The sequence below is a fragment of the Streptomyces sp. NBC_00554 genome (genome assembly GCF_041431135.1).
Lineage (GTDB): Bacteria > Actinomycetota > Actinomycetes > Streptomycetales > Streptomycetaceae > Streptomyces.
In genome coordinates this window covers 3,675,731-3,732,277 of sequence record NZ_CP107799.1, presented here as the reverse complement: position 1 = coordinate 3,732,277, position 56,547 = coordinate 3,675,731, and the positions used below count along the sequence as shown (strand labels likewise).

The window sequence follows — 56,547 nt, the reverse complement described above, 5'->3', positions numbered from 1 at the left end:
GTGCTGCGCGGACGCGCCCGCCTCGAGGGCATGCAGGCCCTGGACGGCTCCCGCAAGGTGATCGTGCGGTCCGCCGACGGCACCGAGGAGACACTGACGGCCGACGCCGTGCTGATCGCGACCGGCGGGCACCCGCGCGAGCTGCCCGACGCGCAGCCCGACGGCGAGCGGATCCTGAACTGGACCCAGGTGTACGACCTCGACGAACTCCCGGACGAGCTCATCGTGGTCGGTTCCGGTGTCACCGGCGCCGAGTTCGCCGGCGCCTACCAGGCACTCGGCTCGCGCGTCACGCTCGTATCCAGCCGCGACCGGGTGCTGCCCGGCGAGGACCCGGACGCCGCAGGCGTCCTGGAGGACGTCTTCCGCCGCCGCGGCATGAACGTCATGGCCCGCTCCCGCGCCGAGTCCGCCAAGCGGGTCGGCGACCGGGTCGAGGTCACCCTCTCCGACGGCCGGGTCATCAGCGGCTCGCACTGCCTGATGGCCGTCGGCGCCATCCCGAACAGCAGCGGGATGGGCCTGGAGGAGGCCGGCGTCAAGGTCAGGGAGTCCGGGCACATCTGGACCGACAAGGTCTCGCGGACCACGGCTCCCGGTGTGTACGCCGCAGGTGACGTGACCGGCGTCTTCGCCCTCGCGTCGGTCGCCGCCATGCAGGGCCGCATCGCCATGTACCACTTCCTGGGCGATGCGGTGGCCCCGCTGAACCTGAAGACCGTCTCCTCGAACGTCTTCACCGACCCGGAGATCGCCACCGTCGGGTACACCCAGGCCGACGTGGACGCGGGCAAGATCGACGCCCGGATGGTCAAGTTGCCGCTCCTGCGCAACCCGCGCGCCAAGATGCAGGGCATCAGGGACGGCTTCGTGAAGCTCTTCTGCCGCCCGGGTACCGGGATCGTGGTGGGCGGTGTGGTCGTGTCACCGCGCGCCTCGGAACTGATCCACCCCATCTCGATCGCGGTCGACAACAATCTGACGGTCGAACAGATCGCGAACGCGTTCACCGTGTATCCGTCCCTGTCGGGCTCGATCGCAGAGGTGGCACGGCAGTTGCACACGAGGAAGACCGAGAGCGGCAACTGAGCCCCACGGGCGACTCTCCGCTGGTCACGGGGAGTTGTCGCCCATTCGTACGGCATAGGCGGCATGAGTAGGCGCGTATACCACTTCATGCGCTGCCATGCGAACAACTTCTGTTATTCGGCGCAAACTGCTGAAAGCAGACGGTCGTTGGGGTTACTGTCAGTTTCGTGTTCGCTGCAGAACGTCGCCAATTGATCCTCGAAATGGTGCGAGCGAATGGGGCCGTGTCGCTCCGTGAGCTCGCCCGCGTCGTCCAGACCTCCGAAGTGACCGTACGGCGGGACGTGCGCGCACTGGAGGCAGAAGGACTCCTCGACCGCCGGCATGGCGGTGCGGTATTGCCGGGCGGGTTCACGCGAGAATCCGGCTTTCCGCAGAAATCGCATCTCGCGACCGCCGAGAAGACGGCCATCGCCGATCTCGCCGCGGGTCTCGTCGAAGAGGGCGAGGCCATCGTGGTGGGCGCGGGGACCACCACGCAGGAGCTGGCCCGTCGGCTCGCGCGGGTACCCGGGCTGACCGTCGTCACCAACTCCCTCCTGGTGGCCCAGGCGTTGGCCCATGCCAACCGGGTGGAAGTCGTGATGACCGGCGGCACCCTGCGCGGTTCCAACTACGCCCTGGTCGGTTCAGGGGCCGAGCAGTCCCTCCAGGGGCTGCGGGTCTCCCGGGCCTTCATCTCCGGAAGCGGGCTGACCGCCGAGCGCGGCTTGTCCACGTCCAACATGCTGTCGGCCTCGGTCGACCGCGCGCTCGTCCAGGCCGCCGCGGAGGTCGTCGTCCTCGCCGACCACACCAAGCTCGGTACGGACACGATGTTTCAGACGGTCCCGACCGACCTGATCACCCGCCTGGTCACCGACGAGCCCCCCGCCCACGACGACCGTGCCCTCACCGAACTGCAGGCCCTGGCCGACCAGGGCGTACAGATCACGGTGGCCGGGTCATCCGCGGGCGGCGGCGCTGGAGGCGATCCCGTCCCGGCGGGGCGTCCGCCACGCCGGGACATGCCGCTCCCGGGCCCGCGCCGCGGCCAAGTCCCCGGCTCGGCACCCCAGTTGCGCTCGGCCACGGTTCTGGGCGAGCAGTCCCCCGGGGAGCGCGCGAGGGTGGCGGACCTGCGCCGCCGCTGACCGACTCCGGCGGGGCGCGACTGAAAAGCTGAGCTCCGGCGGACGGGGAAAGCCGAAGCGCCCGGCGGACTGACTGCTCCAGTCCGACAGGCGCTTCGGGATGTCGTACGACCGTCTCCTACGGGTGGGCCGTGCGGGCCGTCAGTCCTTGATCTCGCAGATCGCGGCGCCGGAGGTCAGCGAGGCGCCGACCTCGGCGCTGAGGCCCTTGATGGTGCCGGAGCGGTGGGCGTTGAGAGGCTGTTCCATCTTCATGGCCTCCAGGACGACGACCAGGTCGCCTTCCTTGACCTCCTGGCCCTCCTCGACGGCGACCTTGACGATGGTGCCCTGCATCGGGGAGGCGAGGGTGTCGCCCGAGGCCACAGGCCCGGACTTCTTCGCCGCCCGCCGCTTGGGCTTGGCACCTGCCGCCAGACCCGTGCGGGCCAGCGACATGCCCAGCGAGTAGGGCAGCGAGACCTCGAGCCGCTTGCCGCCGACCTCGACGACGATCGTCTCGCGGTCCGCCTCGTCCTCGGCCTCGGTGTCCGCCGGAGCAGCGAAGGCCGGGATCTCGTTGACGAACTCGGTCTCGATCCACCGGGTGTGCACCGTGAACGGGTCGGCGGAACCGGTGAGTTCGGGAGCGAAGGCGGGGTCGACGACGACCGCGCGGTGGAAGGGGATGGCGGTGGCCATGCCCTCCACGTTGAACTCCGCCAGCGCGCGGGCGGCCCGCTGCAGGGCCTGCTCGCGGGTGGCGCCGGTGACGATCAGCTTGGCCAGGAGCGAGTCCCAGGCCGGGCCGATGACGCTGCCCGACTCGACGCCCGCGTCCAGCCGGACGCCCGGCCCCGACGGCGCGTCGAACACGGTCACGGTGCCGGGGGCGGGCAGGAAACCGCGCCCCGGGTCCTCGCCGTTGATGCGGAACTCGAAGGAGTGCCCACGCAGTTCGGGGTCGCCGTAGCCGAGTTCCTCGCCGTCGGCGATGCGGAACATCTCGCGCACCAGGTCGATGCCCGCGACCTCCTCGGTCACCGGGTGCTCCACCTGGAGGCGGGTGTTGACCTCCAGGAAGGAGATCGTGCCGTCGGTGCCGACCAGGAACTCCACCGTGCCCGCACCGACATAGCCGGCCTCGCGCAGGATCGCCTTGGAGGAGGAGTACAGCTCCTCGACCTGGGCGTCGGAGAGGAAGGGGGCCGGGGCCTCCTCGACCAGCTTCTGGTGCCGGCGCTGCAGCGAGCAGTCCCGGGTGGAGACCACGACCACGTTGCCGTGGGAGTCGGCCAGGCACTGCGTTTCCACGTGCCGGGGCTTGTCGAGATAGCGCTCCACGAAGCACTCACCGCGCCCGAAGGCGGCGACCGCCTCACGGACCGCGGAGTCGTACAGCTCGGGTACTTCTTCGAGCGTGCGGGCGACCTTCAGGCCGCGCCCGCCGCCGCCGAAGGCGGCCTTGATCGCGATCGGCAGCCCGTGCTCCTGCGCGAACGCGACGACCTCGTCGGCACCGGACACCGGGTCGGGTGTACCGGCCACCAGCGGGGCGCCGGCCCGCTGGGCGATGTGCCGGGCGGCGACCTTGTCACCCAGATCGCGGATGGCCTGCGGCGGCGGTCCGATCCACACCAGGCCCGCGTCCAGCACTGCTTGGGCGAAGTCCGCGTTCTCGGAAAGGAAGCCGTAACCGGGGTGGATGGCGTCCGCCCCCGAATCCTTGGCGGCCTGGAGCACCTTGGCGATGTCCAGGTAACTGGTGGCCGGGGTGTCACCGCCCAACGCGAACGCCTCGTCCGCCGCACGGACATGCAGAGCGTCCCGGTCCGGTTCCGCGTAGACGGCAACACTCGCGATACCGGCATCCCGGCACGCCCGGGCCACGCGGACAGCGATTTCGCCACGGTTGGCGATGAGCACCTTGCGCACGATGGCTCCCTCCTTGAAACAAGCCGAGTTTAGGGACTGCCGACACGAGCTTTCGACCCGTCCCCAATGGTGAGCTTGCCCACACGGAGTGTGATTCGAGGCGCGCTCGACCCGTGAAATCCCTTGTCGCGCCACGGCACACGGGATCCCTGCCCTGAACCCTAGCCCTCCTGTGTGGTCGAGGTCTCTGTGAGTCAGTGCTGCGTGCCACAGGGTTTCTTTGTCGAGTCCCTACGAATGGCCCAATGATTCTTTGCCCTCGGCAGAACCCTTGTCCCGAGGTTTACCCGTTAGTAGCGTTCAGGATGTACTCGAACGTACTTGTGGTAACAGCACACGGAAGCGGGTGGGGACCGGTGGTGCGCAGACCGGTTGCGTGGGTGGCGGCGATCGTGCTCTTCGTGGAGGCGATCGGCATCGCGCTGCTGAACTGGTTGCTCGGCACTGTCGTCGACAACCAGGACATGTCCCTGGCGGGGCTCGACCCGGACATGATGTCCATCTCCTCGAAGGTCGGGGGCCTGGTCTTCGGCGCCTACTTCGCGCTGTGCGGCCTCACCGCCCTGCTGGCCGCCGTGCGCGACCGGGCCCCGGGCCTCTTCGGCCGGATCCTCCTCATCAGCGCCGCGGTGGTGCACGGTCTGCTGGGCGCGCTCACGGTGGGCCTGGTCGGCTGGGGCGCGTTCGCCTTCCTGATGGTGGGGCTCGCGCTGATCGTGTTCACGCTTCTGGCGTTCGGCCGCCCGGCGGGCCCGGTCGACGCCGCGCCCGAGAAGGGCGGGAACGGAGACAACGGAGGCGCGCCGGTCGTGGCCCCTCCGGCCCCCTCGCCCTCCTGATCCCGCTCCCGGTCACTTCTCCCGCGGCGTCCACAACTCCGTGATGCCGACGCCCAGTTCGGCCAGCAGGCGGCGCACCAGTGGCAGCGAGATCCCGATCACGTTGCCGTGGTCGCCGTCGATGCCGTCGATGAACGGGGCCGAGCGGCCGTCGAGGGTGAACGCCCCGGCCACGTAGAGGGGTTCGCCCGAGGCGACGTACGCGGCGATCTCGGCGTCGCTCGGGTCGCCGAAGTGGACCACGGTGGACGCGGTCGCCGAGGCGTAGCGCTTGGCCGCCGTGTCGTAGACGCAGTGGCCCGTCTGGAGTGTCCCGGCGCGGCCGCGCATCGACTTCCAGCGGGCGGTGGCCTCCTCGGCGTCGGCGGGCTTGCCGTAGGCCTCGCCGTCCAGGTCGAGGACCGAGTCGCAGCCGACCACCAGGGCGCCCTGGACCTCGGGCTTCGCCGCCACCACGGAGGCCTTCGCCTCGGCCAGCGCCAGGGCGAGTTCGGCGGGGGTCGGTGCGCTGACGGCTTCCTCGTCGACCCCGCTCACGATCACCTCGGGGGCGAGTCCGGCCTGCCGCAGCAGGTTGAGCCGGGCAGGGGACTGCGAGGCGAGCACGAGACGGCGACGCGGCTGATCAGTCATGCGATCAGGGTATCGGCGCCGCCGCGATGATCGCCCTCCGTGTCATGTGGAGGGTGCTCACATCACGCCGAGGACGACCATCGCGAGCACCATGGCCAGCGCCACGAGAACACCAAGGCGCCGCAACATGTCCTGAGTGTCGCGGAGTTCCTTGGGGGGCTCGTTCTCGGGGTCGGACCACAGCATGTCTTCGATCGTGCGACGGCGAGGGGCCGGGCGCCTGAGTACGCGTACTCAACTTGCCCACCTCTCGCGTAAACGGGTCTGGGGTTTCTTTAGTGCGCCGCCTCCTGTTACCGTCGTGAGCGTTACTAAAGGAACTCTGGTCCCTTTAATGGAGGCAAGCTGCCGTGTTCACCACCGCCTGGACCGCATCGCCCCAGCTCCCCGCCGAGGGCTTCACCCCCAACTGGTCGCAGGAGGGCTTCTGGCGCCAGTCGCTGCGCCAGGTCGTACGCCTCACCGCGGGCGGCGGCCGGGTCCGTATCCGGCTGTCCAACGCGTACGGCACCTCGCCACTGCGGATCGCGGGCGCCACCGTGGCCCGTGCCGGCGAAGGAGCAGCGATCGAGCCCGGCTCGGTGCGGCGGCTCACCTTCGGCGGGGACGCCTCGGCCGAGATCCCCGCGCGCGGCCTCGCCGTCAGCGACCCGGCCGAACTCGCCCTGGAATCCCTGGAGTCGGTGACCGTCACCCTCCACCTCGACGCCGTCACCGGCCCCGCGACCTTCCACGCACAGGCCTTCGCGACCAGCCACCGGGCCCCGGGTGACCGCCTGGCGGACATCGGGGGCGAGGCCTTCGACGCGTCGTCCGAGTCCTGGTACTTCCTCTCGGCCGTCGAGGTCGACGCGGGCCGCAGGGACGCCGTCGCGCTCTTCGGGGACTCCATCACGGACGGCTTCGGCTCGACCCCCGGCGCGAACCACCGCTGGTCGGACCTGCTCGCCGAACGCACCGGACGACCCGTCCTCAACGCGGGCATCGGTGGGAACCTGCTGCTCAACGACTCGGCCTGGTACGGCGAGAAGGGCATCCACCGACTCGGCCGCGACGTCCTCGACCACCAGGGCGTGGGCACACTCGTCGTGCTCCAGGGGCTCAACGACATCGGCTTCAGCGAGACCGGTGAACAGCCCACCTACAAGCCTGCGCCGGTCGTGGAGGCCGGTGAACTCATCGACGGCTACCGTAAGTTGATACGGCAGGCGCGTGCCCGGGGTCTACGGGTGATCGGGTCCACCCTCCTCCCCTTCGGCGGCTCCGACCACTGGGGCGAGCACGCGGCGAAGGTGAGCCACGAGGTGAACGAGTGGATCCGCGGCGCCGGCGAATGGGACGCGGCGGTGGACCTGAACCGCGTACTGGCCGACCCGGCAGACCCGGACCGGCTGCACCCGGCGTACGACTTCGGCGACCACCTGCACCCCAACGACGCGGGGTACGCGGTGATGGCCGAAGCTCTCGCGAAACTGCTCTAGAGCCTGCCTAGCCGGGCCAGTACGTGCGGCCCCACGCCGTCGGGCCCGGCTGGGGCAGCCGGCGCGTGGCGATACGGGCCGGGTCGGCCCACGCGGCCCTGGCCCCGGGCGCGCCGGGCGGGGCCGAAGCCGCCGCCGCGGCGCGCGCCCGGACCACCGCCAGTGCGGCGGCCAGCTCCTCCGGGGTCGGATTGCCCCGTACGACCTTGATCGTCATTACCGCTCCCAAGCTTTTCAGGGTCTGGAGGGGTCTAGAGGGGGATGTTGCCGTGCTTCTTCGGAGGCAGCGACTCCCGCTTCGTACGCAGCGCACGCAGGCCGCGTACGACATGGGCGCGGGTGTCGGACGGCATGATCACGCCGTCGATGTAGCCGCGCTCGGCCGCCGTGTACGGGTTCAGGAGCGTGTCCTCGTACTCCTGGATCAGGCGGGCCCGGGTCGCCTCCTGCTCCTCCGCGGGAGCCGCGGCGATGGTGCGGCGGTGCAGGATGTTGACCGCGCCCTGCGCGCCCATCACCGCGATCTGGGCCGTGGGCCAGGCGAGGTTGAGGTCGGCGCCCAGGTGCTTGGACCCCATGACGTCGTACGCGCCGCCGAAGGCCTTGCGGGTGATGACCGTGATGAGCGGGACGGTCGCCTCGGCATAGGCGTAGATCAGCTTGGCGCCGCGGCGGATGATGCCGGTGTGTTCCTGGTCGACGCCGGGGAGGAAGCCAGGGACGTCCACGAACGTGATGACCGGGACGTTGAAGGCGTCGCACGTCCGGACGAAACGCGCGGCCTTCTCGCTCGCGTCGATGTCCAGACAGCCCGCGAACTGCATCGGCTGGTTGGCGACGATGCCCACCGGGTGGCCCTCGACCCGCCCGAACCCGGTGAGGATGTTCGGCGCGAACAGCGCCTGCGTCTCGAAGAACTCGGCGTCGTCCAGGACGTGTTCGATCACCGTGTGCATGTCGTACGGCTGGTTCGCGCTGTCCGGCACGATCACGTCCAGCTCGCGGTCCTCGTCGGTGACGGTGAGGTCCGCCTCCTCCGGGAAGACCGGGGCCTCGCTGAGGTTGTTGGACGGCAGGTACGACAGCAGCTGCTTGACGTACTCGATGGCGTCCTTCTCGTCGCCCGCCATGTGATGGGCCACGCCGGACACCGCGTTGTGGGTCCGGGCGCCGCCGAGCTCCTCGAAGCCGACGTCCTCGCCCGTCACCGTCTTGATGACATCGGGCCCCGTGATGAACATGTGCGAGGTCTGGTCGACCATGATCGTGAAGTCGGTGATCGCGGGGGAGTAGACCGCGCCGCCCGCGCACGGGCCGACGACAAGGGAGATCTGCGGGATCACCCCGGAAGCATGGGTGTTCCGGCGGAAGATCTCGCCGTACATGCCCAGCGCGCTGACACCCTCCTGGATGCGGGCGCCGCCCGAGTCGTTGATGCCGATGACCGGGCAGCCCGTCTTCAGCGCGAAGTCCATCGCCTTCATGATCTTCTGGCCGAAGACCTCGCCGAGGGCGCCGCCGAAGACGGTGAAGTCCTGTGAGAACACGGCGACGGGGCGGCCGTCGACCGTGCCGTACCCGGTGACCACACCGTCTCCGTACGGACGGTTCTTCTCCAGGCCGAAGTCGCTGGACCGGTGCTGCGCGAACTCGTCGAACTCGACGAACGACCCCTCGTCGAGGAGCAGCTCGATCCGCTCACGGGCCGTCAACTTGCCCTTGGCGTGCTGCTTTTCGACGGCGCGTGCCGAGCCGGCGTGCGTCGCCTCCTCGATACGGCGCTGCAGGTCCGCGATTTTGCCCGCGGTGGTGTGGATGTCGGGGTGTTGCAGCTCTTCCGGCTCGGACATCGGGATGCGGCTCCCTGCCTGCTCAATGGGGACGTGAGGGTGACGTACTCGAACGTGCTGCTGAGCGCTCCGTGGCGCGTTCTGCTCAAGGATGCTGCTCAGGAGTTTGCTACTGACTCGTAGGGTAGTGGCGGCGATACGGTTCGGCAGTGCGGCGTTTACCACACCTAGGGTGGGTTGCATGACGCCGCGAGATGCATCAGACGCCAACGACAACCCGTGGTCCGACCTGGACCGTCCGCCGCTCAACGCGGTCGCCCTGCGCAAGGCGCTGGTACGGGACGGGAGCCTCTGGTCGGGCATCGAGGTGGTCGCCCGCACCGGGTCGACCAACTCCGACCTCGTCGCCCGCGCCACCGCGGGAACGGCCGCCGAGGGCGCGGTACTCGTCGCCGAGGAGCAGAACGCCGGACGTGGACGCCTCGACCGGCAGTGGACGGCACCCGCCCGCTCCGGCCTCTTCTTCTCCGTCCTGCTGAAGCCGGCCCAGGTCCCCGTCGAGCGCTGGGGATGGCTGCCGCTGCTCACCGGGGTCGCGGTCGCGACCGCGCTGTCGCGGGCCGCCGGCGTCGATACGGCACTCAAGTGGCCCAATGACCTGCTGGTGACCGTGGACGGTGCGGAGCGCAAAGCCGGCGGCATTCTCGCCGAGCGGGCCGGGACCGACGCGGTCGTGGTGGGCATCGGCATCAACGTCTCGCTGCGCGAGGACGAACTCCCCGTCCCCGGGGCCGGGTCCCTCGCCCTCGCGGGCGCGGCGACCACGGACCGTGACACCGTGCTGCGGGCCGTCCTGCGGTCGCTGTCGCAGTGGTACGAGCGCTGGCGCGACGCGGGCGGGGACCCTGTCGCGTCCGGGCTCCAGGAGACGTACGCCGCCGGGTGCGCGACGCTCGGGCGCGTGGTGCGGGCCGAGCTGCCCGGGGGGCGGTCGATCAGTGGGGAGGCGGTGGCCGTGGACGGGGACGGGCGGTTGGTTCTGGCCACGGAGGAAGGGGTGCAGGAGCCGGTGGGGGCGGGGGACATTGTGCATCTGCGGGCGGTTGGGGGCTGAGGGTGGGTTTTTCGCCCCCTCCGCCCCTACCCGTCCCTTGCTTCCGGGCTACGCCCGGTTTCAGCCCGTCCGGCGTTTGAGGACGAGGCCGTTCAGGCCGATAGCGGGGGTCTGGGGGCGGCAGCCCCCAGAAACGGGACGGGAAGGGGCGGAGGGGGCGAAAAAACCCCAAGGCCGGCCCCGTGCACACACCCGCGTCAGGAGTGAGCCAGCCCACACCTGCCGTAGAGTTGAGCGCGGTCGATACCTGACCGTGGCAGATCGGAAGGGCAGCAGGCGTGACCGTCGACGACACCGGTTCCGGTACGGGTGCAGACCCCGCCCCCGACACCGAGCCGGGCCGTACCGCCGGGTCGGTCAACCACACCTCGTCCCCCCGGGTGGACGCACCCGAGGACCCCGACTCCGGCGAGGACCCACTCGCACTGCGCCTGGAGCAGCTGATCCTCGGCGCCGAGCGCCGCTACACCCCCTTCCAGGCGGCCCGCAGCGCGGGCGTCTCCATGGAACTGGCCTCCCGCTTCTGGCGGGCCATGGGCTTCGCCGACATCGGCCAGGCCAAGGCGCTCACCGAAGCCGACGTACTCGCCCTGCGCCGCCTCGCCGGCCTCGTCGAGGCGGGCCTGCTGAGCGAGGCGATGGCGGTCCAGGTGGCCCGTTCCACCGGCCAGACCACCGCCCGCCTGGCCGAATGGCAGATCGACTCCTTCCTGGCGGGCCTGACCGAGCCCCCGGAACCAGGGATGACGCGCACCGAGGTGACGTACCCCCTGATGGAACTGCTCCTGCCCGAGCTGGAGGAGTTCCTCGTCTACGTCTGGCGCCGCCAGCTCGCCGCCGCGACGGGCCGCGTCGTACAGGCCGGGGACGACGAGGAGATGGTCGACCGCCGGCTCGCCGTCGGCTTCGCGGACCTCGTCGGGTTCACACGCCTGACGCGCCGCATGGAGGAGGAGGAACTCGGCGAACTGGTCGAGGCCTTCGAGACCACGGCCGCCGACCTGGTGGCCGCGCACGGGGGCCGGCTCGTCAAGACGCTCGGCGACGAGGTCCTGTACGCCGCCGACGACGCCGGGGTCGCCGCCGAGATCGCCCTGCGCCTCATCGAGACGATGGCGAACGACGAGACCATGCCGGAACTGCGCGTCGGCATCGCCTTCGGCACGGTGACGACCCGGATGGGCGACGTGTTCGGTACGACGGTGAACCTCGCGAGCCGCCTCACCTCGATAGCGCCACGGGATGCCGTCCTGGTGGACGGCGCCTTCGCGGAGGAACTGGTCCGCACCGGCGACGCGCCCGCATCCGAGGCGGAGGCCGCCGAGGCAGCGGCCGCCGCGGAGAAGGAGGGCGAGGAACCGCCCTCCTACCGTTTCGCCCTCCAGCCGATGTGGCAGCGTCCGGTGCGCGGCCTGGGCGTGGTCGAACCGTGGCTGCTCGCCCGCCGCGGCGCCGAGTCGTAGGAACCGAGTCCTAGGGCCTGGCAAGGGATCCGAGAGGCTCGGTCAGACCGTTCACGCAGAGACCGACGACCGGTACGCACAGGCCCGGGGGTTCGGGCTTCGGGCCCGGAGCGGTCGTGCTCGGGGCGGGTGCGGCGGTGGTCGTCGCGGCCGGTGGCCGCGGTGCCGCGGGAGCGGGAGCCTGACCGGTGGGAACGCCGGTCGTGTCCGGCGTACCGCCCACCGGGACCCTGACAGGTGTAGACGGGGCTGTCACGAAGCGTGTCGGCGTCGGTGCCGGTGTCGGCGCGAGGCTCATGCCCGGGGTCGGCAGCGCGCTCTCCCCGCCCATCACGGCGGGCGTCGTGGCGGCCACCGGATGTGCCGAGGGCACGGCCTCGACGGTCACGGCGGCATTGCCCGCCGTGTCGGTGACGGTGCCCGTCGTCGGCTCGGCGTCCGGGGCCCCCATGCCCCCGATCACCGACTCCGGCGCCATCCGTACGAGGCTCAACGCCCCTGCCGCCAGCGCGAGTCCCCCCACGGCAAAGAACACTCGTCGCGGGCGGGGCCTGCGATGCCGCCCACGTGTCGTCTCCCGGTTCGTCATGGTCATACCTCCCCAAGGTGCCCGCGCTCCCCGATGCGCTGCGGCGGTGCGCAGGTTATTCGGCCGGTGAGGGCGGGGGCCGGGAGTTGGGGCGGGTGTCACCCGAACGGGGAGGTGGGGGTGCGGGGGCGGGTTCCGGTGGGCGCCTGCGGCTGCGATGATCGGGGGGTCGGCAGTTAACCCGCGTTAACCAGGAGGGTGTCATGGCGGAGCTGGAGCAAGGGGGCGAGCGGCGGTTCGGGGAGTTCGTCGCCGTACGGCGGCACGGGTACGTCGCGGAGCTCGCCCTCGACCGGCCGAAGGCCATGAACGCGGTGTCCACGGACATGGCCCGCGCCATCGCCGGTGCCTGCGAGACGCTCGCGGCCGACCCGGATGTACGCGTGGTCGTGCTGACCTCGACCCATGAGCGGGCCTTCTGCGTCGGCGCCGACCTCAAGGAACGGAATTCCCTCACCGACGCCGAGCTGGTGCGCCAGCGGCCCGTCGCGCGGGCCGCGTACACCGGGGTTCTGGAGCTGCCGATGCCGACGGTCGCCGCGGTGCACGGGTTCGCGCTGGGGGGCGGGTTCGAGCTGGCGCTGTCCTGCGACCTGATCGTGGCCGACCGTACGGCGGTCGTCGGGCTGCCCGAGGTGTCGGTCGGGGTGATTCCCGGCGGGGGCGGTACGCAGTTGCTGCCGCGCCGGGTCGGGTCCGCTCGGGCGGCCGAGCTGATCTTCTCTGCGCGGCGGCTGGAGGCGGTTGAGGCGCGGGAGTTGGGGCTTGTCGACGAGCTGGTCGAGGCGGGGCGGGATCGCGAGGAGGCGCTCGCGCTGGGGGCTCGTATCGCGGCGAATTCCCCGGTGGGGTTGCGGGCGGCGAAGCGTGCGCTTCGCCTCGGTCACGGTCTTGACCTCCGGGCCGGGCTCGAGGTCGAGGACGCCGCGTGGCGGTCCGTCGCCTTCTCGGGGGACCGGGCGGAGGGCGTGGCGGCGTTCAACGAGAAGCGCACGCCGGAGTGGCCGGGGGCGTAGGCGCTTTTCGCCCCCTCCGCCCCTACCCATTCCCGTCACTTGGGGGCTCCGCCCCCAAACCCCCGCTCCGCGGGGTTCAGCCCGTCCGGCGTTTGAGGACGAGCGCGTCAGCGCGATACGACGGGACGGGAAGGGGTGGAGGGGGCGAAAAACCCCAACAGGACCACCGCCTCGGACCCCTGTTCGCCATACCAATGTCCCGGAATGCCATGTTTTTACCTAGCCTGGAGTGATGGGTGAGGACAGACGGCTGAGGGCCGTGGTGGAGCTGGCGCAGGGGATGGCGGCGGCGCACACCCCGCGCGAGTCCTGGCGGGCCGCGGCGCTCGGCGCCTGCCATGCCCTCGACGGGAGCTTCGCCGCGCTCTCCGTGTGGGAGCGGGAGCTCGGCCGGCTGCGGGTTCTGGCGAACGTGGGGGAGCGGGCGGAGGGCGAGGAGGAGTTCCCGGAGGGGGAGGCCTATCCGGTGCACCAGTTCCCGGAGATCACCGAGTTCCTGCACGAGCGGTGGGCCGGAGGCGGCGAGCCCGACGCCTGGGTCGAGACCGCGGAGGGACCGGCCGGAGGCCCCGCCGGGTACTGCCACCAGCGCGTCGCCGCCCTGCGCAGGCGCGGCCGAGGCTGCTGCGTCGTCGCCCCGATCGTGCTGCACGGCCGCGCCTGGGGCGAGCTGTACGTGGCCCGCCGGGCGGGAGCCCCCGTCTTCGGCCGGGCCGACGCCGACTTCGCGACCGTACTGGCCTCGGTCGTCGCGGCCGGGATCGCGCAGACCGAGCGGCTGGAGGAGGCCAGGCGGCTGGCGTTCACGGACGCCCTCACCGGTCTCGCCAACCGCCGTGCCGTCGACGTACGGCTCGACGAGGCGATCGAACGCCACAAGGAGGACGAGAAGGTCGTGGTGAGTCTCGTCGTCTGCGACCTCAACGGGCTCAAGCGGGTCAACGACACCCGGGGGCACGCGGTCGGCGACCGGCTCCTGGAACGCTTCGGGTCCGTGCTGTCCCTGTGCGGCGCGATGCTCCCCGGCACCCTCACGGCCAGGCTCGGAGGCGACGAGTTCTGCCTCCTCGCGGTGGGCCCGGCCGCCGACGAGGTCGTCCGTGTCGCCGACGAACTCTGCCGTAGGGCGGCCGAGTTGGAGCTCGGGGAGGGCGTGGCCTGCGGGGTCGCCTCGACCGAGGATCCGATCGGGCCTGTGCGCTCGGCCCGGCGGTTGTTCCGGCTTGCCGACGCCGCCCAGTACCGCGCGAAGGCCGTACGGGCCGCGAAGCCCGTGGTCGCCGGGCGCGAGGGCCCCGACGACCCGGTCGTGCGTCTCGCCGACGCGCCGTCCAAGGAAGGGGCGGGGGAGCGGCGCCGCTTCCGGGGGCGCCCCGGACCGCGGAACACGGAGGAGAGGTAAGGGGCCAACCCGCCACCCACTAGTGACATCATCGAATTCACTGCGTACGCTCCTGAATATGGATATGCACACTGTGGTGGTGGGGACGTCCGGGGTGACCGCGTCCGACGTTCTCGCCGTGGCGCGCGCCGGCGCCCGGATCGAGCTCTCCGGCGAGGCGGTGGCGGCCCTCGCCGCGGCCCGCGAGATCGTGGACGCGCTGGCCGCGAAGCCGGAGCCCGTCTACGGCGTCTCCACCGGTTTCGGCGCCCTCGCGAGCCGGCACATCAGCCCGGAACTCCGCGCCCAGCTGCAGCGCAACATCGTCCGCTCGCACGCCGCCGGGATGGGCCCGCACGTCGAACGCGAGGTCGTCCGCGCGCTGATGTTCCTGCGGCTCAAGACCGTCTGCTCGGGACACACGGGCGTGCGGCCCGAGGTCGCGCAGACCATGGCCGACATCCTGAACGCCGGTATCACCCCGGTCGTCCACGAGTACGGCTCGCTCGGCTGCTCCGGCGACCTGGCCCCGCTGTCCCACTGCGCGTTGACCCTCATGGGCGAGGGTGACGCGGAGGGCCCGGACGGCGTCGTACGGCCCGCGGGCGAGCTGCTCGCCGAGGCCGGCATCACCCCCGTCGAGCTGCGCGAGAAGGAAGGCCTCGCCCTCCTCAACGGCACCGACGGCATGCTCGGCATGCTGGTCATGGCCCTCGCCGACCTGGAGACCCTCTACAAGTCGGCCGATGTGACGGCCGCCCTGTCCCTCGAGGCCCTCCTCGGCACCGACAAGGTCCTCGCTCCCGAGCTGCACGCCATCCGCCCGCACCCCGGGCAGAGCGCCGCGGCCGCCAACATGCTGGCCGTGCTGAAGGGTTCGGAACTCACCGGGCACCACCAGGACGGCGCCCCGCGCGTCCAGGACGCCTACTCCGTGCGCTGCGCCCCGCAGGTCGCCGGCGCCGGACGCGACACCCTCGCGCACGCCCGCACGGTCGCCGAGCGCGAGTTGGCCTCCGCCGTCGACAACCCCGTCGTACTCCCCGACGGCCGCGTGGAGTCGAACGGCAATTTCCACGGCGCCCCGGTCGCCTACGTCCTCGACTTCCTCGCCATCGCCGCCGCCGACCTCGGCTCCATCGCCGAGCGCCGCACCGACCGGCTGCTCGACAAGAACCGCTCGCACGGCCTGCCGCCGTTCCTCGCGGACGACGCCGGCGTCGACTCGGGCCTGATGATCGCCCAGTACACGCAGGCGGCACTGGTGAGCGAGATGAAGCGGCTCGCCGTACCGGCGTCCGCCGACTCCATCCCGTCCTCCGCGATGCAGGAGGACCACGTCTCGATGGGCTGGTCGGCCGCGCGCAAGCTGCGCACCGCCGTCGACAACCTCACCCGCATCGTCGCGATCGAGCTGTACGCCGCCACCCGCGCGATCGAGCTCCGCGAGGGCCTCACCCCGGCCCCGGCGTCGCAGGCGGTCATCGAGGCCGTCCGCGCGGCCGGCGTCCAGGGCCCCGGCCCCGACCGCTTCCTCGCCCCGGACCTGGCGGCGGCGGACGCGTTCGTGCGCGCCGGGCAGGTGGTCACGGCCGTGGAGCCGGTGACGGGTCCGCTGGCCTAGCTCTGCCGCCGGTCGTACGCGGATGTCGTACGTGGCGGGGGCCGCCGTCGGCTGTACGGTGGTCCTCGTCACGTCCGGGCCTCTCGGGGACCAGGCGTGGCCAGAGGTGTGCTACTGTCACATTGATACGTTTTTGGTACCCATTTACTTTGTGCGCCTGATCGGAATCTTCCGCAGGCGCGTTTTGTTTTACCGGCATCTCCGGCTTTTCCCGGTGCATCTCCGGATTGGGGCCCCTACCTATTCAGGAGAGAAACATGGCTACAGGCACCGTGAAGTGGTTCAACGCGGAAAAGGGCTTCGGCTTCATCGAGCAGGACGGCGGCGGCCCCGACGTCTTCGCTCACTACTCCAACATCGCCAGCTCCGGCTTCCGTGAGCTGCTGGAGGGCCAGAAGGTCTCGTTCGACGTCGCGCAGGGCCAGAAGGGCCTGCAGGCGGAGAACATCGTCCCCGCCTAAATCGGGGGAAGCGCTTTTCCAGAGCCGGGGCCCCGCACCTTCGGGTGCGGGCCCCGGCTCGCGCTGTGCGCGTGTGCTGTCCGTGTGGCCCAGGAAGGAAATCCAGATCCAGCATGACTCGATCCGAACGTCCCGTCCGTAAGAGGCCGGCGAACGCACGCGGTACCCAGACCGGCTCCTCCGCCTCCGCGCGGAACGCCGGCCGGGGCACCGGCAACAAGGGCGGGGCCCGCAAGGCCGCGCCGGCGCCGCAGGAGTTCTCGCTGCCCGAGAGCATCACGCCCGCGCTGCCCGCCGTCGAGTCCTTCGACGCGCTGGACATGCCGGCCGCGCTGACGAAGACCCTGACCGCCCAGGGTGTCACCGAGCCCTTCCCGATCCAGGGCGCCACCCTGCCCAACGCCCTTGCCGGGCGCGACGTTCTGGGCCGGGGCCGCACCGGCTCCGGCAAGACGCTCGCCTTCGGCCTCGCCCTGCTGGCCCGCACCGCGGGCCGCCGGGCCGAGAGCAAGGCGCCCCTCGCGCTCGTGCTCGTCCCCACGCGTGAGCTCGCGCAGCAGGTCAACGACGCGCTGACGCCGTACGCGACCGCTGTGAACCTGCGCATCGCGACGGCCGTCGGCGGTATGTCGATCGGCCGGCAGGCCGGGACGCTGCGCCGTGGTGCCGAGGTGCTCGTGGCCACCCCCGGGCGGCTCAAGGACCTCATCGAGCGCGGCGAGTGCACGCTCGGCCAGGTCGCCATCACCGTCCTCGACGAGGCCGACCAGATGGCCGACATGGGCTTCATGCCGCAGGTCACGGCGCTGCTCAAGCAGGTCGAGCCGGGCGGTCAGCGACTGCTCTTCTCGGCGACGCTCGACAAGAACATCGACCGGCTGGTCAAGATGTTCCTCACCGACCCCGTCGTCCACTCCGTGGACCCGTCGGCGGGCACGGTGACGACCATGGAGCACCACGTGCTGCATGTCGCCGACGAGACCGACAAGAAGGCCGTGGCGCTGCGGATCGCGGCGCGCGACGGCCGGGTGATCCTCTTCGTCGACACCAAGCGCGGTGCCGACCGGTTCACAAAGCGACTGCTCGCCAACGGTGTCCGGGCGTCCGCGCTGCACGGCGGGCGCAGCCAGCCGCAGCGCAACCGCACCCTCGACCAGTTCAAGACCGGTCAGGTCACCGTGCTGGTCGCCACCAACGTGGCCGCCCGCGGTATCCACATCGACGACCTCGACCTCGTGGTCAACGTCGACCCGCCGGCCGACCACAAGGACTACCTGCACCGCGGCGGCCGTACGGCCCGTGCCGGTGAGTCCGGCAGCGTCGTCACGCTGGTGCTTCCCGAGCAGAAGCGCGAGATGACCCGCCTGATGGCCGACGCCGGCATCAACCCGCGCATCGCCCGGGTCACGTCCAGCGACGAGGAGCTGGCCCGTATCACCGGCGCCCGCGAGCCCTCCGGGGTCCCCGTGGTCATCGAGGTGCCTCAGGTCGCCGAACAGCCCAAGCGGCCCAAGTCCCGTCCCCGGGTGGGCGGCGGAGCACGTCGTCCGCAGGGAACGGGTGCGGGTGGCCGCGCTCAGGGCACGGGTACGGGTGGCCGCGCCAAGAGCACGGGTGCCGGTGCCGGTACGGAGTCGCAGGGCCGTCAGCCCCAGCGCGCCGGTGGTCGCCGCACCGAGGCCGGTGGCGCCGCGGGCGCGAGCCGCGCGGGTGGCCGTGGCCGCGCCCCGCAGCGCCGCGGTGAAGGCGGCGGTCAGGGCGGCGGCGGTCGCCGGGCCGCCTAGTAACAGGCGTACGCACCGAAGGGGGTGTCGTGCGGGCCGATCCGGCCCGCACGACACCCCCTTCGGCTTTGCCGGACGCGCGGCTCAGTCGTGCACCTCGCCGAAGAACCCCGGGTCGACCGAGTCGAGTTTGAGGGCGGAGCCGCGGTGCAGGTCGAGGAGTTCGGCGAGGGGGGCCGCGCGGCGGGTGGTGGCCGTCAGGTCGCGGCGGGCCTCGGCGGACCAGAGGTTCGGGAAGACGGAGAGGCCCTGGGTGCCGGTCAGGGCGCCGGACTCGCCGCGCCAGCCGGGCCAGCGGAGGGTGTCGTAGAACTGCTCCATGCCGCCGCTCAGAAGCCAGTTGAGCCAGTCGCCGTGGCCCACTTCGAGGGCCTCCCAGCGCAGCGAGTCCGGCGCGAAGTAGATCATCTCGCCGGGTTGGCCGGGTCTTCCGTCGGCTTCGGGGGCGGGGCCGTTGAGGACGAAGACGCCGCCCAGGACGTCATGGCCGATGACGAGCCCGCCGTCCGGCCGCCAGGTGGGATCGAAGCGTTCGGGGAATTCGTTGACCTCGGCGAGGCCGGGCGGGCCCGCCGGTGTGCCGTCGCCCGGACTGCCGTAGATGCGCAGCCATCCGCTGTCCAGCACCACCCCGCCGCAGTTGAGCGCGAGCGCGCCCAGCCAGGACCGGGCCGTGATCTGCAGCTGGAGCAGGGTCCCGCGGCCCTGCGCCGGGTCCACCGGGAGCACCTCCAGGGACACGGAGTTCGTCGTGGAGAGCCTCTCCGAGAGGGTCGGCCACGCCGGATCCTCGACATCGGTCAGCTCGGTCAGGTCTCGCATGGATTCCCCGATGGGTACGGGCGCCGCAGCACCTCGCTCAGTAGGCCACCGTGCGCTCCCGGCGCACCGAATACGTCACGAACCCGGCCCCCAGGCCGAGAAAGAGCGTGCCGCCTATGACGTACGGCGTCGTGTCGACGCTTCCGGTGTCGGCCAGCTGGGCCTGGTCGCCGCCCGACTCGGTGGCGGAGTCCGTGGAGGTCCCGTCCACGGTGGTCGTCGTCGAGGAACCGGCCGAGGCACTGGGCGATGCGCTGGTCGACGTCGAGACGTGCTGGACGGGCTCGTCCTGGGTCGCGTTGGCGGACGGGACGAACCACAGGGCTCCCAGGAGGGTCCCCGCGGCTGTGGCGGTCAGCAACGATCGACGTGCGGCGGACACGAAATATCGATCCCCTTGTGGCGCTGGCGAATTGGCCGTGTGGACCGATGCTAATGAAAGGCGCGGGTCGTGGGAAAGTCGCGGAACCTGTGGGTCGTACGCTCCCTCCCATGAGTACACCTGAGACAGCACGGTTTGTACGGCTTCGTGTCGAACTGGTGCTTGAAGTCGACGACGCCGACGCCGTCGCCAAGGCCGCGTTGCGGCGGATCGCGGATGACACCGGGATGCCGGCCGACGAGCGGACGCACGCCGAGAACGCAGTGACGGAAGACACTGCCGAGGCCCTCGCCTATCTCGTCGACCCGTTCGACCTGGTCAGCGAGGTGCCCGGGATCGAACTCGCCCAGGCCTCCTGGAGCAGCGAGCCGATCGAGTACGACCCCGATTCGCCGGATTGGGACCTCGACGAGGATGATGACGCCGAGGACGACGAGGAAGTCGGCGTCGGCTGACGCTTCTTGGGGAAATCGTGACCCCGGGCGGCAACCGCCGTCCGGGGTTTCGTCGTCTCAGAAGAAGCACTGACCACATCCGCACCACTCGCCCCATGGGGATCCGACGTGGTGTGCCCCACACTTCCACGGGATGTGGAACGGGACGAACCGGTCGTAGCGTTGAAAGTTCTTACGGGGCTCTCTTGGTTTTTGGGGATTCGGCAACGATGGAGAAGCGTGTGATGACGGACAGTAAGCGGCGCAGGGGCCTGATGGTCGCGTCCGCACTGCTCGGCGGGGTGCTGGTGCTCTCCGCGTGCAGCGGGAGCGACGACAAGGCCACGGGCGGTGACGGTGGCAACACCAGCAGCGCGCAGGCCCAGGCCGACGAGGCCGCCGCCAAGAAGACCTCCGAGGCATCGATCACGATCACGCCGAAGGACGGCTCCGACAACGCCTCCATCAACAACGCCGCCAAGGTCACCGTGGGCAAGGGCACGCTCACGGACGTGACCATGAAGACCGCGGACGGCACCGCCGTCGCCGGCGAGATATCCGCGGACAAGCTGAGCTGGGCGCCCACCGGTCAGCTGGAGCGCTCCACCACGTACAAGATCACGGCCGAGGCCGCCGACTCCGAGGGCCGCGTCGCCCACGAGAACGCGTCGTTCACCACGGTCTCCCCGGCCAACAGCTTCATCGGCAACTTCACGCCGGAGGACGGCTCCACCGTCGGCGTCGGCATGCCGGTCTCGATCAACTTCGACAAGTCGATCACGAACAAGGCCGACGTGGAGAAGGGCATCACGGTCAGCTCCAGCAGCGGCCAGGAGGTCGTCGGCCACTGGTTCAGCGCCAACCGCCTGGACTTCCGCCCCGAGGACTACTGGACCGGCGGCTCCACCGTCACCCTCAAGCTGAACCTCGACGGTGTCGAGGGCGCCAGCGGTGTGTACGGCGTGCAGCAGAAGACGGTCACCTTCAAGATCGGCCGCAACCAGGTCTCGATCGTCGACGCCAAGACCAAGACCATGAAGGTCACCCAGAACGGCGCGACCATCAAGACCATCCCGATCTCCGCCGGTTCGCCCGAGAACAAGACGTACCAGGGTGTCATGGTGATGTCCGAGATGTTCAAGGAGACGCGCATGAACGGCGCGACCGTGGGCTTCACGGACGACGACGGCAAGGGCGAGTACGACATCAAGGACGTGCCGCACGCCATCCGCCTGTCCGCCTCCGGCACCTTCATCCACGGCAACTACTGGGGCGCCAAGTCCGTCTTCGGCAGCGTCAACACCAGCCACGGCTGCGTGGGCCTGTCGGACACCAAGGGTGCGAACGACCCGAACACGACTGCCGCCTGGTTCTACAACCACTCGATGATCGGCGACGTGGTGGTCGTCCAGAACACCGGCGACAAGACCATCGCCCCGGACAACGGCCTCAACGGCTGGAACCTGGACTGGGCGGCCTGGACCGCCGGTTCGGCAGTCTGAGAAGTCACCTTCACCGTCGGCGGCGGCAGCTCTCACGAGCTGTCGCCGCCGACGCGTTTGCACAGGCTTCTGGGGTTGCCCACAGGTGAACTCCCGCCCCGTCACAGCCTTCTCATCATTCTCTTATCCCGGCCTTATGCCTTCATCACCCGCCGTACCTAGCTTGCGGCCATGTTCTTCACCTACCTGAGGCGCGAACTGCGCCGCCGCAGAAAGGCGGCCCTCGTCGTCGCCTCCGGGCTCGCCCTGGGCATCGCCCTGGTCATCGTGGTCAGTTCCGTGTCCTCGGGCATGGAGAAGGCCCAGGGCAAGGTCCTCCAGTCGCTGTACGGACTGGGTACGGACATGACGGTCACGAAGGCTGCCGCGGCCCAGTCGGACACCAGCGAGCGCCCGCGCTTCAACTTCGACGCGAACGAGGGTGATTCCGAGCAGAGCAGCGACCGCGTGATGGTCCAGGGCTTCCAGACCCTGGCCTCCAGCACGGTCACCAAGGTCGACTCCCAGGCGGGCGTCGCGGACTCCGTCGGCGGGCTGAGCCTCCAGGTCGTCAAGGTCAACGGAAACTTCAGGCAGGGCCAGTTCCAGCAGGACGAGGGCGCGACCGCTGCCCCCGGTGGCGGCGGTGGCGGTGGCAACGGTGGCGGCACCGGTGCTCCCCAGGGCCGTGTCGAGGGCGGCGGCGCCGAGTTCGACGTCAACAGCTACACCGTCTACGGCACCGACGTCACCAAGCCCGAACTCGGCCCGCTGACCTCCTCGAAGATCACCAGCGGCCGTACCTTCACGGCGTCCGAGACGGACGCCAAGGTGGTCGTCGTCGACACGTCGTACGCCAAGGAGAACAAGCTCGTTCTCAATGACACCGTCACGATCAAGAGCGTCAAGTACAAGGTCATCGGCATAGCGACGCCCGACAGCGGTGACGCGGCGGCCAACCTGTACATCCCGCTCAAGCAGGCGCAGACGCTCAGCGACTCCAAGGACAAGGTCACCACGATCTACGTCAAGGCGTCCGACTCGCAGCAGATCGACAGCGTCAAGAGCACCATCCAGAAGAACATCTCGGGTACGACGGTCACCACCTCCGCCGACCTCGCGAACACCGTCTCCGGTTCCCTGTCGACCGCCTCCGACCTCGCCTCGAACGTGGGCAAGTGGCTGTCGATCGCAGTGCTCATCGCCGCGTTCCTGGTCGCCGGTCTGCTCACCTCCTCGGCGGTCTCCCGGCGCGTCCGCGAGTTCGGCACCCTGAAGGCGCTCGGCTGGAAGTCGAGCCGGGTGACCCGCCAGGTCGTCGGTGAGGCCATCGTCAACGGTCTGGTCGGCGGTGCCCTCGGTATCGCGGTCGGGCTCGCGGGCGCCTTCGTCGTCACCGAGATCAGCCCCACCCTGCAGGCGGAGGTGGGCAGTTCGAGCGCGGCAGCCGGTCCCGGCGGTGGTGGCCCCGGTGGCGGTGGCGGCTTCGGCGCCGCCCGCGAGGCGGCGTCCTCGACCCTCGACGTCGCGCTCAGCGCACCCGTCAGCCTCAACACGATCGTCGTCGCGGTCGGCCTCGCAGTCGCCGGCGGTCTGATCGCCGGTGCCTTCGGCGGCTGGCGCGCCTCCCGGCTGCGTCCCGCGGACGCCCTGCGCCGCGTCGAGTAGTCACGGCCCCGCACGGCTCACGCGGCCAACCCCCTTACGCACAACCAGGAGTTGTTCCCATGTACGAACTCAGAGGCGTCACCAAGCGCTATTCGCGGGGTAAGGACACGATCGACGCGCTGGCCGGTGTCGACCTGACGATCGCCTCCGGCGACCGGCTGGTCATCCAGGGCCCCACCGGTGGCGGAAAGTCCACCCTTCTCCAGATGCTCGGCGGACTCGACCGGCCCACCGAAGGCAGCGTCGAACTCGACGGCACCGACATGGCGAAGCTGTCCGAGGCGAGGCTCACCAAGGTGCGCGCCGAGAACATCGGCTTCGTGTTCCAGAGCTTCAACCTGATTCCCACGCTCACCGCCCAGGAGAACGTGGAGACCGCCCTCGTACCCCTCGGTGTGAAGGCGAAGGACCGGCGCCAACGGGCCGCCGACGCGCTGGAGTCGGTGGGTCTCGCGGAGCGGCTCGGGCACCTGCCCGCAGAGCTGTCCGGCGGTCAGCAGCAGCGCGTCGCGATCGCCCGCGCCCTGGTCAAGCAGCCGAAGGTACTGCTCGCCGACGAGCCGACCGGCAACCTCGACGAGTCGATGCGCGACGAGATCATGGACGTACTGGAAACCATGTGGAAGGAGCACGGGCTCACTTTCATCATGGTCACGCACGACTCCGCGATCGCGAAGAAGGCTCCGCGGCTTGCGACTATCCGCAAGGGCAAGATCACCGTCAAGGAAAACGCGGGAGCTTAAAGGAGTACAAAAGGGGGAGTGCGGGAGCGTAGCGGAGCAAGTCCGTCAACTCTTCGCCGCTTCCCCTCTATTGAGTAGGCGATCACCCCCCGGGCATAATTGCGTATTCCGGGGGGTGCACGTATGCGCGTGCGGAACTTCCTCCGGCCGGATGAATGGGGATTCGTCCGGATCTCATCTCAGGGGGAGTTTTGCGCAGACAAGTGAAAAAGGCGTGCGCTGCGACGGTCGCCACGGCGGCCGCTGTGGCACTGGCGGCGGGAATGACCAGCCCGGCGTCGGCCGAACACGCGAGTAGCGCTTCCACGGGCCAGCAGGCCCAACTGGCCGCGCAGGCCAGGCAGGCCGGGCTCACGGCCAAGCACAGCATCACGCTGATCACCGGTGACCGGGTGGCCGTCGATGCGAAGGGCCGCGTAGTCGGCGTCGAGCGCGCCGAGGGCCGCGAGAAGATACCCGTCCAGATCCGCAAGGCCGACGGCCACACCCTCGTGGTGCCGGCCGACGCGCAGCGCCTGATAGCCACCGGCAAGCTCGACCAGCGGCTCTTCGACGTCACCGAGCTGAACAAGGCGGCGAACCGCAAGTCCCAGAAGCAGGGCCTGAAGGTGATCGTCGGCTACAAGGGCACGGCGACGGCCGCCAAGGACGACGTCCGTGACGCGGGCACCGTCCGCAGGACCCTCAAGTCCCTCAACGCGGACGCCGTTCTGACGCCCAAGCAGGACGCCGCCGAGCTGTGGGACGCGGTCACCGACGACGGCAGCGCGGCCTCGGGTGTCGCGCACGTCTGGCTGGACGGCGTACGCGAGGTGACCCTCGACAAGTCCGTGCCGCAGATCGGTGCCCCCAAGGCGTGGGCCGCCGGTTACGACGGCAAGGGCGTCAAGATCGCCGTACTGGACACCGGAGTCGACACGACCCACCCGGACCTCAAGGGCCAGGTGGCCGAGTCGAAGAACTTCTCCACCTCTCCGGACGCGACCGACAAGTACGGCCACGGCACGCACGTCGCGTCGATCGCGGCGGGCACGGGCGCCAAGTCGAACGGCAAGTACAAGGGTGTCGCGCCCGGCGCGACGATCCTCAACGGCAAGGTCCTCAGCGACACGGGCAGCGGCGAGGACTCCAGCATCCTCGCGGGCATGGAGTGGGCGGCCGAGCAGGGCGCCGACGTCGTGAACCTCAGCCTGGGCGGCTTCGACACCCCCGAGATCGATCCGCTCGAGGCCGAGGTCAACAAGCTGTCCGAGGAGAAGGGCATCCTCTTCGCGATCGCCGCGGGCAACGACGGCGGCGAGCAGACCGTCGGCTCCCCGGGCAGCGCGGCCGACGCGCTCACCGTCGGCGCCGTGGACGACAGCGACAAGCTGGCGGCCTTCTCCAGCCGGGGCCCCGGCCTCGACGGGGGCATCAAGCCCGACGTCACGGCGCCGGGTGTGGACATCACGGCGGCCTCGGCCGCGGGCAGCCTCATCGCCCAGGAGGTCGGCGAGAAGCCGGCCGGCTACCTGACCATCTCGGGTACGTCGATGGCGACCCCGCATGTCGCGGGCGCGGCGGCGATCCTCAAGCAGCAGCACCCGGACTGGACGTACGCCGAGCTCAAGGGCGCGCTGACCGGTTCCGCGAAGGGCGGCGCGTACACGCCGTTCCAGCAGGGCGCGGGCCGGATCCAGGTCGACAAGGCCATCCAGCAGACCGTGATCGCCAAGAACTCGTCGGTGAGCTTCGGTATCCAGGAGTGGCCGCACACCGACGACACCCCGGTGACCGAGCAGATCACCTACCGCAACCTCGGCACGGCGGACGTCACCCTGAACCTCACGGCGACGGCCACCAACCCCAAGGGCCAGGCGGCTCCCGCGGGCTTCTTCACGCTCGGCGCGACGACGGTCACCGTCCCCGCGAACGGCGAGGCGTCCGTCGACCTGACGGTCAACTCGAAGCTGGGCGGCACCACGGACGGCGCGTACTCGTCGTACGTGACGGCGACCGGCGGCGGCCAGACCGTGCGCACGGCGGCGGCGGTGCAGCGCGAGGTGGAGTCGTACGACGTCACCGTGAACTACATCACCCGCGCGGGCGAGCAGCCCATCCACCTCACCGACCTGTGGGCCTACTCGGGTCTGGCCGAAGGACGGGACTTCTACCGGCAGGGCACCGGGGCCACCGACACCATCCGGGTGCCCAAGGGCTCGTACATCCTGGACACCATCCTGCTGAAGGACCTCGTCACCATCGAGGGCGGCGTGGACTGGTTGGTCCAGCCCAAGCTGGACGTCACCAAGGACACCACGGTGACGATCGACCAGCGCACCGCCAAGGGCGCCGACATCACGGTGCCGGACGCGGCGGCGAAGCAGCTCCAGGGGGTTGTCTCCTACTCGTACGACGCCGCGGGCATCGGACTGGGCATCGGCCTGGACTCCTTCCAGAACCTGCGGGTCGCGCACGTCGGACCGGCGATCGCCTCCGGCCTGTACCAGAGCTGGTCCGGCAGCTGGGTCAAGGGTGGCGCCACCGAGTACGACGTGTTCACCGGCGGCAAGGTCACCAAGCTGCAGGGCGCCAAGGTCAAGCACTACAAGGCGAGCGAACTCGCCAAGGTGAAGGCGAACCTGGGGGCCTCGGCCTCCGGCAAGACGGGCTCGGTCCTCGCCTATGGCGAGCTGCCCAACGACTTCACCTTCGGCGTCGAGGTCGCCCAGAAGCTGCCGAGCTCGCGGACGGTCTATCTGTCCACCGGTGACCAGGTCAAGTGGGGCCTCGACTTCGCGCAGTACGGGGGCGTGGCCGCGGACGGCTCCCCGGCCATGGAGGCCTTCTACACCTCGGGCGACCCGGTGACCTACCGGGCGGGCACGAGCTACACGAAGACCTTCAACAGAGGGGTCTTCGGCCCGAAGCTCGGCAGCGCGTACGGGGTCTTCCGCTCCGGGGACTACCTCTACGGCTATCTGCCGATGTTCGCCGACGGCCCGGGGAACGCCGGTGAATCCCTCTACACCTCGGTCAAGACGACCCTGTACCGCAACGGCACCAAGATCTCCGCGAGTGCCGATCCGCTGGACGGCAGCGGCCAGTTCAAGGTGCCGGCCGCGGATGCGCAGTACCAGCTGAACACGTCCATCACGCGTTCCGCGAAGGTGGCCGCGGCCGCCACGAAGATCAACGCGAGCTGGACGTTCCGCTCGAAGAAGGCCGCCAACGCGAAGCTGCCCGTCTCCACGGCCCGCTTCGGCGCGCTCGTCGGCCTGGACAGCCGTGCCACGGCGGGCGCGAAGGTGACCATGCCGGTCACCGTCCAGGGAGCGGCCGCGGGCAGCAACCTCAAGTCGCTGGCCGTGTACGTCAGTTACGACTACGGCAAGAAGTGGACCAAGCTGACCGTCAAGAACGGCAAGGTCACCTTCAAGAACCCGGGCAAGGGCAAGGGCATCTCCTTCAGCGCCAGGATCGCCGACAAGAAGGGGAACAAGTCGACGGTCTCGGTCTTCAACGCGTACTTCGGGAAGTGAGCCCGCAGGCAGGTTGAGCCCGCAAGTGAAGTGAGCCAATAGCGAACGGCCCGTCGGAGGGAGAGCTTCCGGCGGGCCGTCCGTGTTTGTGTGGGGGCATGACCGTCCACACCGTCGAGTACATCCGGTACCGCATCCCCGAGCAGCAGTCGGCGGAGTTCCTCGCCGCCTACACCCGGGCCGCCGTCCAGCTCGCTGCGGCTCCGCAATGCATGGACTACGAACTGGCGCGCTGCGACGAGGACTTCGAGCACTTCGTCCTGCGGATCACCTGGACGTCGACCGAGGATCACCTCGAAGGCTTCCGCAAGTCGGAGCTCTTCCCCGACTTCCTGGCCGAGATCCGGCCCTACGTCTCCAGCATCGAGGAGATGCGCCACTACAAGCCGACGGCGGTACGGGGTTCGGGTGCGGCCGTGCCCACGCTGTACGCCTGGGCGGGGGGTGCCGAGGCCTTCGCCCGTCTCACCGAGGTCTTCTACGACAAGGTCCTCAAGGACGACGTCCTCGCCCCGGTGTTCGCGGACATGGCCCCCGAGCACGCCGCGCATGTCGCGCTCTGGCTCGGTGAGGTCTTCGGTGGTCCTGCCGGGTACTCCGAGACGCAGGGCGGGCACGGGCACATGGTCGCCAAGCACCTCGGCAAGGGCATCACCGAGGTCCAGCGCCGCCGCTGGGTCAACCTCCTCCAGGACGCGGCCGACGACGCCGGCCTCCCGACCGACGCCGAGTTCCGCTCGGCGTTCGTCGCGTACGTGGAGTGGGGGACGCGGCTGGCCGTGTACTTCTCCGGCCCGGACGCGGTGGCTCCGGGGGAGCAGCCTGTGCCGCGGTGGGGGTGGGGGGTGGCGCCGCCGTATCGGGGCTAGGGGAGTTTTCTTCGCCCCCTCCGCCCCTACCCGTCCCTTGTTCCTGGGGGCTGCCGCCCCCAGACCCCCGCTGTCGGCCTGAACGGCCTCGTCCTCAAACGCCGGACGGGCTGAACCCCGCGGAGCGGGGGTTTGGGGGCGGCAGCCCCCAAGTGACGGGAATGGGTAGGGGCGGAGGGGGCGAAAAACCTACGACGGTGACCCGGCGCCCGCCCGCGTCGCGTCCCGGCCCCAGCTGGACAGCAGGTGGAGCGCCTCCGCAGAGGGCGACCCCGGCTCCGCGTGGTACGTGACCAGCACCTGCTCAGCGTCCCCGGCCAGCTGGAAGGACTCGTACTGAAGGGAGAGGTCACCCACCAGGGGATGACGCAGCCGCTTCACCCCGTGAGTCTTCTCCTTCACGTCGTGCGTGGCCCACAACCGCCGGAAGTCCTCACTCTTCACGGAGAGTTCCCCGACCAACGCGGACAGCCGAGGATCATCGGGGTGACAGCCCGCGTCCATGCGCAGGAGGCAGACGATGTCGATCGCCTTCTGCTCCCACTCCACGAACAGATCGTGGTACTCGGGCCTGAGGAACACCATCCGCGCCCAGTTCCGCTCCTGCACCGGCAGCTCCGCCCAGTCACCGAACACCGCCGCGGCCATCCGGTTCCACACGAGGACGTCTGACCGCCGCCCGGTGATGTACGCCGGCACCCCGTCCAGCGTGTCGAGCAGCTGCCGCAAGGCGCCCCGTACCTGCTGCGGCCGAGCCCCCTGCTTCTTCTTGTGCTGCTTGGGTTTCGCGAGGTGGGTGAGATGCGCGTGCTCGGCGTCCGTGAGCCGCAGGGCGCGCGCGATCGCGTCGAGTACCTCCGCGGACACGTTCCGTCCGTTGCCCTGCTCGAGGCGGGTGTAGTACGCCACCGACACCCCGGCCAGCTGCGCCAGCTCCTCGCGGCGCAGCCCCGGCACCCGGCGGTGCCGCCCGAAGTCCGGCATCCCCACGTCCTCGGGCTTCAGCCGGGCCCGGCGCGTGCGCAGGAACTCGCTGAGCTCGGCGCGCCGGTCCAGCGGGGGCCCCGCTTCGCCCGAGGGCTGCTGAGAAGACTGAGGGGGCTGTGGGTCCATGCCCTCCAGTATTCACGGTCGTACGCAGACGAAGCGCGGACGAACCTGACCCCGCCAGTAGTAGGACCAGTGAACGTACGTAAAGCCGTGACCTGGGTGAATGTCGCGTGGCCCGGCACGCTGGACGACGTACCCGGTCAGAAGGTCAGAAGGCAGCCGGGTACACGACCACTCCCTAGGAGAACCCCGGCATGACCACTGTTGCTGCGTACGCCGCCCCCGCCGCCAAGGCTCCGCTGGAGCGCACCACCATCGAACGGCGCGAGGTCGGTGAGTTCGACGTCCTGATCGACATCAAGTTCGCCGGCATCTGCCACTCGGACATCCACCAGGCCCGTGAGGGCTGGGGCGAGGCCATCTTCCCGATGGTTCCGGGCCACGAGATCGCCGGCATCGTCACCGAGGTCGGCTCCGGCGTCACCAAGTTCCAGGTGGGCGACCGCGCGGGCGTCGGCTGCATGGTCGACTCCTGCCGCGAGTGCGAGAACTGCAAGGCGGGCCTGGAGCAGTACTGCGTCAAGGGCAACATCCAGACGTACAACGGCATCGGTGTGGACGGCACGCCCACCTACGGCGGCTACTCCACGCACATCGTCGTCGACGAGAACTACACCCTCAGCATCCCCGAGGGCATCTCCCTCGACGAGGCCGCGCCGCTGCTCTGCGCCGGCATCACCACGTACTCCCCGCTCAAGCACTGGAACGCCGGTCCCGGCAAGAAGGTCGCCGTCCTCGGCATGGGCGGCCTCGGCCACATGGGCGTCAAGATCGCGCACGCGCTCGGCGCCGAGGTGACCGTCCTGTCCCAGTCGCTCCGCAAGAAGGACGACGGCCTGAAGCTGGGCGCCGACCACTACTACGCGACCAGTGACCCGAAGACCTTCCAGGAGCTGGCGGGCACCTTCGACATCATCCTGTCGACGGTCTCGGCCCCGCTGGACTTCGGCGCGTACCTGTCCCTGCTGAAGTCGGACGGCGCGCTGGTGAATGTCGGCGCCCCGGAGGAGCCGATCTCGCTCAACCTCTTCACCCTGATCATGGGCCGCAAGACTCTCGCGGGCTCAGGCATCGGCGGCATCCAGGAGACCCAGGAGATGCTGGACTTCTGTGCCGAGCACGGTCTGGGCGCGGAGATCGAGCTGATCACCGCCTCCGAGATCAACGACGCGTACGAGCGGGTCCTCGCGAGCGACGTCCGCTACCGGTTCGTGATCGACACGGCCACGATCTAGCTCTCGCCAGGTCCGGCCAATTGCGCTGAACCCGGGCCCGGTTCTCCGGGCCCGGGTTCAGCGTTTGCCCGAACGCCCCAGCAGCCACAGCAGATACGGCCCCCCGACCAGCGACGTCAGAGCCCCCACCGGAATCTCCAGCGGCGGCACCACCGTACGGGCCACCAGATCCGCGACGACCACGATGACCGCTCCCGTCAACCCGGAGGCGACGAGCGGCAGTTGCGGGGTGCGCGTGATACGGCGGGCCAGCTGCGGCCCGGTGAGGGCGACGAAGCCGATCGGTCCCGCAGCCCCCGTCGCGGTCGCGGCGAGCACCACGCCCAGGAAGGTCAGCCCGAGCTGGGTGCGGTGCACGCGCATGCCGAGCGCGGCGGCCGTCTCGGGGTCCAGGCCGAGCGGTCGCAGCGCCCGGTTCGCCCACACCAGGGCGGGCAGCGAGAGAAGCAGGACCCAGCCGAGCGGCCCCGCCTGCTCCCAGCCCCGCCCGTTGAGGCTGCCGGTCAGCCACAGCTTGAGCGCCTCGGCCTCGGCGAGTTCGCTCTCGGTCAGATACAGCTGTACGACCGCCGAGAGCGCGACCCCGATCCCGACTCCCGTCAGCACGAACCGACTTGGCTGCATCCCGTGCCGCCAGGCCAGCACGTACACCAGCGCGGCGGCCACCAGACCGCCGGTGACCGCGACGGCCGGGAGCGCGCCGGGGGAGGCGACCGTGCCGGTGGCGAGCGCGAGGACGGTCGCGGCGGCGGCGCCGTGTCCGACGCCGATGACGTCCGGGCTGGCGAGCGGGTTGCGCGTCACGGTCTGCACCAGCGCCCCGGCCAGCCCGAGCGCGGCGCCGACCATCGCGCCGAGCACGATCCGCGGGACGCGCAGCTCACCGACGATCAGGTCGTACGGGCCGCCCTGGCCGCGCAGCACCTGCCAGACCTCGCCCGGCGGGATGTACGTCTGCCCGACGCACGCCGACAGCAGCATCACGCCCGCGAGGAGCACGACGAGTGCGCAGACGACGGCTGCCGAACGCCGGTGCAGGAGGACGGAGAGGCCGCGGTGGCGGACGGCGGAGAGGCCCGCTGAGCGGGGGTAAGTGCTGGTGCTCATGCGCCCACCGACTTCCGGCGTACAAGCACGATCAGTACGGGTACGCCCACGAGCGCGGTCATCACGCCCGCCGGGACCTCGGCGGGGGCGCGGACCACCCGCCCGGCCACGTCCGCCGCGAGCAGCAGGGCGGCGCCGAGGAGGGCGGACAGGGGGAGGGTCCAGCGGTGGCCGCCGGAGACGAGGCGCTGGGCGAGGTGGGGGACGGCGAGGCCGATGAAGGCAATGGGCCCCGCGGCGGCGACGGCGGCCGCGGTGAGTACGGTCGCGCCGAGCGCCGCACACACGCGTACGAGCGCGACCCGGTGGCCCAGCGCCCGCGCCGTGTCGTCGCCGAGCGCGAGCGCGTCCAGGCCGCGGGCGCAGGCCAGCACCAGGAGCGCGCCGGCGATCAGGAACGGCAGCATCCGCCCGACGGTCCCGGCGTCGCGCCCGCTGAGCGCGCCCACCTGCCAGAACCGGAACTGGTCGAGGGTCGCCGAACTCGACGTCAGTACAACGGTGGTGGCCCCGGCCGTCATCGCGGACAGCGCGGTTCCGGCGAGGGCCAGTTTCACCGGCGAGGCGCCACCCCGCCCGCGCGAGGCGATGGCGTACACGACACACGCGGCGACGACGGCGCCGGTGAAGGCGTACCAGACGTACCCGGAGAAGCCGTTCGCCCACCCGAGCGCGATCGCGAAGACGACACCGGCCGCCGCGCCCTGGCTCAGTCCGAGGATCCCCGGATCGGCGAGCGGATTGCGGGTGACCGCCTGCAAGGCCGCCCCGGCGAGCCCCAGCGCGGCCCCCGCCGTCAGCCCGATCGCGGTCCGCGGCACCCGCAGCGAACGTACGACCAGCGCGTCCGGTGAGTCCCCGCCGTGCAGGAGGGCGTCGAGGACGGTGGACAGGGGCACGGGGCGGGTGCCGACGGCGAGGCTGAACGCGACGGCGGCGACCATGAGCAGGAGCGCGACGACGAGCCAGGCGGTACGCCTGGCTGCCGTCGCGCGTCGTTTCACCGACCTCGGCGGAACCGCACGTTCCGCCTGAGCTGCCTGACTCACTTGCCGATGGTGTCCGTGAGCTGCTTGATGACGAGCTTGGCGGCGGTCGGACCGGCGTTGAGGTACCAGGGGTCGTCGTCGACCTTCACGGCCTGCCCGGCCTTGACCGCCTTCATCGACTTCCACAGCGGTCCGGCGAGCACGCTGCCCGCGTCGGTCTTGGACGCGTCGCCCTGCACGGAGTAGAAGATCCAGTCGCCGTCCGCGGTGTCGATGCTCTCCGCGCCGATGTCCTGCGAAATCGCGTTGAACTGCTGCGACTTGGGCCGGCCGAGCCCCATGTCGACGGCGATCGAGCCGGTGAACGAGGACACCCCGAACATCCGCGTACGGTCCGGCGTGAACCGCAGCATCGACACGGCGGGATCGCCGAGGCTCTCACCACTGGCGGCGGCGTCGTCCACGATGGAGTCGAGCAGCTTCTGCGCCTGCTCGCCCTTGCCGATCGCGTCGCCGACGAGCAGCAGGTCGCGCTTCCAGTTGATACCGTTGCCGGCCGTCACCACGGTCGGCGCGATCTTCGACAGCTTCGGGTAGAGGTCGCCGAGCGAGTCGTTGAGCAGGATCAGGTCGGGCTTGGCGGCGGCCAGCGTCTCCAGGTTCGGCGCCTGGCGGGTCCCCGCGTCGGTCATCTCCGCGAGCTGCTTCTTGTACGCCGGGAAGGCGTCCGCCAGATAGTCCGGGACGAGCCCGGCGTTGTCGGCGCGGGTCGTGACCGTCGGCACGACGCCCAGGGACAGCAGGTCGTCCAGCTGCCCGGTGCTGAGCACGGCGATCTTCTTGGGCTCGGTCTTGATCTCCGTCTTGCCCTGGAAGTGCCCGACGGTCCGGGGGAACTCCCCGTCCTTGGCACTCCCGGCACCCATGCCGTCCTCGACGGCGCTGGGGGCCACGGAGGGTCCCTCGGAGGCACCGGCCACGAGATTGCGGTCCGAGTCGGAGGCGGTGCTCTCGCTCTTCGAGGAGGATGCTCCATCGCTGGACGAGCATCCGGCCAACAGCCCGCCGACGACGGCAACGGCCAGTACGGCCTTTGATCCCCAGGTGCGCACAACGACTCCGATCGATGAATTAGGTAAGGCTTACCTTAAGCTCTTCCCTGGGGTGGCCTGGACCGGGGGGCGGTCTGGAACGGAGGGTGGACTGGACGGCGTACCCCGGAGTTGCGAGGCTGGCTGTACGAGGTGGCGGCGCGGGCTCTACGAGGTAGCGACGCCGGCTCTACGAGGAGGCTTCGCGATGACCATCGAGCTGAACCACACCATCGTCGCCGCCCACGACAAGAAGTCCTCGGCACGGTTCCTCGCCGACATCCTGGGCTTGCGGGTGGGTGAGCACTACGGCCCGTTCATCCCGGTGCCGATCCCCAACGGCGTCACGCTGGACTACATGGACACCCCCGGGCCGATCCCCCCGCAGCACTACGCGTTCCTCGTCTCGGAGGACGACTTCGACGAGATCTTCGCCCGCATCCAGGCCGCCGGACTCACGTACTGGGCCGACCCGTTCCACCGCCGCGTGAACGAGGTCAACACCAACGACGGCGGCCGGGGCGCGTACTTCGACGACCCGAACGGCCACAACCTGGAAATCCTGACCCGCCCGTACGGAAGCGGCGCCGACGCCTGACGCGCACGTCAGATCCTGCGGATACCGCCCAACTCGCCCGCGAGCAGGTCATCGTGGCCGATGGCGAAGTCCCCGTTGGGGAGAGCGCCCTCGAAGCGCCGCCCCACCACCGCACCGGGCAGGAACCGCCGCAACGCGTGCCGCATGCGCTCGTCGTACGCGACGGGGAAGCCCCACCCCTCGGGTGCCTCGTCGGTACCGAACAGCACCCAATGATCCACCGCCACCTCGGAGTCGAGGTCCGGCACCTCTCCCGTGTGGCAGTCCACCGCGGGCATGGTGAGCACGTCCGGATCGATCGGCGGGTACCACATCAGCAGCGGTTTGGCCTGCGCCGCCTGCGCGTTGTCGAAGCAGCACACGGCAAGGGCGTACCCCGGACACCGCTCCCCGTAGAACCGCAGCAGCGCCTCGCTCAGCCGGGGCCGCTTGTGGGCAGGCACCTCGGCGAGGGCGGCGGGCAGTGCGGCCGGGTCGCGGGCCAGCAACACCGTGTAGATGTCGTGCTCGAAGACCTCGACCTCGGGGGCGGCGTCCCACCCCATCCAGGCGATGCCGTCGTCCGCACGGGTGGCCGGTCGCATCGCATCCACCATCCGCTCCAGAACGTCCGAACTGCGCCCCACCGAAAGGAAGTTGTCCCGGCTCATCCGGTACGTCGGCAGGTGCAGCAGCATGGCGTTGGGGCCGTCGGCCAGATTGACCACGGTGTTCTGGTAGCCCAGGACATGGATCAGACCGTGCGCGGGATGCCGCAGCCGTCCGGCGTAGAGGGTGGTGCCGGAGAAGTCGGCCCGGTCCATCGAGACACACATGGCCGCAAGCTACTACTCCTGCTGGGAACCGCTGTCCGGGGCTCCGGTCTCGGACCGGGGTTGCTCCGACCGGCGGCGGACCGCCGAGAGCAGGCGTCGTATGCCGCCCGCGTGCCCGCCCGTCCCGATGACGAGCCGTCGGTAGAGGCCGCCGGCCAGGCCGGGGAAGACGGCCCGGGTCTCGGCGCGCAGCAGTGTCCGGCCCGGTCCTGCATGGTCGAGGTGGAAGATCAGCGCGTAGGTCGAGAAACGATGGCGCCCCTCAAGTGCCAACTCCCGCCCCGGCAGCGCGGCGGCTACCCGGAACCCGGGGAACGTCGAGCCCTCGGCGAGAGGCCGCGGCCCGGACGCCTTACGGTCGGGGCTTCCGACCAGCCGCGCGTAGCCGGCCGCACGGGGACCCGAGAAGGACCGCTCCACGATTTCGCCCAAGGCATGCCAGACGTCGTCGGCCCCCGCCGCGATGACCGTCACGTGCTCATCCACGAATGGCAACGAAGCGATCTCCACCAGAGCCTCCCGGCATGCTCTCCCGGCACGGATACCGACCAGACCTGGTCTCAATAGTCGGCCAATACGGAGATTGAGTGCCCATTTGGCGGGCCATAGGATCCGGAGTGGTCCAACATCAACGTGAACATCACGCGACGAGACAGCCATGACGCACTGAGTCGTGACGCACTGAGTCGTGACGCACTGAGCCGCGACAGGAGCGACCGCCCATGACCACCGACGTGCCCAGTGCCGAGTTGAGTGCGCAGGAGGCGGCCGCCCTGGCCGCGATCGACGAGGGGGCCATCGCCCGGACCCTTCTCGAGCTGATCGCCATCCCGAGCGTGACGGGGACCCCGGCGGAATCCGAGGCGCAGCACCACCTGGCAGGGCTGCTGGGCCGACTAGGGCTGGACGTCGACCTGTGGTCCATGGACCTGCCCGCACTGCTGGCACACCCCGGCTTCCCCGGGTCGGAGGCCCCCCGGGACGAGGCGTGGGGCCTTGTCGGGGTCACGGAGGACGGCGGTGACGGGCCGACGCTGATCCTTCAGGGCCATGTGGACGTCGTACCGCCCGGTGACCCGGCGGGCTGGGACGGGGACCCGTTCGTGCCGAGGGTGGTCGGGGACACCGTCCATGGCCGGGGTGCGTGCGACATGAAGGCGGGTCTGGTGGCCCACCTCGCCGCGCTTGCCGCGATCCGGGCGAGCGGGGTACGGCTGCGCGGCCGGTTGGCGGCGCACTTCGTGGTGGGCGAGGAGGACGGCGGACTCGGCGCCTTCGGCACGCTCCAGCGCGGCCACACGGGCGACGCCTGCATCATCACCGAGCCGACGGGCAGCTCCCTGATCACGGCCAACGCCGGTGCGCTGACCTTCCGTATCGCCGTGCCCGGTCTTGCCGCCCACGCCAGTTCCCGTGACGCCGGGGTCAGCGCCATCGACGCGTATCTGCCCGTCCACCGCGCGCTGGCCGCCCTGGAGGCCGAGCGGAACACCGACCCGGATCCGCTGATGGCCGAGTACCGCATTCCGTACGCGCTGTCCGTCGGTACGGTCCGCTCGGGCGACTGGGCGAGCAGCGTGCCCGATCTCCTGGTCGCCGAGGGCCGCTTCGGCGTACGCCTGGACGAGGACCCGGCGGCCGCCCGCGCCGCCCTGGAGAGCTGCGTGGCCGAGGCCTGCGCCGCCGACCCGTGGCTGCGCGACCATCCGGCGAAGGTCACCTGGCCCGGGGGCCAGTTCGCCAGCGGGCGCCTGCCGTTGGGGCATCCGCTCCGGGATGTCGTACGTGGGGCGGCGCACGCCGTCGCGGGCGGTGCCCCCGCTCCGCACGAACACGGCGCCCCGTACGGCAGCGACCTGCGGCTCTACGCCGCCGCCGGAATCCCGACCCTGCAGTTCGGCCCGGGCGACATCCGCGTCGCACACAGCTCGCAGGAGCGGGTCTCGGTCTCCGAGATCGTGCACGTGACGCGTGCGTTGATCGTCAGCGCGCTGCGTACGGTCGGTACCAAGTGATACCGCCGCATGATGTGCGCCGCTAAGGCGCCGTCGGCATCATGACGCGCTGCTTGACGAGTTCGTACGACCTCAATCGGTCGGCCAGCACGTAGACGGGTGTCACCAGCATGAGTTCGTCCGCGCCGGTCACGTCCACCAGGGTCGCCAGCTGTTTCACGACGGTTTCGGGTGAACCGAGTGCCTGGTGGGCACGGAAGCCCGCCAGCGTCCGCGCTTCTTCCGCGGTGAACGGGTGGGTGGTTGCCTCTTCGGGCGTGGGGAAGGTGATGTCGCCCTGTCCCTTGAGGAGTGCGGCCTTGACGACATCCATCGGGCCGGCGAGCCGGGCGGCCTCTTCCTCTGTCTCGGCGCAGACCGTTTCCACGCAGAGCAGCACGCGTGGGCGCTCGCACCAGCGGGAGGGGGAGAAACGCTCGCGGTAGTGGCTGAGCGCGGCAAGGGTGTTGTCGGGCCGGATGTGATGGGCGAAGGCGATCGGCAGTCCGAGTTCCGCGGCGAGCGCGGCGCCCGCGGTGCTGGAGGACAGCAGCCACGGCTCCGGGAGCGGGTCGAGCGCGATCTCGTCCACCAGGAAACGCAGAATCGACGACACGTCGTCGCGGTACTCGGCGTCCGTTGTCGGACCTGCCCCACGGCGCAGCGCCCGCGCCGTGGAGTCGTCGAAGGTGCCCGGGCCACGGCCGATGCCCAGGTCGATCCGGCCGGCGTGCAGTGCGGCCAGCGTGCCGAATTGCTCCGCCAGCATGATCGGGGCGTGGTTCGGCGCGAGCACGCCCCCGGAGCCGAGCCGGATGGACGACGTCAACGCGGCCGCGTGGGCGGTCAGTACGACGGGCGGGAACGCTCCGATGGCCGGAGAGTGGTGATGCTCGGCGTACCAGAGCCGCCCGTAACCGAGATCCTCCAGGCGTCGGGCGAACTCGGTGGTGTCTCGTAGCGTGTCTTCCGCGCGGGCGCCCGTCTGGACCATGGCCACCTCGAGCGCGCTGAGCGGAACAGTGATCATTCGGTCAGTATAGGAAACGTCCGTCGGCGCCAACTCCCTTTGCGTGCAAGGCCGGTCGAGCTGAACGCCCTACGGCGACACTGCGTACCCATGAGGCGGGATGATCCCGGATCTGTCGTCGCGTCAACTGTCTTACGAGAGTCTTACGTGAGCCGAGTATTCATGAATATTTTCCTGCTTCGCTGGCTCGGCGGACCATGCTGTTCCGGCACGCGGACAACGTACGGCGTCCGCGTCCACACCCACGATCTTGTTCAGAGAACGTTTCAGAGAACGTTTTGGAGACCAACTCGATGAAGCTCGCCAAGCGTCTGATCCTCACCACCACAGCTCTCGCCACCGTGACCGTCGGCTCGCTCCTCGGCGCGACGGTCGGCCAGGCGGCAACCGCGCAGCCCGCCCACGCCGGCGTGGACGCCCCTGCCGCGCTGAAGGTCCCGGAAGGCAACAGGCTCACCGGCGTCTTCTCCGCCGCGGGCGTCCAGACCTACACCTGCACCGACGGTGCCTGGAAGCTGCTGGAACCCGCCGCGACCCTCTGGGCCAAGAAGGACCGCTCCCACCGCCCGGTCGCCCTGCACTCCCGCGGCCCCGTCTGGGTGTCCACGGTCGACGGCAGCGCCGTCAACGCCGCCGCCATAGCCACCTCCCCCAAGACCGGCACCATCCCCGAGCTCCTCCTGCAGTCCACCGCCACCCGCGGCACCGGGGTCTTCGCAGGCGTCTCCTACATCCAGCGCCTCGACACCGAGGGCGGCGTCGCCCCCGCCACCGCCTGCACCGGCACCGACCAGACGAGCGTCCCGTACACCGCCACCTACGCGTTCTACAAGCCCGCCAAGTGATGCGGTAAGGATCAACGGCAGGGGCCCCTGGAATTCGCCGATTTCGAGGGGCTCCTGCCCAGCCGTGTGAGACGAGACGGCAATTGCCGGAGCCCGGCGTCAGGCGTCACGACGCGTAGTAGGCGGCGTACCAGGCCGAGTGACTCGCGGCGGAGAAGTCCTCGAAGTCGCCGGCCGCTTCACAGCGGAGCAGCCGTTGCAGTGCCGCTTCGGCTTCGGGCAGGCGTTGGCTCGACAGATACGCCTTGGTCCTGGCAAGACCGCCTCCGCACAGCAACTGAATGTCGATCGAGCAGCCTGCGTCCATGCTTGCGGACTTGGCCTGCCAGATGAGCAGCACGTCGTCGAGAACCCCGGCGTTGAACAGCTGCACGCAGCACAACTTCATCAGCTCCGTGTCACCGTCGCCCTGCGCACGCTTCTCCAGCAGGGTTCGTACGGTGAGCAGACCTCGCACTTCGTCGAGGTCCGCGCCGACGGGGTGCAGGCCGTAGCGGCGCAGGCTTTCGTCTTCGTCCATCGCCATGCTTTCTCGCGGTTCGGTTCGGTGATCCGACCGCTCAACCGGAGCTGCCTTCTCGGTCCCCTTCACCCGCGATCAGTGTGAAGCGCCGCCGAATCCGAACTCGTTGCCGTCCGGGTCGTGGAAGGTGATCTTGCGCATGCCTTCCGGGTAGGTCTCGCGGCTCGTGGGCCTCAGTCCACGGTCGGCGATCTCGGCGACGCGGGTGTCGAGGTCGTCGACGAGGACGGTGTGCATGGCGTTGCCGGCCTGCTCGGGGCGATGCTCGATGTACACGTACCGATGTTCCGCGAGTTCCCAGACGGCTTCCGTGTCGTTCGGCAAGAACGCCGGCGGGGAGCCGAGGAGCCGTTCGTACCAGGCCAGTGCCGCCGTGTAGTCGGTGACCGGGATGCCTGCGAAGAGATCGAGGGGCATGCCGCAATGGTAGGTCCGGCGAGTCTCCGAATCAGAGGATCAGCCGTCTGCCTTGGCCACCGATCGGGCGGGAAGCGCTCGTCCCGGTGAGCCGGGGCGGTCGCGTGACTCGCGGGGCTGCGCCGCGGGTGTCGGCGGGTCGGCCGTATCCGAGGGGCGCGGGAGGTCAGCTCTGGGCGGCGGGGCGTACGACGATCTCGTTCACGTCCACGGTGTCGGGCTGTTCGATGGCGAAGGCGATGGCCCGGGCGATCGCTTCCGGCGGGATCGCGATGTCGTCCCGCATCTTCGTGATGTCGGCGCGGACCTCGCTGTTGGTCGACGCCTCGGCGAAGTCGGTCGCGGTCACCCCGGGCGAGACGGTGGTCACCCGCATGGAGCCGCCCGACTCCTGACGCAGACCTTCGCAGATGGCCCGGACCGCGACCTTCGTACCGGCGTAGACAGCCATGGCCGGCGCGACGCGAAACGCGGCCGTGGAGGCGACGGTGACGAAGTGGCCCGTGCCCTGCTCCCGGAAGACCGGCAGCGCGGCACCGATTCCGTGCAGCACACCCTTCACGTTGACGTCGACCATCCGGTCCCATTCGTCGACGCGCAGATCGTCGAGGGGCGAGATCGTGCCGAGCCCGGCATTGCTGACGAGTACGTCGAGGCGGCCGAAGCGCTCACGGGCGACCGCGACCAGGGCGTGCAGGTCCTCCCGTCGGGTCACATCGGTGCGGATCTGCACGGCCTCGCCGCCCGCCTTCTCGATCCGGGCGACCAGTTCCTCCAGCCGCTCGGTCCGGCGTGCGCCGAGGACGAGTCGCGCGCCGCGTTCGGCGAGCAGCAGCGCGGTCGCCTCACCGATGCCGCCGCTGGCCCCTGTGATCGCCACTACCTTGCCGTCGATTCCCGACATGATGCCTTCCTCCTTGAGTCGTGTTCTGTACTTGAACCCAGTGTGCGGCGGGTTTAGCCTGGTATCCAGAGCGCATTTATCCTGGAATAAGGGCTGCCACACACCATGCCGAAACAGCCGGACCGCCGTCAGGAACTGGCCGCGTTCCTACGCAGCCGCAGAGAGCGCGTCACTCCGGACGAGGTCGGCCTGCCGGGGACCGGTCGCCGCCGGACGCCGGGGCTGCGGCGGGAGGAACTCGCCCTGCTCGCCGGGATCAGCGCCACCTGGTACACGTACCTGGAGCAAGGGCGGGAGATCCGCGCCTCGGAGCAGGTATTCGAGTCCCTCGCCTCGGTACTGCGGCTGAACCGGCACGAGCGCGGGCATCTGCTCCAGCTCGCCGGTCACGCACCACCGGCGGAAGCCGAGGCATCCGAACCCCTCACACCCGAAGTGGCGGCCGTCCCGCTCCTGTTGCAGCCGCACCCCGCGTACATCATCGACGGCAACTACGACGTCCTCAGCCACAACCAGGCCGCCGACCAGCTGTTCCCGAACCTCATCACCGAGGACGACAGCCCGGCGAACTTCGTCCGCTGGGTCTTCCTCGAGCCCGTCGCCCGGGATGTGCTGGTCGACTGGGAGCCGGAGGCCCGAGGTCTGCTCGCCCGGCTCCGGACACTGGCCGGACGCCATCCCACCGACCCGCGCTTCACCCGGCTGATCGAAGAGTTGCACGAGGGCAGCCCGCAAGCACGGGCCTGGTGGGCCCAGTACGAGGTGCAGCCCCGGCACAGCGGACGGAAACGGCTACGGCACCCGGGCCGCGAACCGGTCGACTACGCCTACACCGCCTTCCACCTGGCCGAACAGCCGGAACAGACCCTCGTGATCTATCTCGCCGGCGGCACTGAACCGGCCGAAGGAACGCGGGCGAGTGCGGCGGCGGCGCTGATGGGTACCGTCCACCCGTCTGCGTAGCGTCGTGCGGCCGCTCATCCGCGTATGCGTGGTGTCGTACGGCCCCACCGGACAGGCCCAGTTGGCAGGGAGAGGTACGTCATCCAGGCGTCCGTGCCGCGCTTTCCTGGGCTTCGAGAAGCTCGTCGCCGTGCTCGACGGCCCAGCGTCCGAGCGCCGTCATCGGGCCCTCGACGAGGCTCTGTCCCAGACTGGTCAGGCCGTACTCGACACGAGGTGGCGCCTCGGCGTGTGCGTGACGGTCGACCAGGCCGGCGGCGAGCAAGCGGTGCAAGGTATCGGTCAGGACCTTGTCGCTGATGCCGCCGATCTCGGTACGCAGTGCGCGGCGTCGGCGCGGTCCCGTGCGAAGAGCCGCCAGCACAACGGGATCCCAGGTGTGGGCGAAGAGATCGGTGGCCGCACGCAGACGGCAGTCGGCGACCAACTCGTAGCAGTGGGCTTCGCGATCAGTCATCTCGCCGCCCATCCTCGCGCGTTGGTTACGCACCGATCGGTGCGTAACGCCTTCCTTACCGTAACTGCCCTACTGGCTACTGCTTGCTACTGCTTGAGAGGCAGCGACGATGCGAATCGGGATCCTGGGAACGGGGACACTGGCGGCGGCCCTGGGCGAGGGCTGGGCGCGTGCGGGGCACGAGGTGGCGATCGGCGGACGGTCGCAGCTCAAGGCGGAGAAGCTTGCCGAGCGGCTGGGCCACGGAGTGCTCGCCGTCGCGCCACGCGAGGTGGCCATCGGGCGCGATGCCGTACTGCTCGCCGTGTCATGGGACGGCGTCGAGGACATGCTGCGATCGGCGGGTGCGCCTGACGGCGTCCTCGAGGGGACGCCGTTGATCGATCCCACGAACGCCGTCGCACACGGTGTCGGCACTCTGCTCACCGAACCCGGCGAGTCGATGGCGGGGCGGATCGCCGAACTCGCCCCAGGCGCCCACGTCGTGAAGGCGTTCCACCTCTTTCCCGCCGACCAGTGGACGAGCTCTCCCGACCCTGACCGAACCCGCGTGACCGTCGCGATGTGCGGCGACGATACGGCGGCACTCCACACCGTCGGCGAACTGGTGCGTGGCGTCGGCGGGACACCGGCGGTACTCGGGACGCTGGACCGCGCCCACCAGCTGGAAGAGGTGGCGGGCTTCGTCATCGGGCTGGCGTTCGCGGGCTTCGACCCCAACTCCGCGGTCCCTTGCGTCGCTTCATTGCCTGCGGTGTCCTGAGCCGTCGTTCACAAGGCCGCAGCCCGCCATGAGGTTGTAGCGCGCCATGATGTCGAGGAGCAGTTCGACTCAGGCGTCCGCAGACTCTGTGCGGACAGAGTCTGTCAGCGGGGCTCACTTGATACCGGGCCCAGGAGCACCGCTATGGCAGCCAATAAGCAGGAGACTCCCGCACCTGTGCGGGCCTGAGACCGCCGCCGCATGCCCATGCTCCTCGCCCAGCGGGTCGTTGCGGGCTTTCCATGCCCGCGGTTCGGGCCGGCGACACCGCAGAGCCAAGAGGTATCCATCCGAAGTACCAGGCAGCCTCTGATTGGTCATCCATTCGCGGACTCGACGGTCCGAGGAGCGGCCACTTGGACAGTGCCGTGTGCCGCAGCTTCAGGCGCGTCCAATGAGTTGACCTGCAGAGTCGGATCTCCACCCAGCCTTTGGCGAATGCATATGCGCGGCGGCAGTTGCTGGATAGAGTCGTCTCGTCACAGTTGGTTGTGGGGACAACCGAAGTGTCTTTCGGCTGCCAATGTCCTGGGGAGGGCCTGCAGCAAATGAGTCGTCGTTCTACCGGTTTTGTCGGCGCGTGGGCTGAGGTGCAACGGCAGCAGCAGCGCCAGTCGGAAGCCGAGACCAGGCAGCGGAGACAAGAAGCTCAGCAAGCGCGGGCTTACCAGCGGCGAGCTGCCCAAAGCCATCGCGAGTACAGGCAGGCAGATGCGTTGCGTCGCACGGAGGAGCTGGACGCAGAGGTAGCGGCACTGCAAAGCCTTCTCGCTTCAGGTTGCGACGCTCCGGCTTTCAGGGCGTCCTCGCTCAAGCGAGCCGAGGTCGTTCAGCCTTTCGCTCCAGGTCCGTTGGCGCAGCCGCTGCCCATGCCGGATGTCAATCAGTACCAAACGCAGAGTGGTTGGACGGCGAGTCGCCGGGCTCATGCTCAAGCCGAGGCGCGGGCGCGTTTCGAGCGGGACCTGCAGGCTGCACAGGCAGCGGAGGCTCACCGTCAACAGCAACTGGCCTCGTATCAGCGTGAGTACCAACAGTGGGTCGACGCCCAGCTGGCCGAGGTGCGTGAGCACAACGCCGGCGTGGTCGCGATATCCGAAGGCGTGAGGCGCCGAGATCCCGATTCCGCGGTCGAGTACTTCTCAGCTGCTCTCTATTCCTCAACGGCGTGGCCTGAGGGCTTCCCACGACAGATAGCGGCCGCGTACGACTCCGCTGCCCGACAGCTGGTGCTCGACTGGGAGTTGCCCTCCTACGACATCGTCCCTGCGATCAAGTCCGTTCGGTACATGTTCGGGACCGACCAGGACAAGGAGACCCCCCGCCCGGAAAGCCAGCGGCGGGCTCTGTACAAGGAGATGCTCGCGCAGTGCATGTTGCTTGTCCTGCACGAGCTCTTCGCCGCGGACGAACAAGGGGCGCTGGAGTCAGTGGCCCTGAACGGGTTCGTTGACGGACATGACCCCACGACGGGCCGACCGGGCCACATCTTCCTCGCGACGGTCATGGCCTCACGCTCTTCGTTTCGTGACTTGCACTTGGCGCAGGTGGATGCAGGGAGTTGTCTGGCCGGCGCCCTGAGAGGGCAGCTTTCAACCAGGCCGGACCAACTCACACCGGTACGGCCGAGCCGCAGGCCACAAGACGTCGGAAACCGCGTTGTCGCCCACGGCAGCGACGAGGAACCGGACCTGTACGACATGGACCCGGTGGAATTCGAGAATCTCGTTGCTGATCTCTTCCGGGCCATGGGAATGCAGGCGGTGACGACCCAGCGCTCAGGCGATGGAGGTGTGGACGTCGACGCGCTGGATCCGACACCGATCCGAGGCGGCAAGATCGTCGTACAGGTGAAGCGCTACCGCAACACGGTGCCGCCCACTGCCGTGCGTGACTTGTACGGGACTGCGCAGGGTGCGGGCGCCAACAAAGGCGTCCTGGTGACGACGTCAGGGTTCGGCCCCGGCTCACATACCTTCGCCAACGGCAAGCCGTTGGAGCTGATCTCGGGCACGGAACTCGTCGACCTGTTGCATCGTCACGGACTGCGCGGACGATTGGGCGAGGGTGGTCGTCAAGCCTTCCCGCAGCCGACCCCGACGGACCCGAACACTCGGCTCCCCGACGACTACAACGTGCTGGGAATGTCGTGGGCCGGAAGCGTCGCCTTGGACGTGTGCGCGCTCGTCTGCCATGGCAATCGCGTCCTCAGCGACGATCACTTCGTCTTTTTCAACAATCCACAGACTCCCGACGGCTCCGTGCGTGCCCTTCCCGCGGTGGCGCCTGACAAGGCTGCGATCTGTGTCGCCTTCGACGGGCTGCCGGTGGAGGCTGATCGGTTCGTGCTGGTGGCGGCCATCGATCCGGAGGTCAACCCGGACGCGGATCTCTCGGGATTCACGGATGCCTGTATCCGGCTGCTCGATCCGGTGATGTCGGAGCTGGGACGGCTTGAGGTCTCTGACGGCCGACCGCTCGAAACCGCCTTGGTCCTCGGTTCCTTCCGCCGAAGGGCCAGCGGAGACTGGGAGTTCGTCCTTGGCGGCAAGGGCTACACGGGTGGCCTGGAGGAACTCGTTCAGGACTACGGCATCGATGTGGAGTAGGTCAGCCTGGGTATGGATGAGGTCTGTGAACGCGGCTTGATGATCCAGACCAAGCCGTGCTCACAAACTCTTTGTTAGTGGAGCCACTGATTCCGGAAATGGCGAATAAGTGGCTGGTTGCGAACCAATTGTCGATCTCACTAGCCGATGAAACGGAGCATTTCCTACCTTCTGCTGGGCGTCACGTTTCGTCCACACCATCATGAGGAACCATGAATCGCTCGTGGCCTCAGAGATGGAGGCTCGTCGTGAGCAAGAGACCAAAGACGATCACTCTCCTATCGTGCGGCACCGTGCTCGCTGCGCTTCTTTTGCCTGCCGTGCTGCTGCACGGCCAACTCCTCGGCACCGGCGACTCGTCACAGCTGGCAGCCATCCTCACGTACATCGGAGTACTGGTCACCGCATCGGTGTCGCTGATCGGATACGGAATCAACCTCCAGACGGAACGGCGACTGGAGAACGAACAAGACGAGCAGCAACGGCAGTTACGGCTCGACGCGGCGATGCGTGCCGGGCAACTCGTCTCGCCCCGTGATTCAGGGCCTGCGCACCCAGCGGCATTGGCCTCGGGGCTCTTGGCGCTGACAAGGCTTGACCAGGCGGAGCTTGCGGTGGTTCTCCTTGTGGATCTGTGGTCCTGCGAGCCCGATGGGAGCCGGCCCGAGCTTCGAGATGGAGACGAAAGGTCGCCCAGGGTCTCGCACGAAACAGCCATCCTCGTGATCGATGCGGCTCTCAGATCCGCCTCCCCCGGCGCACGACTTGTCGCTGCAGAACTGCTCTGCCGAAATGCGACCAGACTTGACACCTGCCAATCCCTGCACTGGCCCCGTGTGGTGGACGGCTGCTGGGATCCAACGTTCAGCCCGAAAACGAAACTACTGATCGTTGAAGCCTTGGTGAGAATGACCATGTCTGGCCCAGCCGAGGAAGGAGCTCTGCGGTCGGTGGCAGTGCGCCTTTACGCGATCTGGGATGGGGATCCCAGCCCAGAGGTCAAAGGGTGCATCGGCAAGTTCATCGGAAAGATCATCGGGCGGTTGGGGGACTTCGGCGTCAAGCAATTCGTGCACGGGCCGAAGATGGAGATGGTGACCATGGAGAGCCTGCAAGCAGCTGCGAGAACCGCCGCCGACAACCCCGACGACTACCTGGCTAAGCTCTCGAATGAGCTAGGGAACGCTCTGGGCGAGTGGGCGGCCTCGTGCCATGCACAGCCAGCCAGACCGGGAGCGTTGGCCACAGCTGCGGTCTAGCCTCAGTAACACGCAAGTGACGCGAGACCTGCACAATGCGCGCTCGGTTAGTTGGGCCGAGCATGCTGGACTTGACCACACAACCACACCTAATTGCTTCGTCCACCGACCTACCCATCACACGAGATCAGTCAGCGTTAAGCGACGCTGTCGTTGCTGTGGGTTTGATGGCCCATGTCAAGCCGTGCTCACAGACCATTTGCACCAGAGCCCAGACTGCCCAGTGGCCGGCCGCAAGGCACGCCCGGGCGATGCGCCAAGCGTCGTAATCTTTGCCTCGTGACCAGCGAGAATCAGGAGAGTGGCGGCTACACCTCCGATGGACTACCCCACCACCAGGCGTTGCTGGACGGCACGGATTGGGCGTCACTCGGCACGGCCAGAGGGGATGGCGGATTCCTCCCCGCCGCCCTGGCTCGCGTTCTCGACCTCAACCCGGCGATCCAGATCAGGGCTATCAGCGAGCTGGAGCCGGTATGCCACCAGAACAGCTTCTACGAAGCCACTCTCCCTGTGGCCCGCTATGTGGCCGCGGTCCTTGCCCACCCCTCCACGACGACCGTCGGACCGGACCGACGGACTGATCCGGAAACGGGCAATCCAGTCCGTGCGACCCTGCTGAATTGGCTCGGATCACTTGCCTACGATGCCGATGACGAGTGCCTTGCCATCGGCGGACGCGGCTTCAACGGCGACTACCTCGCCGACTATCCCGAAATGCGCGCCTTTCGGGACCACCACCCCGCGTTCTATCGGGCCGTTTCCCCCTTCCTGGGTGACGAAGACACAGACGTGCGTGATGCCGCCGTCACTGCCGCCGTCCCGTTGATCGAGCATCCCGACCTCACCTGCCACCGGGACGACGTTGGACGCCACGTCCGTCGCCTCCTGACTGACAGCACCGACCGCTACAGCCGTAGCCGCTGCCTGGACGCACTCAGGAACTGGGGATACGAGACCACCGCACTGGAGACCGCCGCCGACATTGCCGCACGCACTCAACATCTCCGCGGCGGCGACTGGACCGGGGGCTTCATAGACGAGCCTCCGTTCTGACCCGTTCAGCGCAGGCTCCCCCGGGGCGCTCCTGTCGGCGGCGACAGACACGGGTCGGTCAACACGGCTTGGTGACCCACGTCAAGCCGTGCTCACAACCCTTTCCCCGCCTCATTCTCGCCGAGAGCTCGGCCCTTCGGATGTTCATTCCTGGCCATGGAACAGGCGGCATATTGCGATCGCTCAGTGGCCCGGTTCTGCGCTTCACGGAGGAAAAGAGGCTGTTTCTGATGGATCTGGGGCTCCCCCTGCACCCCTTCGGAGCGGGCGCGCCCCTGGGCTGCTTCAGAGACTGCATCCTGCACGTCTATAGCGACACGACACGGGCCGAGTCCGTTGCTGACCGGCCGATAATCGCGCGTCTGTCCAGACTGCCGTTGTTAGGGTCTGGCGTTGTGGGTACGGACATTTACGGTGGCATCGAGTTTCGTCATCCCGGCGTCGACAGCGACTATTACGACGGCGAGCCGTGGGCGACCGCCATGGATCTTTGGCCCCTGTATGACGAGACCGACTACGCGGCCTTCGGCTGTCTCTTTGGAGTGCGCAACTACGCGGGCTTTCAACCGCTCGCGCCGGACCGTGGCCTTCCCGTTGATCTGTCGAGTGGGATGCGCTCGCAGTTGGGGACCTTGGTCGCAGCGGGCGATCTGGACAGCGCGAGCTGGGTCAGCTGGGCGGAGCTTGCTTCGCTGGATTTCGCGACCACGTCCGATCCCTTCACCGGCCGAGTGACCTGGCACACGAAATCGCTGCCATCGGTACAGCATCGACAGTTCGTGTCCGATCCATGGCCGTCTGAAGCCCTGGCCGTGGTAGGCGTACCGCCCGCGGGCGTGCACAGTGCGACGGGACGCGTGGAATGGACCACCGGCGAGGTGATGTGCGCATACGAACCGGTGACCGTTGGCACTGTCCTGGGTCCTGAAACGCACTGGCCACATGTCTTCGCCGTGATGAAGGCTCTGGCCGGCCGCTTCGGTGATGACGGCGTTCGCCTGGTCGTGGCGTTCGACTGACGTCGCAGGGCGTGCCCCTCTCAGCGCAAGGACGCTGTCAGTCCCGCTCACGGCCCTACCCGTACCCGGCAAGCCTTCCCAACCACGCCATCAGCAGCATGGATTAGGTCTGCGAACGTGGCTTGGAGACCCATGTCAAGCCGTGTTGGCAGACCTTTCCCTCATGTCTTGCTCGCAGAGAGCGTGAGTCTGCGCGTGTCCATTCCCGGCCATGAGGCAAGTAGCGCGCGCCGGTCGCTCAGCGCACCTGTGCTTTACGGAGAGCTTCGGCTTGAGACTTCAGCATGTCGTGGTCCAGCTTCGGCATGAAGGCGCGCTTCTTCGATGCCGAGAGCTGGCTACCAACGCTGATGTCCGACACGGCGGTAACGGTCGCTTTTCCTGTGCGGACAGTTGTGATCAAGGAAAACGTGTCCGATTTGAACCCGTTCAGGGTGGCAGTCCAGTGCATCCGGAAACTCATCGAGGCCTCTCCCAGCGTGACCTGGCTCGCCACTCGATCGATGTCCGCCGTCGCACGATCGCCGTACCGGCTCAGGAAGGACAGCGACGGGCAAGCATCCAGAGCCTTGTCGAGGGAAGCAAGATACGCATCCGCACTGTCGGAGTCATAGCTGGCGAAGGTGAGGGTCTCGGTCGGCGGGGTGAATTCGGAAGGGGATATTGAGACCCAGGCCCTGGCAACCGAAGTGGCGGAAGCACCGGCGCGAGCATCCCAGAGCGGTCGGCACGCCTCTGGCCTCACATCGGGATCGGACGTGCTGCCGTCGGTGCTCGACTTGGGTGTACCGGTGACGCTGTAACCCGGCAAGTTGCCGTCTCGTGGTAGCGCTGCCATCAACTCGGCGGCGCTCAGCGGTTGCACAGCCGCAGACGGTGACCTCGAAGAATCGGAGGACGCACCGGACCGGGCATCCGCTTTGTCTGTGGCTGAAGAACAACCACCTACAAGAGCAAACACAGCACCGGCGGAGGCCACGGTCAGGGAGAAACGGCCTCGGTTGAACGACATACGGACCCCCGTCACAAGACATCGAATGCCACGCAGTGTATGCGCTGATCAGGCTGCGTCTGGTTGCCGCGAACGTCAGGGGCGGAACACTGTCGATCCGGCTTGGACGGACCTTCGTCGATCACGTCAAAGTGCCGCAACACACCGCGGCGTGCGCCAAGTTATGCATGCTCGGCGCGCTCACCTCTGTTGCTACACCTCTCTTGAAAGGATCTGTGAACGCCGCCTGATGACTCATGTCAAGCCGTGCTCAAAGACCTTTGCATCGACGCTGGTTACTCGCTGATCCGGAGTTGGCCGATGCAGCGGTGGACTGGATCCGGTTCGACGGTTGGCACGGTACGGCCCCGCTGGCGTCGTTGCTGTCAGGTCTCGGCACTGCCGAAGTGGCCGGTGCTGGTGTTCGTCCCACGGGTCCACAGGGTGAGGTCACTGCTCGTCGCCACGGCGATCGTTCGGCCGGAGGGGGAGAAGCCGGCTGCGCGGAATGTGGAGTAGTTCGAGTGGAAGATGTGCCACCACTCCTCTCCGTGCGGGCCCGCGTGGGGGAGCCCGCCGTCGACTGACAGCAGGACCCGATCGTTCGGCCAGGCCGGGGTGACGACTTCCAGGGTCCAGCCGTCCTCGGTGGTGGTGTGCAGCCCGCCGCCGAAGAGCCCGGCGATGCGTACGCGGCTTCCGGTGGTCGGCCCCAGCCCGGGGCAGGACAAGTCGGCGACTGCGTCGGGGGTGCTGTCCTCGGGAGCCGGGTCGCGGTCCCTTGCGATCTTCTCGCCGGTGACGGCGTCGAAGAGACCGTGCCCGTCGTGCGAGACGACCATCACCAGATCGTGGCCGGTATCGGGGTCCGTCGCGAAGCCGATCCCGAGCAGTCCGCCGACAGGGACGCCGTACTCGTACTCGAAGACGGGCCGCCAGGGTTCGGGCGCGGGCACCACAGGGGCCGCGAGAAGCCGGTTGCGCATCGCCCGCTGGTAGGCGGAGAGTTCCGGCTCATGCTCGGACTGCCCGACCGGAGGCGTCTCCTTCGTCCACTTCATCACGGGACCATGATCCACGCCCCAGCAGGCCGATCCCGAAGGTGACCCGGTCCACCGCGCAGGCGCAGCTCGCATCCACCGTGATCGGGGTGGGCGCCTGCCTTGCTTGGCGGGCTGTACGTTCTAACCGGCGGACGGCTACTACCAGCAGTATCTTGACCGCAACATCAACGGCCACGGTGAACCGGCGTTTCCTGTCCCATCGGTGTGGCTCCAACCAAGGGGTGAGTTTCGCCGTCGACCCTGCTCTCCTGGCGGCTTTGTGGAGGGAACGGCATCCGTCGGGCCCTCCCGTCGCTCACACGTTCCGCACCAGGTACGCGGATCGCTGGGTGCGCTTCCACAGCCTCCCCGGCTCGAAGCGCTACCCCGAGTCCGAGGACGAGTACGCGATCGTGCTGGACCGGTACAACACGATCCTGGACGAGTTGTTCGCGGCCAAGGATGTGTTCGTGGTGACCATGGACTGGTCGGACACACCGACCGGGCCCGCGGGCTACCCGACGCCACGACCGATGCTGCACCCCGACGGCATCCGCTGGTGGACCGAGTCGGACCAGGACGACCCCGACCCGGAGTTCCACACCCACACACGGCTGTACGCCGATCGGCGCCGGTGGAACCGCGGCTGCATCGACGGGCTGTTGCGAGCCGTCGCGGACGAGGCGCTCGGCGAAGTCTTCATCGCCGACGTGGAACTGCGACGCATCCACCACCCCTACGACGGTGGCGCAGACGTCATCCTTGCCACGCCGGCAGAACGTGACGGTGTGCGTGACCGACACACGGACTGGCTCTCCAGCCACCCAGCCGGCCTCTGAGAGCCGCCCGGGCCCCCTTTCCCCGGTCGACCGCGCTGGAGTCTGTGAACGCTGCTTCATGACTCAGGTCAAGCCGTGTTCACAGACCTTTCTGTGGCAAGTGTTCGAGAAGGTGGCTCCTGCTCCCGGGGCGTGAGTCCTCGTGGTCTTCCACTAGCAGCATGGGAAGCACGGAGATCATTCCGGGGCTCAGCGTCAGCATGGGCAGGACCGGTGACCCGCGCTTGTGCGAGCGGGCTCGGCGTAACCGGGAAGCGCGACGGGCGGAGGATGCGGAACACTGCGCCAGGTGATCGTGATGCAGCCCGTCTTGGAGATGACGACTACTGACAGCTTCGACCTCTGGCCTGTCGCTGAGTTCGAGTCGTTCGGTTTCCTGCCGCTCAGCGGCGAGCTGTCACCTGCTGAGGTCGGGACAGCGGTGATGCGCATTGCCGGTTGCAATGACGTCGACCCTGACGGTGATCGTCCGCCTCGGCCGGTCGCCGCACTCCACTCGTTCCTTCATGGACTGCTGACCTTCGACTGTCTGTTCGTGGCCGGCGGTCTGCGGGTCACCGACAACTCCACGGGCGTCACCTTCCTGCCCGGTTGCTGCGATGGGCTGGAGGACTGGCGCGACTGGCAGCGGCTCGTCGACGACGGCGGCCTGCTCGGGTTCGGCCACGACCCTGTGTCACCGATTGCGGAGCGCTTCGGCAGCATCGTCCGGCTCACCGTGAATGCTGAGCAGAGCGACAGCCCGGTGATTGAGCTGCCCACCACTGAGCTCCGTCTCCTGCTTACCGGAGCCGAGCGCGACCTGGTCGACTTTCTCGCGCTGGCAGCCGATTGGGCCTCCAAGCAGTTGCCGGACCACTGCTCTGCCGTCACAGCCGCCCTCGCCCGCGCTCTGGACCTTCCTACGCTGGCCGTACCGCCGGAGCGGTAGCACGGGGCGCGGGATCGTCATCGTGTGCGGCGCGGCGCCATGCACCTGCCTGACACTTCGGCATGTACGCCGACACTTGATCGAAGGAAGGGCGTGCACGAACCCGTCGAGCGACGGATACGGTCTGCCAACGCTGCTTGATGATCCACGTCATCCGGTCCCGCTTCCACATGGCGGGAAAACGGCCCTCGCGCACCGCTGGCAGGCCAATGGCCGGGGAATACGCCTGGTAGACCGTGATCGTGGATGCCGTGTGGAGTGCTCGGATCGTGCGTTGCGGTTGTTCCATGGCGTACAGCGTGGTGCCCGTCGGGTGGGGGCAGCCATCGGTTTTCGACTGGCTTCGTGACGGGGGTGTCGGCCGCGGGGTCGGGTTGGGCGTGCACGGAATCGCCAGGAACCCTCGTGCGTTGTGGGGAGTGGGTATGAGATGCCGGTGGTGGGCGAGCCGGGCAGCCCGAGTGACCTAGCTGACAGGAATTGGAGGGCCGCAATGGCTGCGCAGACGCAGAGGGCCGTGCTGGCGGGTGGATGTTTCTGGGGGATGCAGGACCTGATCCGCCGGCTTCCGGGAGTTACGGCGACCCGGGTCGGATACACCGGGGGTGACGTGCCGAACGCGACCTACCGGAACCACGGCACGCACGCGGAGGCCATCGAGATCCTTTTCGACCCCGAGAAGACCGACTTCCGCGCGATCCTGGAGTTCTTCTTCCAGATCCACGACCCGAGCACCAAGAACCGTCAGGGCAACGACATCGGCCTCAGCTACCGCTCGGCGATCTACTACGTGGACGACGAGCAGAAGCGGACCGCCGAGGACACGATCGCGGACGTGGACGCCTCCGGACTGTGGCCGGACAAGGTCGTCACCGAGGTCGAGCCGGTCGGCCCCTTCTGGGAGGCCGAGCCCGAGCACCAGGACTACCTGGAGCGTTACCCGGAGGGCTACACCTGCCACTTCCCGCGCGCTGGATGGCGGCTGCCCGCCCGCGCGCAGGGCTGACCCCGTACGCAATACCGCGCCCCGCCGTGGCCGTCATGGCCGGCACCGCTGAAGCCGTGCCGGCACGTGCGGCCTCAGCGCGGGAGTGTCGCCGGGGTGCCCCCGTTCGCCTCGTACCCCGCCACCGCCAGCGCCCGGTACACCGCGTAGTTCGCCGCCGGGTCGGAAGTGAGGGTCCAGGGCAGCGCGCCGACATGGCCGTCGACGTGCACCAGCTGGTTCATGGCCTCCGCCCAGCGCTCGCTGCGGACCAGGAAGAAGACCAGCAGGTGGCGGACGTGGGCGAGCATCGGGTCGTCGGGGCGGGCCGCGTGCACCGCGAAGAGGGCGCCGTGGACGGCCTTCGTCACGACCTCGCTCTGGTAGAAGCTGCGGACCAGGTTCACCTCGGGGAGGTGCTCGAAGACCGCGAAGAGCGGCATGGCGGCAAGGAGTGAGCCCTGCGGGGCCCGCGCTGCCGCCGCCTCCGCGAACGAGTACGACACCTCCCGCGAGCCGTGCCACTTCTCGCACCAGTAGTGCAGCGCCGCGAGATGCGCACCCATGTGGGCCGGAGCGCGGTCCAGGATCTTCAGCCAGAGCTTCTCGAACTCCGCCTGGGGGTAGGCGAGTCCGCGGGCCACCGAGAGCTCGATGATGTACGGGATCGGGTCACCGGGGGACAGCAGCGCCGCCTCGCCGCACGCCGACTTCGCCTCCTCCATGATGATCCGGAACTCGTCCGTGCCCGGCGTCGACGTGCGCCACGCCTGCTGCACCAGGAACTCCGCGTGCACCGCCGCGCCGCCCGCGTCCTTGGGCTTCTCTGCCCGCCACACCCGCAGCCACTGTCCGCCGGGCATCTCGCTGACCCCGCCGGGGCGCTGCTGCAGCTCCAGCGACGCGGCGCCCGCGAAGGCCTGCACCCGCTGCCAGCGCCGCTCGCCCGCTGTTTCCGTGCCCGCGAGGAGCTGCGACGCGGAGCGGTAGTCCTGTGTGCGCTGGACCAGGTCCAGCACGTCCGTCAGGTCCCGGTCGGGGCCGGGCATGCGGATGTCCAGCTCCTCCTGAAGCAGGAATCCGTAGTTCGCCGGGTCCGCGGCGTCCGGGTCGCCCGGCGAGACCAGCTGTATACCGGCACGCCTGCGCCTGAAAACCGGCAGCAGGACCAGGCTGAACAAGGCCAGCGCCATCAGGACCCAGAGAATCTCCATGCCTCAAGCGAACCAGACGGGTCGGACAATTGGCGAACCCGATCGCCTCCACCGGCACCTGCCCCCCGGTGAACGGGTCGCCTCCACGACCGCGCGACCGCATCAGCCCCGCGAGCGCACTACGCTCGGTACCCATGAGCGACAGGCACATCAGTCAGCACTTCGAGACCCTCGCGATCCACGCGGGCAACACCGCCGATCCCCTCACCGGCGCGGTCGTCCCGCCGATCTACCAGGTCTCGACCTACAAGCAGGACGGCGTCGGCGGGCTCCGCGGCGGCTACGAGTACAGCCGTAGCGCCAATCCCACCAGGACCGCCCTGGAAGAGAACCTCGCCGCCCTGGAGGGCGGTCGTCGCGGCCTCGCGTTCGCGTCCGGACTGGCGGCCGAGGACTGCCTGTTGCGCACGCTGCTCAGCCCCGGCGACCACGTGGTCATCCCGAACGACGCGTACGGCGGCACGTTCCGCCTGTTCGCGAAGGTCGTCTCCCGGTGGGGGGTGGAATGGTCGGTCGCCGACACCAGCGACCCCGCCTCCGTACGGGCAGCCGTCACCCCCAAGACCAAGGTCATCTGGGTGGAGACCCCCTCCAACCCCCTCCTCGGCATCACCGACATCGCCGTCGTCGCCCAGATCGCGCGCGACGCGGGCGCCAGGCTGGTCGTCGACAACACCTTCGCGACCCCCTACCTCCAGCAGCCGCTCGCGCTCGGCGCGGACGTCGTCGTGCACTCGCTGACCAAGTACATGGGCGGTCACTCGGACGTCGTCGGCGGCGCGCTGATCGTCGGTGACCAGGCACTGGGCGAGGAACTGGCGTACCACCAGAACGCGATGGGCGCCGTCGCCGGGCCCTTCGACTCCTGGCTGGTGCTGCGCGGCACCAAGACGCTCCCGGTGCGCATGGACCGGCACAGCGAGAACGCCACCAAGGTCGCCGAGATGCTCACCCGGCACGCGCGCGTGACGCGCGTTCTGTACCCGGGTCTCCCGGAGCACCCCGGTCACGAGATCGCCGCCAAGCAGATGAAGGCGTTCGGCGGCATGATCTCCTTCCAGGTCGACGGCGGCGAGGAGGCGGCCGTCGAGGTCTGCAACCGCGCCAAGGTGTTCACGCTCGGCGAGTCCCTGGGCGGCGTGGAATCCCTGATCGAGCACCCCGGGCGCATGACGCACGCGTCCGTGGCCGGCTCCGCCCTCGAAGTGCCCGCCGATCTCGTACGCCTCTCCGTAGGCATCGAGAACGTCGACGACCTGCTTCAGGACCTCCAGCAGGCGCTCGGCCAGTAACCGGTTCACCAGCCCGTCAGTGGTGGGGTCGTCTCCGACGGCGGCTCCACCCAGGGCTGCGCTGTGATCGCCCAGACGGCGAAGGCGACGGCCGCGGCGAACAGCAGCAGCCACATCAGGCGCCGGGCCACCGTCCTGCGGCGCAGGATGCGGCTGCCACGGCGTACGACGTCCGCGTGCAGGTCGGGCGGCACGGGGGGCGGCGTCCGCTCCAGCATCCGCCGTACGGCCGCCTCG

General features: G+C 69.1%; 54 protein-coding genes and 1 pseudogene (2 of these 55 only partly in view). 31 read left to right on the top strand and 24 right to left on the bottom strand.

The window, feature by feature from the left end; genetic code table 11:
* A protein-coding gene (locus OG266_RS16090; protein ID WP_266455306.1) for an NAD(P)H-quinone dehydrogenase crosses the window boundary here: on the top strand, positions 1-1,089 show its 3' portion. Its footprint begins 360 nt before the window's first position; only the last 1,089 of its 1,449 coding nucleotides appear in the window; its start codon lies beyond the left edge, outside the window; its stop codon occupies positions 1,087-1,089.
* A gap of 167 nt (positions 1,090-1,256) precedes the next feature.
* On the top strand, positions 1,257-2,222 hold the full coding sequence (locus OG266_RS16085) for a DeoR/GlpR family DNA-binding transcription regulator (RefSeq protein WP_266455304.1): 966 nt from the start codon (positions 1,257-1,259) through the stop codon (positions 2,220-2,222).
* Between the two features lie 141 nt (positions 2,223-2,363).
* On the opposite strand, the gene OG266_RS16080 is transcribed toward OG266_RS16085, so the two are convergent.
* Complete coding sequence (locus OG266_RS16080) at positions 2,364-4,136, bottom strand: biotin carboxylase N-terminal domain-containing protein (RefSeq protein ID WP_371546361.1); 1,773 nt, start codon at positions 4,134-4,136, stop codon at positions 2,364-2,366.
* A gap of 356 nt (positions 4,137-4,492) precedes the next feature.
* Between OG266_RS16080 and OG266_RS16075 the strand changes: the two genes are divergently transcribed.
* Positions 4,493-4,975, top strand: a complete 483-nt coding sequence (locus OG266_RS16075; protein ID WP_266455300.1) for a hypothetical protein — start codon at positions 4,493-4,495, stop codon at positions 4,973-4,975.
* Positions 4,976-4,987: 12 nt separating this feature from the next.
* Here the strand turns inward: OG266_RS16075 and OG266_RS16070 are convergent, their stop codons facing one another.
* Together OG266_RS16070 and mmpB are read right to left on the bottom strand one after the other, a co-directional pair.
* Positions 4,988-5,608, bottom strand: a complete 621-nt coding sequence (locus tag OG266_RS16070) for a nucleoside triphosphate pyrophosphatase (RefSeq protein WP_371546360.1) — start codon at positions 5,606-5,608, stop codon at positions 4,988-4,990.
* A gap of 57 nt (positions 5,609-5,665) precedes the next feature.
* On the bottom strand, positions 5,666-5,794 hold the full coding sequence (gene mmpB, locus OG266_RS16065) for a morphogenic membrane protein MmpB (protein WP_266455295.1): 129 nt from the start codon (positions 5,792-5,794) through the stop codon (positions 5,666-5,668).
* Between the two features lie 164 nt (positions 5,795-5,958).
* Between mmpB and OG266_RS16060 the strand changes: the two genes are divergently transcribed.
* Positions 5,959-7,089 carry an SGNH/GDSL hydrolase family protein gene (locus OG266_RS16060; protein ID WP_371546359.1) on the top strand — a complete coding sequence of 377 codons (1,131 nt, stop codon included), beginning with the start codon at positions 5,959-5,961 and terminating at the stop codon, positions 7,087-7,089.
* A 7-nt stretch (positions 7,090-7,096) separates the two neighbouring features.
* Here the strand turns inward: OG266_RS16060 and OG266_RS16055 are convergent, their stop codons facing one another.
* Both OG266_RS16055 and OG266_RS16050 read right to left on the bottom strand, forming a co-directional pair.
* Positions 7,097-7,306, bottom strand: a complete 210-nt coding sequence (locus tag OG266_RS16055; protein ID WP_266455289.1) for an acyl-CoA carboxylase epsilon subunit — start codon at positions 7,304-7,306, stop codon at positions 7,097-7,099.
* A gap of 34 nt (positions 7,307-7,340) precedes the next feature.
* Positions 7,341-8,939: an acyl-CoA carboxylase subunit beta gene (locus tag OG266_RS16050; protein WP_329545806.1), complete on the bottom strand. Its 1,599-nt coding sequence runs from the start codon at positions 8,937-8,939 to the stop codon at positions 7,341-7,343.
* Positions 8,940-9,120: 181 nt separating this feature from the next.
* On the opposite strand from OG266_RS16050, the gene OG266_RS16045 reads away from it, so the two are divergent.
* Positions 9,121-9,993: a biotin--[acetyl-CoA-carboxylase] ligase gene (locus tag OG266_RS16045; RefSeq protein ID WP_371546356.1), complete on the top strand. Its 873-nt coding sequence runs from the start codon at positions 9,121-9,123 to the stop codon at positions 9,991-9,993.
* Positions 9,994-10,271: 278 nt separating this feature from the next.
* Positions 10,272-11,456, top strand: coding sequence for an adenylate/guanylate cyclase domain-containing protein (locus OG266_RS16040; protein ID WP_266455280.1), 1,185 nt, complete (start codon positions 10,272-10,274; stop codon positions 11,454-11,456).
* Between the two features lie 10 nt (positions 11,457-11,466).
* Here OG266_RS16040 and OG266_RS16035 read toward each other — a convergent pair whose 3' ends face one another.
* Entirely contained in the window at positions 11,467-11,979 is a 513-nt protein-coding gene (locus tag OG266_RS16035) for a hypothetical protein (RefSeq protein WP_371546354.1), read from the bottom strand.
* 269 nt (positions 11,980-12,248) lie between these two features.
* Here OG266_RS16035 and OG266_RS16030 point away from each other — a divergent pair, with 269 nt between their 5' ends.
* From OG266_RS16030 to OG266_RS16010, 5 genes are all read left to right on the top strand, one after another.
* Positions 12,249-13,061 (top strand): enoyl-CoA hydratase/isomerase family protein, encoded by an 813-nt coding sequence (locus OG266_RS16030; protein WP_371546352.1) that lies wholly within the window; start codon positions 12,249-12,251, stop codon positions 13,059-13,061.
* Between the two features lie 232 nt (positions 13,062-13,293).
* Positions 13,294-14,463, top strand: a complete 1,170-nt coding sequence (locus OG266_RS16025; RefSeq protein WP_371546351.1) for a diguanylate cyclase domain-containing protein — start codon at positions 13,294-13,296, stop codon at positions 14,461-14,463.
* Positions 14,464-14,527: 64 nt separating this feature from the next.
* On the top strand, positions 14,528-16,066 hold the full coding sequence (hutH, locus tag OG266_RS16020) for a histidine ammonia-lyase (protein ID WP_371552808.1): 1,539 nt from the start codon (positions 14,528-14,530) through the stop codon (positions 16,064-16,066).
* A gap of 257 nt (positions 16,067-16,323) precedes the next feature.
* Positions 16,324-16,527 (top strand): cold-shock protein, encoded by a 204-nt coding sequence (locus OG266_RS16015; RefSeq protein WP_266455269.1) that lies wholly within the window; start codon positions 16,324-16,326, stop codon positions 16,525-16,527.
* A gap of 113 nt (positions 16,528-16,640) precedes the next feature.
* Positions 16,641-18,311 (top strand): DEAD/DEAH box helicase, encoded by a 1,671-nt coding sequence (locus OG266_RS16010; protein ID WP_266455267.1) that lies wholly within the window; start codon positions 16,641-16,643, stop codon positions 18,309-18,311.
* 84 nt (positions 18,312-18,395) lie between these two features.
* Here the strand turns inward: OG266_RS16010 and OG266_RS16005 are convergent, their stop codons facing one another.
* Together OG266_RS16005 and OG266_RS16000 are read right to left on the bottom strand one after the other, a co-directional pair.
* Positions 18,396-19,133, bottom strand: a complete 738-nt coding sequence (locus OG266_RS16005; protein ID WP_371546348.1) for a DUF2625 family protein — start codon at positions 19,131-19,133, stop codon at positions 18,396-18,398.
* Between the two features lie 37 nt (positions 19,134-19,170).
* Positions 19,171-19,515 (bottom strand): hypothetical protein, encoded by a 345-nt coding sequence (locus tag OG266_RS16000; protein ID WP_266455255.1) that lies wholly within the window; start codon positions 19,513-19,515, stop codon positions 19,171-19,173.
* Between the two features lie 110 nt (positions 19,516-19,625).
* Here OG266_RS16000 and OG266_RS15995 point away from each other — a divergent pair, with 110 nt between their 5' ends.
* The 6 genes from OG266_RS15995 (at position 19,626) to OG266_RS15970 (ending at position 28,231) form a co-directional block, all read left to right on the top strand.
* Positions 19,626-19,970: a hypothetical protein gene (locus OG266_RS15995; RefSeq protein WP_266455252.1), complete on the top strand. Its 345-nt coding sequence runs from the start codon at positions 19,626-19,628 to the stop codon at positions 19,968-19,970.
* A 209-nt stretch (positions 19,971-20,179) separates the two neighbouring features.
* Positions 20,180-21,451, top strand: a complete 1,272-nt coding sequence (locus OG266_RS15990) for an Ig-like domain-containing protein (RefSeq protein WP_371546345.1) — start codon at positions 20,180-20,182, stop codon at positions 21,449-21,451.
* A 171-nt stretch (positions 21,452-21,622) separates the two neighbouring features.
* The gene (locus OG266_RS15985; RefSeq protein ID WP_329545798.1) at positions 21,623-23,098 is read left to right on the top strand and encodes an ABC transporter permease; all 1,476 of its coding nucleotides are present in this window, start codon (positions 21,623-21,625) and stop codon (positions 23,096-23,098) included.
* A gap of 59 nt (positions 23,099-23,157) precedes the next feature.
* Complete coding sequence (locus tag OG266_RS15980; RefSeq protein ID WP_266455243.1) at positions 23,158-23,841, top strand: ABC transporter ATP-binding protein; 684 nt, start codon at positions 23,158-23,160, stop codon at positions 23,839-23,841.
* A gap of 263 nt (positions 23,842-24,104) precedes the next feature.
* Positions 24,105-27,362 carry a S8 family serine peptidase gene (locus OG266_RS15975; RefSeq protein WP_371546342.1) on the top strand — a complete coding sequence of 1,086 codons (3,258 nt, stop codon included), beginning with the start codon at positions 24,105-24,107 and terminating at the stop codon, positions 27,360-27,362.
* 98 nt (positions 27,363-27,460) lie between these two features.
* Positions 27,461-28,231: a group II truncated hemoglobin gene (locus OG266_RS15970; RefSeq protein WP_371546340.1), complete on the top strand. Its 771-nt coding sequence runs from the start codon at positions 27,461-27,463 to the stop codon at positions 28,229-28,231.
* Between the two features lie 189 nt (positions 28,232-28,420).
* On the opposite strand, the gene OG266_RS15965 is transcribed toward OG266_RS15970, so the two are convergent.
* On the bottom strand, positions 28,421-29,344 hold the full coding sequence (locus OG266_RS15965; RefSeq protein ID WP_371546338.1) for a helix-turn-helix domain-containing protein: 924 nt from the start codon (positions 29,342-29,344) through the stop codon (positions 28,421-28,423).
* Positions 29,345-29,535: 191 nt separating this feature from the next.
* Between OG266_RS15965 and OG266_RS15960 the strand changes: the two genes are divergently transcribed.
* Positions 29,536-30,576 (top strand): NAD(P)-dependent alcohol dehydrogenase, encoded by a 1,041-nt coding sequence (locus OG266_RS15960; RefSeq protein WP_371546337.1) that lies wholly within the window; start codon positions 29,536-29,538, stop codon positions 30,574-30,576.
* A gap of 57 nt (positions 30,577-30,633) precedes the next feature.
* Here OG266_RS15960 and OG266_RS15955 read toward each other — a convergent pair whose 3' ends face one another.
* The 3 genes from OG266_RS15955 to OG266_RS15945 form a co-directional block, all read right to left on the bottom strand.
* Positions 30,634-31,683, bottom strand: coding sequence for a FecCD family ABC transporter permease (locus tag OG266_RS15955; RefSeq protein ID WP_371546336.1), 1,050 nt, complete (start codon positions 31,681-31,683; stop codon positions 30,634-30,636).
* Complete coding sequence (locus OG266_RS15950; protein ID WP_371552806.1) at positions 31,680-32,627, bottom strand: FecCD family ABC transporter permease; 948 nt, start codon at positions 32,625-32,627, stop codon at positions 31,680-31,682. Before OG266_RS15950 ends, OG266_RS15955 begins: the two co-directional genes overlap by 4 nt.
* Positions 32,628-32,728: 101 nt before the next feature.
* Positions 32,729-33,784, bottom strand: coding sequence for an ABC transporter substrate-binding protein (locus OG266_RS15945; protein WP_371546334.1), 1,056 nt, complete (start codon positions 33,782-33,784; stop codon positions 32,729-32,731).
* Positions 33,785-33,971: 187 nt separating this feature from the next.
* Between OG266_RS15945 and OG266_RS15940 the strand changes: the two genes are divergently transcribed.
* Entirely contained in the window at positions 33,972-34,361 is a 390-nt protein-coding gene (locus OG266_RS15940) for a VOC family protein (protein WP_371546332.1), read from the top strand.
* An 8-nt stretch (positions 34,362-34,369) separates the two neighbouring features.
* Here OG266_RS15940 and OG266_RS15935 read toward each other — a convergent pair whose 3' ends face one another.
* Together OG266_RS15935 and OG266_RS15930 are read right to left on the bottom strand one after the other, a co-directional pair.
* The gene (locus OG266_RS15935) at positions 34,370-35,176 is read right to left on the bottom strand and encodes a hypothetical protein (protein ID WP_371546330.1); all 807 of its coding nucleotides are present in this window, start codon (positions 35,174-35,176) and stop codon (positions 34,370-34,372) included.
* Positions 35,177-35,188: 12 nt separating this feature from the next.
* Positions 35,189-35,686, bottom strand: a complete 498-nt coding sequence (locus OG266_RS15930) for a hypothetical protein (RefSeq protein WP_371546329.1) — start codon at positions 35,684-35,686, stop codon at positions 35,189-35,191.
* A 212-nt stretch (positions 35,687-35,898) separates the two neighbouring features.
* On the opposite strand from OG266_RS15930, the gene OG266_RS15925 reads away from it, so the two are divergent.
* Positions 35,899-37,191, top strand: a complete 1,293-nt coding sequence (locus OG266_RS15925; protein WP_371546327.1) for an ArgE/DapE family deacylase — start codon at positions 35,899-35,901, stop codon at positions 37,189-37,191.
* 22 nt (positions 37,192-37,213) lie between these two features.
* On the opposite strand, the gene OG266_RS15920 is transcribed toward OG266_RS15925, so the two are convergent.
* The gene (locus tag OG266_RS15920; RefSeq protein ID WP_371546326.1) at positions 37,214-38,200 is read right to left on the bottom strand and encodes an LLM class flavin-dependent oxidoreductase; all 987 of its coding nucleotides are present in this window, start codon (positions 38,198-38,200) and stop codon (positions 37,214-37,216) included.
* Positions 38,201-38,493: 293 nt separating this feature from the next.
* Here OG266_RS15920 and OG266_RS15915 point away from each other — a divergent pair, with 293 nt between their 5' ends.
* Entirely contained in the window at positions 38,494-39,045 is a 552-nt protein-coding gene (locus tag OG266_RS15915) for a DUF3455 domain-containing protein (protein ID WP_329545786.1), read from the top strand.
* A gap of 106 nt (positions 39,046-39,151) precedes the next feature.
* On the opposite strand, the gene OG266_RS15910 is transcribed toward OG266_RS15915, so the two are convergent.
* From OG266_RS15910 to OG266_RS15900, 3 genes are all read right to left on the bottom strand, one after another.
* On the bottom strand, positions 39,152-39,565 hold the full coding sequence (locus OG266_RS15910; protein ID WP_371546323.1) for a hypothetical protein: 414 nt from the start codon (positions 39,563-39,565) through the stop codon (positions 39,152-39,154).
* A gap of 78 nt (positions 39,566-39,643) precedes the next feature.
* Entirely contained in the window at positions 39,644-39,985 is a 342-nt protein-coding gene (locus OG266_RS15905) for a VOC family protein (protein WP_371546321.1), read from the bottom strand.
* A gap of 166 nt (positions 39,986-40,151) precedes the next feature.
* Entirely contained in the window at positions 40,152-40,889 is a 738-nt protein-coding gene (locus OG266_RS15900; protein WP_266455208.1) for an SDR family oxidoreductase, read from the bottom strand.
* Between the two features lie 105 nt (positions 40,890-40,994).
* Here OG266_RS15900 and OG266_RS15895 point away from each other — a divergent pair, with 105 nt between their 5' ends.
* Complete coding sequence (locus tag OG266_RS15895; RefSeq protein ID WP_371546319.1) at positions 40,995-41,852, top strand: helix-turn-helix transcriptional regulator; 858 nt, start codon at positions 40,995-40,997, stop codon at positions 41,850-41,852.
* A 79-nt stretch (positions 41,853-41,931) separates the two neighbouring features.
* Here OG266_RS15895 and OG266_RS15890 read toward each other — a convergent pair whose 3' ends face one another.
* Positions 41,932-42,309, bottom strand: a complete 378-nt coding sequence (locus OG266_RS15890) for a helix-turn-helix domain-containing protein (RefSeq protein WP_266455202.1) — start codon at positions 42,307-42,309, stop codon at positions 41,932-41,934.
* A 109-nt stretch (positions 42,310-42,418) separates the two neighbouring features.
* Between OG266_RS15890 and OG266_RS15885 the strand changes: the two genes are divergently transcribed.
* The 5 genes from OG266_RS15885 (at position 42,419) to OG266_RS15865 (ending at position 49,015) form a co-directional block, all read left to right on the top strand.
* Positions 42,419-43,072 (top strand): NADPH-dependent F420 reductase, encoded by a 654-nt coding sequence (locus tag OG266_RS15885; protein ID WP_371546317.1) that lies wholly within the window; start codon positions 42,419-42,421, stop codon positions 43,070-43,072.
* A 548-nt stretch (positions 43,073-43,620) separates the two neighbouring features.
* Positions 43,621-45,681, top strand: coding sequence for a restriction endonuclease (locus OG266_RS15880; protein ID WP_371546315.1), 2,061 nt, complete (start codon positions 43,621-43,623; stop codon positions 45,679-45,681).
* Between the two features lie 248 nt (positions 45,682-45,929).
* Complete coding sequence (locus tag OG266_RS15875) at positions 45,930-46,940, top strand: hypothetical protein (RefSeq protein ID WP_371546313.1); 1,011 nt, start codon at positions 45,930-45,932, stop codon at positions 46,938-46,940.
* A 279-nt stretch (positions 46,941-47,219) separates the two neighbouring features.
* Complete coding sequence (locus OG266_RS15870) at positions 47,220-47,996, top strand: hypothetical protein (RefSeq protein WP_371546311.1); 777 nt, start codon at positions 47,220-47,222, stop codon at positions 47,994-47,996.
* A gap of 71 nt (positions 47,997-48,067) precedes the next feature.
* Positions 48,068-49,015: a hypothetical protein gene (locus OG266_RS15865; RefSeq protein ID WP_371546309.1), complete on the top strand. Its 948-nt coding sequence runs from the start codon at positions 48,068-48,070 to the stop codon at positions 49,013-49,015.
* 238 nt (positions 49,016-49,253) lie between these two features.
* On the opposite strand, the gene OG266_RS15860 is transcribed toward OG266_RS15865, so the two are convergent.
* Both OG266_RS15860 and OG266_RS15855 read right to left on the bottom strand, forming a co-directional pair.
* Positions 49,254-49,880 carry a hypothetical protein gene (locus tag OG266_RS15860; RefSeq protein WP_371546308.1) on the bottom strand — a complete coding sequence of 209 codons (627 nt, stop codon included), beginning with the start codon at positions 49,878-49,880 and terminating at the stop codon, positions 49,254-49,256.
* Between the two features lie 512 nt (positions 49,881-50,392).
* Positions 50,393-51,067: a hypothetical protein gene (locus OG266_RS15855; RefSeq protein WP_371546306.1), complete on the bottom strand. Its 675-nt coding sequence runs from the start codon at positions 51,065-51,067 to the stop codon at positions 50,393-50,395.
* Positions 51,068-51,399: 332 nt separating this feature from the next.
* Between OG266_RS15855 and OG266_RS15850 the strand changes: the two genes are divergently transcribed.
* Positions 51,400-51,888, top strand: a complete 489-nt coding sequence (locus OG266_RS15850) for a hypothetical protein (protein ID WP_371546304.1) — start codon at positions 51,400-51,402, stop codon at positions 51,886-51,888.
* Positions 51,889-52,186: 298 nt separating this feature from the next.
* Positions 52,187-52,819 carry a hypothetical protein gene (locus tag OG266_RS15845; protein ID WP_371552804.1) on the top strand — a complete coding sequence of 211 codons (633 nt, stop codon included), beginning with the start codon at positions 52,187-52,189 and terminating at the stop codon, positions 52,817-52,819.
* A gap of 142 nt (positions 52,820-52,961) precedes the next feature.
* On the opposite strand, the pseudogene OG266_RS15840 reads toward OG266_RS15845, so the two are convergent.
* Positions 52,962-53,108 (bottom strand): annotated as a pseudogene (locus OG266_RS15840) (DUF4291 family protein); the annotation flags it as partial.
* 204 nt (positions 53,109-53,312) lie between these two features.
* Here OG266_RS15840 and msrA point away from each other — a divergent pair.
* Positions 53,313-53,825, top strand: coding sequence for a peptide-methionine (S)-S-oxide reductase MsrA (gene msrA / locus OG266_RS15835; protein WP_371546302.1), 513 nt, complete (start codon positions 53,313-53,315; stop codon positions 53,823-53,825).
* Positions 53,826-53,899: 74 nt separating this feature from the next.
* On the opposite strand, the gene OG266_RS15830 is transcribed toward msrA, so the two are convergent.
* Positions 53,900-55,018 carry a hypothetical protein gene (locus tag OG266_RS15830; protein WP_371546300.1) on the bottom strand — a complete coding sequence of 373 codons (1,119 nt, stop codon included), beginning with the start codon at positions 55,016-55,018 and terminating at the stop codon, positions 53,900-53,902.
* Positions 55,019-55,152: 134 nt separating this feature from the next.
* On the opposite strand from OG266_RS15830, the gene OG266_RS15825 reads away from it, so the two are divergent.
* Positions 55,153-56,310, top strand: a complete 1,158-nt coding sequence (locus OG266_RS15825; RefSeq protein WP_266455174.1) for a cystathionine gamma-synthase — start codon at positions 55,153-55,155, stop codon at positions 56,308-56,310.
* 5 nt (positions 56,311-56,315) lie between these two features.
* Here OG266_RS15825 and OG266_RS15820 read toward each other — a convergent pair whose 3' ends face one another.
* On the bottom strand, positions 56,316-56,547 hold the 3' portion of the coding sequence (locus tag OG266_RS15820; RefSeq protein WP_266455172.1) for a hypothetical protein. It continues 17 nt past the right edge of the window; only the last 232 of its 249 coding nucleotides appear in the window; its start codon lies beyond the right edge, outside the window; its stop codon occupies positions 56,316-56,318.

Coding starts and splice junctions, on each gene's coding strand:
- OG266_RS15895 (WP_371546319.1), top strand. CDS start 40,995: ATGCCGAAACAGCCGGACCGCCGTCAGGAACTGGCCGCGTTCCTACGC.
- OG266_RS16005 (WP_371546348.1), bottom strand. CDS start 19,133: ATGCGAGACCTGACCGAGCTGACCGATGTCGAGGATCCGGCGTGGCCG.
- hutH (WP_371552808.1), top strand. CDS start 14,528: ATGCACACTGTGGTGGTGGGGACGTCCGGGGTGACCGCGTCCGACGTT.
- OG266_RS16015 (WP_266455269.1), top strand. CDS start 16,324: ATGGCTACAGGCACCGTGAAGTGGTTCAACGCGGAAAAGGGCTTCGGC.
- OG266_RS15855 (WP_371546306.1), bottom strand. CDS start 51,067: ATGAAGTGGACGAAGGAGACGCCTCCGGTCGGGCAGTCCGAGCATGAG.
- OG266_RS15880 (WP_371546315.1), top strand. CDS start 43,621: ATGAGTCGTCGTTCTACCGGTTTTGTCGGCGCGTGGGCTGAGGTGCAA.
- OG266_RS16055 (WP_266455289.1), bottom strand. CDS start 7,306: ATGACGATCAAGGTCGTACGGGGCAATCCGACCCCGGAGGAGCTGGCC.
- OG266_RS15975 (WP_371546342.1), top strand. CDS start 24,105: ATGACCAGCCCGGCGTCGGCCGAACACGCGAGTAGCGCTTCCACGGGC.
- OG266_RS15935 (WP_371546330.1), bottom strand. CDS start 35,176: ATGTGTGTCTCGATGGACCGGGCCGACTTCTCCGGCACCACCCTCTAC.
- OG266_RS15965 (WP_371546338.1), bottom strand. CDS start 29,344: ATGGACCCACAGCCCCCTCAGTCTTCTCAGCAGCCCTCGGGCGAAGCG.
- OG266_RS15920 (WP_371546326.1), bottom strand. CDS start 38,200: ATGATCACTGTTCCGCTCAGCGCGCTCGAGGTGGCCATGGTCCAGACG.
- mmpB (WP_266455295.1), bottom strand. CDS start 5,794: ATGCTGTGGTCCGACCCCGAGAACGAGCCCCCCAAGGAACTCCGCGAC.
- msrA (WP_371546302.1), top strand. CDS start 53,313: ATGGCTGCGCAGACGCAGAGGGCCGTGCTGGCGGGTGGATGTTTCTGG.
- OG266_RS16050 (WP_329545806.1), bottom strand. CDS start 8,939: ATGTCCGAGCCGGAAGAGCTGCAACACCCCGACATCCACACCACCGCG.
- OG266_RS15955 (WP_371546336.1), bottom strand. CDS start 31,683: ATGAGCACCAGCACTTACCCCCGCTCAGCGGGCCTCTCCGCCGTCCGC.
- OG266_RS15960 (WP_371546337.1), top strand. CDS start 29,536: ATGACCACTGTTGCTGCGTACGCCGCCCCCGCCGCCAAGGCTCCGCTG.
- OG266_RS15905 (WP_371546321.1), bottom strand. CDS start 39,985: ATGCCCCTCGATCTCTTCGCAGGCATCCCGGTCACCGACTACACGGCG.
- OG266_RS16045 (WP_371546356.1), top strand. CDS start 9,121: ATGACGCCGCGAGATGCATCAGACGCCAACGACAACCCGTGGTCCGAC.
- OG266_RS15940 (WP_371546332.1), top strand. CDS start 33,972: ATGACCATCGAGCTGAACCACACCATCGTCGCCGCCCACGACAAGAAG.
- OG266_RS15995 (WP_266455252.1), top strand. CDS start 19,626: ATGAGTACACCTGAGACAGCACGGTTTGTACGGCTTCGTGTCGAACTG.
- OG266_RS15925 (WP_371546327.1), top strand. CDS start 35,899: ATGACCACCGACGTGCCCAGTGCCGAGTTGAGTGCGCAGGAGGCGGCC.
- OG266_RS15910 (WP_371546323.1), bottom strand. CDS start 39,565: ATGGACGAAGACGAAAGCCTGCGCCGCTACGGCCTGCACCCCGTCGGC.
- OG266_RS15980 (WP_266455243.1), top strand. CDS start 23,158: ATGTACGAACTCAGAGGCGTCACCAAGCGCTATTCGCGGGGTAAGGAC.
- OG266_RS15990 (WP_371546345.1), top strand. CDS start 20,180: ATGGAGAAGCGTGTGATGACGGACAGTAAGCGGCGCAGGGGCCTGATG.
- OG266_RS16010 (WP_266455267.1), top strand. CDS start 16,641: ATGACTCGATCCGAACGTCCCGTCCGTAAGAGGCCGGCGAACGCACGC.
- OG266_RS15825 (WP_266455174.1), top strand. CDS start 55,153: ATGAGCGACAGGCACATCAGTCAGCACTTCGAGACCCTCGCGATCCAC.
- OG266_RS16025 (WP_371546351.1), top strand. CDS start 13,294: ATGGGTGAGGACAGACGGCTGAGGGCCGTGGTGGAGCTGGCGCAGGGG.
- OG266_RS16070 (WP_371546360.1), bottom strand. CDS start 5,608: ATGACTGATCAGCCGCGTCGCCGTCTCGTGCTCGCCTCGCAGTCCCCT.
- OG266_RS15885 (WP_371546317.1), top strand. CDS start 42,419: ATGCGAATCGGGATCCTGGGAACGGGGACACTGGCGGCGGCCCTGGGC.
- OG266_RS15915 (WP_329545786.1), top strand. CDS start 38,494: ATGAAGCTCGCCAAGCGTCTGATCCTCACCACCACAGCTCTCGCCACC.
- OG266_RS15985 (WP_329545798.1), top strand. CDS start 21,623: ATGTTCTTCACCTACCTGAGGCGCGAACTGCGCCGCCGCAGAAAGGCG.
- OG266_RS15845 (WP_371552804.1), top strand. CDS start 52,187: ATGCAGCCCGTCTTGGAGATGACGACTACTGACAGCTTCGACCTCTGG.
- OG266_RS15900 (WP_266455208.1), bottom strand. CDS start 40,889: ATGTCGGGAATCGACGGCAAGGTAGTGGCGATCACAGGGGCCAGCGGC.
- OG266_RS15830 (WP_371546300.1), bottom strand. CDS start 55,018: ATGGAGATTCTCTGGGTCCTGATGGCGCTGGCCTTGTTCAGCCTGGTC.
- OG266_RS15970 (WP_371546340.1), top strand. CDS start 27,461: ATGACCGTCCACACCGTCGAGTACATCCGGTACCGCATCCCCGAGCAG.
- OG266_RS16030 (WP_371546352.1), top strand. CDS start 12,249: ATGGCGGAGCTGGAGCAAGGGGGCGAGCGGCGGTTCGGGGAGTTCGTC.
- OG266_RS15950 (WP_371552806.1), bottom strand. CDS start 32,627: ATGGTCGCCGCCGTCGCGTTCAGCCTCGCCGTCGGCACCCGCCCCGTG.
- OG266_RS15890 (WP_266455202.1), bottom strand. CDS start 42,309: ATGACTGATCGCGAAGCCCACTGCTACGAGTTGGTCGCCGACTGCCGT.